General features: G+C 37.4%; 26 protein-coding genes and 1 pseudogene. 24 read left to right on the top strand and 3 right to left on the bottom strand.

The window, feature by feature from the left end; genetic code table 11:
* The first annotated feature begins 417 nt into the window (after positions 1-417).
* Positions 418-3,000 carry a carboxylesterase family protein gene (locus CLV62_RS18450; RefSeq protein WP_110312253.1) on the top strand — a complete coding sequence of 861 codons (2,583 nt, stop codon included), beginning with the start codon at positions 418-420 and terminating at the stop codon, positions 2,998-3,000.
* Between the two features lie 77 nt (positions 3,001-3,077).
* On the opposite strand, the gene CLV62_RS18445 is transcribed toward CLV62_RS18450, so the two are convergent.
* Positions 3,078-3,380, bottom strand: a complete 303-nt coding sequence (locus tag CLV62_RS18445) for a hypothetical protein (RefSeq protein ID WP_110312252.1) — start codon at positions 3,378-3,380, stop codon at positions 3,078-3,080.
* Between the two features lie 477 nt (positions 3,381-3,857).
* Here CLV62_RS18445 and CLV62_RS18440 point away from each other — a divergent pair, with 477 nt between their 5' ends.
* From CLV62_RS18440 to CLV62_RS18400, 9 genes are all read left to right on the top strand, one after another.
* On the top strand, positions 3,858-4,817 hold the full coding sequence (locus CLV62_RS18440) for a glycoside hydrolase family 43 protein (protein ID WP_110312257.1): 960 nt from the start codon (positions 3,858-3,860) through the stop codon (positions 4,815-4,817).
* A gap of 98 nt (positions 4,818-4,915) precedes the next feature.
* The gene (locus tag CLV62_RS18435; protein WP_110312251.1) at positions 4,916-6,934 is read left to right on the top strand and encodes a hypothetical protein; all 2,019 of its coding nucleotides are present in this window, start codon (positions 4,916-4,918) and stop codon (positions 6,932-6,934) included.
* A gap of 4 nt (positions 6,935-6,938) precedes the next feature.
* Entirely contained in the window at positions 6,939-7,952 is a 1,014-nt protein-coding gene (locus CLV62_RS18430; RefSeq protein WP_110312250.1) for a family 43 glycosylhydrolase, read from the top strand.
* Between the two features lie 5 nt (positions 7,953-7,957).
* Positions 7,958-9,091, top strand: coding sequence for an aldose epimerase family protein (locus CLV62_RS18425; RefSeq protein WP_110312256.1), 1,134 nt, complete (start codon positions 7,958-7,960; stop codon positions 9,089-9,091).
* A gap of 27 nt (positions 9,092-9,118) precedes the next feature.
* Entirely contained in the window at positions 9,119-10,927 is a 1,809-nt protein-coding gene (locus CLV62_RS18420) for a glycoside hydrolase family 2 protein (RefSeq protein ID WP_110312249.1), read from the top strand.
* Positions 10,928-11,104: 177 nt separating this feature from the next.
* Positions 11,105-14,095: a SusC/RagA family TonB-linked outer membrane protein gene (locus CLV62_RS18415; RefSeq protein WP_110312248.1), complete on the top strand. Its 2,991-nt coding sequence runs from the start codon at positions 11,105-11,107 to the stop codon at positions 14,093-14,095.
* A 26-nt stretch (positions 14,096-14,121) separates the two neighbouring features.
* Positions 14,122-15,684, top strand: a complete 1,563-nt coding sequence (locus CLV62_RS18410) for a RagB/SusD family nutrient uptake outer membrane protein (RefSeq protein ID WP_110312247.1) — start codon at positions 14,122-14,124, stop codon at positions 15,682-15,684.
* A 103-nt stretch (positions 15,685-15,787) separates the two neighbouring features.
* Positions 15,788-18,598 (top strand): family 43 glycosylhydrolase, encoded by a 2,811-nt coding sequence (locus tag CLV62_RS18405; RefSeq protein ID WP_245904123.1) that lies wholly within the window; start codon positions 15,788-15,790, stop codon positions 18,596-18,598.
* Between the two features lie 426 nt (positions 18,599-19,024).
* On the top strand, positions 19,025-23,035 hold the full coding sequence (locus CLV62_RS18400; RefSeq protein ID WP_110312255.1) for a hybrid sensor histidine kinase/response regulator transcription factor: 4,011 nt from the start codon (positions 19,025-19,027) through the stop codon (positions 23,033-23,035).
* Between the two features lie 186 nt (positions 23,036-23,221).
* On the opposite strand, the gene CLV62_RS18395 is transcribed toward CLV62_RS18400, so the two are convergent.
* The gene (locus tag CLV62_RS18395) at positions 23,222-23,950 is read right to left on the bottom strand and encodes a GntR family transcriptional regulator (protein WP_394337214.1); all 729 of its coding nucleotides are present in this window, start codon (positions 23,948-23,950) and stop codon (positions 23,222-23,224) included.
* A gap of 138 nt (positions 23,951-24,088) precedes the next feature.
* Here CLV62_RS18395 and CLV62_RS18390 point away from each other — a divergent pair, with 138 nt between their 5' ends.
* The 8 genes from CLV62_RS18390 (at position 24,089) to CLV62_RS18355 (ending at position 36,978) form a co-directional block, all read left to right on the top strand.
* Positions 24,089-25,819, top strand: a complete 1,731-nt coding sequence (locus CLV62_RS18390; protein ID WP_110312245.1) for a class I mannose-6-phosphate isomerase — start codon at positions 24,089-24,091, stop codon at positions 25,817-25,819.
* 20 nt (positions 25,820-25,839) lie between these two features.
* Positions 25,840-26,994, top strand: coding sequence for an MFS transporter (locus CLV62_RS18385; protein ID WP_110312244.1), 1,155 nt, complete (start codon positions 25,840-25,842; stop codon positions 26,992-26,994).
* 4 nt (positions 26,995-26,998) lie between these two features.
* The gene (locus CLV62_RS18380) at positions 26,999-28,099 is read left to right on the top strand and encodes an ROK family protein (protein WP_110312243.1); all 1,101 of its coding nucleotides are present in this window, start codon (positions 26,999-27,001) and stop codon (positions 28,097-28,099) included.
* Between the two features lie 18 nt (positions 28,100-28,117).
* Positions 28,118-28,984 (top strand): hypothetical protein, encoded by an 867-nt coding sequence (locus CLV62_RS18375; RefSeq protein WP_110312242.1) that lies wholly within the window; start codon positions 28,118-28,120, stop codon positions 28,982-28,984.
* Positions 28,985-29,002: 18 nt separating this feature from the next.
* Positions 29,003-32,125 carry a SusC/RagA family TonB-linked outer membrane protein gene (locus CLV62_RS18370; protein WP_110312241.1) on the top strand — a complete coding sequence of 1,041 codons (3,123 nt, stop codon included), beginning with the start codon at positions 29,003-29,005 and terminating at the stop codon, positions 32,123-32,125.
* Between the two features lie 134 nt (positions 32,126-32,259).
* Positions 32,260-33,756 carry a RagB/SusD family nutrient uptake outer membrane protein gene (locus CLV62_RS18365; RefSeq protein WP_110312240.1) on the top strand — a complete coding sequence of 499 codons (1,497 nt, stop codon included), beginning with the start codon at positions 32,260-32,262 and terminating at the stop codon, positions 33,754-33,756.
* Between the two features lie 109 nt (positions 33,757-33,865).
* Positions 33,866-35,845, top strand: coding sequence for a sialate O-acetylesterase (locus CLV62_RS18360; RefSeq protein WP_110312239.1), 1,980 nt, complete (start codon positions 33,866-33,868; stop codon positions 35,843-35,845).
* Positions 35,846-35,871: 26 nt separating this feature from the next.
* Entirely contained in the window at positions 35,872-36,978 is a 1,107-nt protein-coding gene (locus CLV62_RS18355) for a DUF4185 domain-containing protein (RefSeq protein ID WP_110312238.1), read from the top strand.
* A gap of 614 nt (positions 36,979-37,592) precedes the next feature.
* Here CLV62_RS18355 and CLV62_RS18350 read toward each other — a convergent pair.
* Entirely contained in the window at positions 37,593-40,337 is a 2,745-nt protein-coding gene (locus CLV62_RS18350) for a GH92 family glycosyl hydrolase (protein WP_110312237.1), read from the bottom strand.
* A 615-nt stretch (positions 40,338-40,952) separates the two neighbouring features.
* Here CLV62_RS18350 and CLV62_RS18345 point away from each other — a divergent pair.
* The 6 genes and pseudogenes from CLV62_RS18345 to CLV62_RS18320 all read left to right on the top strand — a co-directional run.
* Positions 40,953-41,981 (top strand): annotated as a pseudogene (locus CLV62_RS18345) (tyrosine-type recombinase/integrase); the annotation flags it as partial.
* A 66-nt stretch (positions 41,982-42,047) separates the two neighbouring features.
* Positions 42,048-43,112 carry a PDDEXK nuclease domain-containing protein gene (locus CLV62_RS18340; RefSeq protein ID WP_110312235.1) on the top strand — a complete coding sequence of 355 codons (1,065 nt, stop codon included), beginning with the start codon at positions 42,048-42,050 and terminating at the stop codon, positions 43,110-43,112.
* A gap of 21 nt (positions 43,113-43,133) precedes the next feature.
* The gene (locus CLV62_RS18335) at positions 43,134-44,201 is read left to right on the top strand and encodes a hypothetical protein (RefSeq protein ID WP_110312234.1); all 1,068 of its coding nucleotides are present in this window, start codon (positions 43,134-43,136) and stop codon (positions 44,199-44,201) included.
* A gap of 199 nt (positions 44,202-44,400) precedes the next feature.
* Positions 44,401-44,703, top strand: a complete 303-nt coding sequence (locus CLV62_RS18330) for a DUF3853 family protein (RefSeq protein WP_110312233.1) — start codon at positions 44,401-44,403, stop codon at positions 44,701-44,703.
* Positions 44,703-45,680 (top strand): AAA family ATPase, encoded by a 978-nt coding sequence (locus CLV62_RS18325; RefSeq protein WP_110312232.1) that lies wholly within the window; start codon positions 44,703-44,705, stop codon positions 45,678-45,680. The genes CLV62_RS18330 and CLV62_RS18325 overlap by 1 nt, the downstream gene beginning before the upstream one ends.
* Before the next feature lie 148 nt (positions 45,681-45,828).
* Positions 45,829-46,794: a toprim domain-containing protein gene (locus tag CLV62_RS18320; RefSeq protein WP_110312231.1), complete on the top strand. Its 966-nt coding sequence runs from the start codon at positions 45,829-45,831 to the stop codon at positions 46,792-46,794.
* Positions 46,795-46,903: the final 109 nt, after the last annotated feature.

Genomic DNA, 46,903 nt, shown 5'->3' with positions numbered 1-46,903 from the left:
TTTATCAGTTTAAGCTCTTTCTTCTTGGGAATCATAACTGAAAAATAATGGGGATTATTCTTTTAAGTTAATGATTTTCAAGAGATTGAGCAAATGGTCAATCGCTTATTTTATTGATTATAAACATTTTAACTAAACAAATCAGCGGAAAAGTTCAACTACTGATTCGCATAGATATGATGTCAGTCAGATTTTAAATGGTTCTGTACGAAATATCATGAATACAAAAAAAAGGGAGTAAGTTTAATCATCTTAATAATAGGTTAAATATAGTAAATGATTATTTTTACAATAATTTAAGTAACAGTAAGTCTTTAAAGCCTGCTGCCTTTCCCCTAAGGGGAGATTAAAAGGGGGTGTTATGCTTACCAAAGTAATGAATAGGTCTGAGACCTTAAACTTTTTTAAATAAAGATTATGATAAAACGAAATCTATGCGCAAAGATTGCAGGATTATTGCTTCTGTCAATTCTTCCTACGCAGGATATCTTGACGCAAAACATTGTAACAATCTTCGGACAAGAAAAGATTGAAAAAACAGACGAGGGTGAGGTATTTTACAATTTCCGTAACGGCTTTTTGCTACCCGGTGGTACAAATCCGGGAACATTGTTCAATGGACAAGATATGATTGCCTGGATGTATGCTACAGGTAATTTTATTACACCTAAAGCCGGAGCCGTGATCGGGTATTCTTATCCCAATATGGATAGTCAGGTAGAAGATGCTTATCTGAAATGGCTGGCCGGCAGTAAGGGTGAAAAATCAATGGAGTTACTTCCTCAATGGACATGGGCTGTCATGGAAGCCGATTCTGCAGGTCTGTTTAAGCGTCCTGAAATGCGCTCAGCTTTCCTGTACACATCATATGAATCTCCTAAAGAACAAATCGCATTGTTAGAGACAACGGGTGGAACACGTACGTATGTGAACGGGATGCCTCGCGAGGGTGATCATTACGATTTTGGCTATACTCTGACGCCTGTAAAACTGAAAAAAGGTCTTAATGAATTCGTTTATACACCCGGGCGTTTTGGTAAGGTTACTTCTAAACTGGTGAAACCTGAAAAAGCAATCATGTTTACAAAACGTGACATGACTATTCCCGATATTATTATCGGCGAGGATAATTCTAAATGGGCTGCCATCCGTGTAATAAATGCACAGGAAAAGCCATTGCAAGGATTAACAATACGGGCTACACTTCCCGATGGGAAGCAGGAAGAGTATAAAACTCAGGATATAATGGCTCTGAGTGTAAGAAAACTGAGATATAAAATTCCTGCTATCGGCAATAGCGGTAGCGAGGGAAAGGTTATTGTAAAGATCGAATTACTTGATAAATCGGGAAAGGTAATTGATCAGACAAACGTTGAAGTACGTCAGGTTTTACCATCGGTTCATCACGAGCGTACTTTTGTAAGCCGTATAGATGGAAGTGTACAATATTATAGTGTTGCTCCTGCAATACGTAAAAATCCGGAGGAAACAAAAGCAATGGTATTGACTGTTCACGGGGCAGGAGTAGAAGCCCGCAATCAGGCCAGAGCATACAAGTCGAAAGACTGGACGGATATTATTGCAGCAACTAACCGTCGTCCATATGGATTTAACTGGGAAGAATGGGGACGTATCGATGGCTTAGAGGTCTTAGAAGAAGCTAAACGTATATTTAAGCCTGATGAATCAAAAATATATCTGACCGGCCATTCTATGGGAGGGCATGGATCGTGGTTCTTAGGCACCACTTACCCTGATAAATTCGCAGCAGTTGCACCATCTGCCGGTTATCCTGATATTGCAAGTTATGGCAGAGGACGGGGTGATGATATGCACGATAAAAATTCGACTTACAATGCTTTCAAACGTGGGGGTAACGGAGGGCGTGTAATCTCATTAGCCAAAAACCTGAAACAATCGGGTGTATATATTTTTCACGGAGATGCCGATAGCGTTGTCTCTCCATCTAACGCCCGCCGTATGCGTGAGGTATTGGGTAAATTTCATCCCGATTTTTGTTATTACGAGTATCCGGGAGGAGAGCATTGGTTTGGTGATCACAGTGTAGACTGGCATCCGATCTTTGAGTTCTTCTCACGCCATTCGATTCCACAGGCTAAGGATGTGAAAGAGATGGATTTTTATACAGCATCTCCTGCAATTTCCCCGACAGATTATTGGTTAAAGGTAGAACAACAAATCAAACCTTTCGATTTGAGTAATGTGCAGGTACGCTTGAATAATGATACGATTCATGTTCTGAAAATAGATAATGTAGCTATGTTGGTTCTTGATATTCCTTCATTGATGTTAGGAAACGAGCAGGTTACAGTGAATATCTCAGGACAAGCATTACCTGTTCCTTCCAATAGAAAAGCGATTTTGGCTCTTGAAAATGATAAATGGCAGATAAAAAATGAAGTAAATTTAAAACATAAATATTCGGGACGTTATGGCGGATTTAAGAATGCTTACGATAATAATGTAGTGTTTGTATATCCGACAAAAGGAACAGTAAAAGAAAACGAATGGTATCAAAATAAAGCTCGTTTCGATGCCGAGACTTTCTATTATAGAGGAAACGGATCGATTGATGTAATTCCCGACACAGAATATTCAATTGCTAAGTTTCCGGATCGTAATGTAATCGTTTACGGAAATAAAGATAATAACCGTGTATGGCCTTTATTACTTAAGAATAGTCCGATTCAAGTGGCTAAAGGTGTAATTACTATTGGCGGAAAAACTTTTAGTGGCGATGATCTTGGGACTTATTTTATCTATCCTCATCCGGGCAGTAACACTGCTTCTGTGGGAGTTGTTGCCGGAACAGGTGATGCAGGTATGCTTGCTACCTCTCCTAACAATTACATATCGGGTATCACAGGTTTTCCTGATCTGATGATATATCGTGCAGATATGCTGAAAGATGGATTAACAGGTATGGAGGCTGCAGGATATTTTGATAATGACTGGACTTTGACAAGTCAGGATTTCTAAAGAATAAGAACATATAGGGGTGTACGCAATACGCCCCTATATATTTTAATCGGTATAAAGTCTTGTGTACTCCACTATCAAGAGAATATAAAAGCATTTAAAAATTTGTCATCATCACACTCTTCTTTGAATCTGATTGTAATACCAAATTTTTCAATTAAATGTTGTAAATCATTAGCCAACGTATCAATATATAATAGATTGATTTTCTTATTCCTTAATAATGTAAAGAAATGGCTATGTTCTTTATTTTCTATTTTTACTTTTTCGTATCCGACAACTTTGTCTTCCTCCAATTTAAATATATTTAAATCTGCATCTTCTTGAATGTCATTACTTAAAAGCCCTTTTTTAGTCAAAATAGCGATAATCTTATTCATAATTTCATATTTTATATTTAAGGGAATGTGAGTTCTAAGGTTTTTAATTCGTACCTCTCATTTGCTAATCCATGTCCTATGTATTTCTTAGTATCATTTCTGATGACCTTGCCAGAATGGAGTTTTTTGAATACAACACTCACTCTATACATATATATACGTAATATCAGTCGAAATGTTTTTTGAGTAATCACTATATTAATTTTATTAATGTTGTTTTAACGAAACTTAGAAAGTCCCCCTCTATTATCTAAGACGAACGAGACGGTTAAATATTTTAATTATATTCTAATCATGTCTGATTTCAAGGTCGGACACTCAATACAATATTCTATTGGTAGATAAAATAGCACAATCATGTCAAAGCATAGCACATACTATTCAGAATAGAAAGGACTATGTTTTTTAGTTTATTTTTTTAATATGTTTGATTAACCAAATGAATCGAACCGGAAAAATAAACCTGAAATCATGAGAATATTTAAGAACACAATTCTTATTCTAGTAAGTCTGCTCATAACCTCTTGTAATGATAAGAGTTCAACAACTCAAAAAGAAGAGCCTGATAATACCTTAAAACAGCCAGTTGCTTTAGCCGACCCATTTATAATGTTGTACGATAACACCTATTATGCGTATGGCACTAATGATGAAAACGGTATCCTCGTATATACATCAGACGACCTTATAAGTTGGGAAAAACAAGCAACTTTAGCACTGCATAAAAATAACTCGTGGGGCGATCGTTGGTTTTGGGCGCCCGAAGTGTACTACATACCACAAAATAAAAAATTCTACATGTATTATTCGGTTGATGAGCATATAAGTGTTGCTACATCCGATTCTCCCACAGGACCATTTCGTCAGGACATTCAAAAGCCGATTATAGAAGATGAGAAGTGTATCGATAATTCACTTTTCATAGATGATGATGGTAAAGCTTACCTCTCTTTTGTACGCTTCACAGATGGTAATAATATCTGGATTGCAGAAATGGAATCTGATCTGAAAACGATGAAGAAAGAAACAATGAAGCCCTGTATTCATGTTACAGAAGCATGGGAAAACGATTTAGGGCGTGTAACCGAAGGTTCTTTTATCGTTAAGCATAAAGGTATTTACTACATGATATATTCCGCAAATGACTATCAAAGTCAGAATTATGGAGTGGGGTATGCAACCGCTTCTTCTCCAATGGGACCATGGACTAAATATGATAAGAACCCTATTTTTCAGAAACCTGATGATCTGGTAGGGGTTGGTCACAGTGCCATCTTTAAGGATAAAGGAGGCAAACTTCGCATGGTATTTCATGCCCATCATGACAAAAACAATATACACCCACGATTGATGTATATTACAGACGTTTCATTCTCGGATGATGAAAAACCAATAATGAAAATAGGAGGTAATATTGTAGCAACTCATCTTAAATAAAGTAATTAAATAATGGTAAGTAAGGGTAGACTTATGTGGCTGCCCGATACCGAAATAATAACAGGTCTGAGACCTCAATAAAAGAAGATATACAGAACATGAAAAAGAAACTATTACTGATTGCATTATTTATTTCCTCTATCGGATTGAATCATGCAGCCGATATGGCTGATAACCTGAGACCTCAAATAACCTTAAAATCTCCCGGAAATCCGGCAATAGCTTATCCGTTGAAAGCTAAAAACGGTATGCTGACTTCAACAGCAAATATACCTGTTGAGATAAAAGAACAGATTATCGAGAATGATTCTGTCTTACAGTTGATAATTAATCTCAAAGCAACAGATTTGGTGTATTATAATTTCGAAGAAAGCTATAATACAACGATGAATCACGATGACTGTCAATTCTATATGCCCGGATTTTGGTATAGACGCAACTTAAGATCACCTAAAGAAGCACCATCGTTTTATACAAGCGATAGCTGGCAGGTGAGAGAAGATCGTTTAAGCACACCTCTAACCGGTATATTCAACGAGAAAACAGGAACTTATTATACAGTTTTGCGTTTAGATGATTTTAAGAACGAAAGTTTGGCTTGCCATAGTCAAGGAGAAGTTATTCTATCCGGTAAAACATCTTTAGGATTTACAGGATTTCGTAATCAAGGCGGTAAATCATCTCTCGTATTTGGTTTTCCGTATAGTGAAGCACCTAAAACATATATCCGTAAACTAACTCTGGCTCCTGCTGTGCAGACTTTCGAAAAACTGGAAAAAGGTGAAACACGCCAATTAGTTTGGGTGATCAAAAAGAGTAAAGCAGCCGATTTTTCTAAATTTGTGGCTTCTGTTTGGAATTACTCATATGATACCTTAAAACCTCACGAATTAAAAGATCATTTATCGACAGCCGATGCAAAAGAAATACTTTCTAACTTTTTTCACGAAAGCTATGTGGATAAGTACGATCTGAAATATTTCTCGGGAGTACATATGCGTACCGATGATTGCAAAAGTACAGGCTCGGTAGAAGTTGGTTTTGTGGGTCGTGTTTTATTGAATGCATTCAATGCGTTGGAATATGGAGAAGCAAATAACAAACCTGATTTGGTTGAAAAAGCAAATTCGATATTTGATAGCTATCTGCAATATGGATTTACCCCTTCGGGATTCTTTAGAGAATTTGTGAATTATGATGATAATGACGAGACAAAAGTATACAGCATACGTCGTCAATCGGAAGGAGCTTTTGCTTTGTTAAATTATTTGGAATACGAAAAAAGAAAAGGTCGCAAACATACCGAATGGGAAGCTAAAATTAAAACGTTGCTGAATAATTTCCTCAAATTACAGGAAGCAAACGGAAGTTTTCCTCGTAAATTTGAAGACGATTTCAAAATCGTAGATGAATCGGGAGGCAGTACACCATCGGCAACTCTACCGTTAACAATGGCTTATGCCTATTTTAACAATAAATTATATTTGGAAAGTGCAAAAAAGACAGCTCTTTATCTTGAAGAAGAACTGGTTTCTAAAGCAGACTACTTTTCGTCAACCTTAGATGCTAATTGTGAAGATAAGGAAGCATCACTATATGCCTCTACTGCCATGTATTATCTGGCAATGGTATCGAAAGGAAAAGAGCAACAGCATTATATTGACCTGAGTAAACAAGCTGCCTATTTCAGCCTTTCGTGGTACTACATGTGGGATGTGCCTTTTGCACAAGGACAAATGTTGGGCGATGTAGGTTTCAAATCGAGAGGTTGGGGAAATGTTTCGGTCGAAAACAACCATATTGATGTCTTTATCTTTGAATTTGCAACCGTTCTTGATTGGTTGGCAAAGGAACGTAATGAGCCTCGATTCGCCGAATTTTCATCCATTATCAAAAGTTCAATGCTTCAATTAATGCCCGTTAAAGGACATATGTTTGATATAGCTAAAGTGGGCTATTATCCCGAAGTTGTACAGCATACCAATTGGGATTATGGTAAAAACGGAAAAGGCTTCTACAATGATATCTTTGCACCGGGTTGGACGGTAGCTTCGTTATGGCAAATGCTAAGTCCCGATCGAGTGGAAAATTATTTCAATAATAAAAAGAAATTCTAATGTTATGAGAAAAACTCTTTTATATCTGTTTACATTGGTCAGTTTAGCGGCTTGTTCAGCGAATAATAATGATTCCGCTCCTGCACCTGAAACTGCTACATATTCGAATCCGGTGATAGCAAGAAGTTTGCCCGATCCTACCATTATTAAAGCAAATGACGGGTATTTCTACCTGTATGCAACAGAAGATGTACGCAATATGCCCATCTATAAATCAAAAGATTTAACCAGCTGGAGTTTTGTAGGAACAGTTTTCACCGACAATAGCCGTCCCGATTTTGAACCTAAAGGAGGCCTTTGGGCGCCTGATATTAATTATATAAACGATAAATATGTGCTGTATTATTCCATGTCGGTTTGGGGAGGTGAAGAAACTTGCGGAATTGGAGTCGCTGTTGCCGACAGTCCTTCAGGACCTTTTACCGATAAAGGTAAACTTTTCAGAAGTAATGAAATTGGTGTGACAAATTCAATCGACCCTTTCTATATCGAAGATGGCGGAAAAAAATACCTGTTTTGGGGTAGTTTCAGAGGTATCTATGGCATAGAATTAAGCAATGACGGACTTACCTTAAAAGAAGGTGCGGAAAAGAAACACATTGCAGGAACAGCTTTCGAGGGTACTTACATACATAAAAAAGGCAACTACTATTACCTGTTTGCATCCATCGGCACTTGTTGCGAGGGAGTTAACAGTACCTATAAACTGGTTGTCGGACGATCAGAATCTCTTATGGGACCTTATGTCGATAAGGATGGAAAAAGCATGCTCGATAATGGATACAACATAGTAATCAATAGCAATAACCGTTTTGTTGGCAATGGGCACTGTTCCGAAATAGTACAAGATCAGGCTGGCAACGATTGGATATTTTATCATGGTGTGGATGTGAAAAATCCGCAGGGTAGGGTGCTATTGCTTGATCAAGTGAAATGGGATAGTAATAACTGGCCTTATATTGAAGGCGGAAGTCCTTCTCTATCTGCATCAAAACCTGTATTTGAAATTCAACAATGAAAAACATGAAAACATTTATTTACTTAAGTCTCTTAATTGGTTTGTTATCATGTAATAAACAACCAAATCAAGAACTTCCTTTATTGAGCGAATCAGCTTTTAAAACAGAGGTAGATGGTAAGGCAGTTGCCCTATATACCTTGAAATCATCAAGTGGATTAACTATGCAGGTTACCAACTTAGGAGCCAGAGTGGTTACACTTTGGGTTCCCGATAAGAACGGAAAATACGAAGATGTTGTACTCGGTTACGAAACTATCGACAGATATATTAACAACAAAGGAGAGCGTTTCTTGGGACCTGTTGTCGGACGTTATGCCAATCGTATCGCAAAAGGGCAATTCGAATTAGATGGAACCACATATCAACTACCAATCAATAACAATGGGCAAACATTGCATGGAGGATTGAAAGGACTCGATATGGTTGTGTGGAATGTGGATAAAGTGACTGACAACGAAATACAGATGTCGTATGTTTCGCCCAACGGAGAAGAAGGTTTTCCCGGAACTATGAAATTAAGTCTGACTTATGTGCTTACACCCGAAAACGAATTTAAAATAACTTACGCTGCAACTACAGATAGAGCAACTGTAATCAACCTGTCTCATCACGGCCTTTTCAATCTTAAAGGAGAAGGAAACGGAACTATTACAGATCATATCTTAACGATTAATGCAAGCAATACAACTCCTGTTGATAGTGTATTAATTCCATCAGGAGAAATAGCAAGCGTAGAGGGTACTCCCTTCGATTTTAGAAAACCAACTGTTATTGGCGAAAGAATAAATGCCGAAAATGAGCAACTGAAAAACGGTGCAGGTTATGATCACAATTGGGTGATAGACCGGAAAACGGCTAAAGATGTAGAACTTGTAGCTTCTATCTATGAGCCTTCAAGCGGCAGAAAGATGGAAGTATGGTCGGATCAACCCGGATTGCAATTTTATAGCGGTAACTTTTTTGACGGAAAAGTTGCAGGGAAAACCGGCAAGCCATTGAAATATAGAGAGGCTTTTGCTCTTGAAACGCAACATTTCCCCGATAGCCCTAATCATGCTAATTTCCCTACAACACGTTTAAATCCGAGAGAAACATATACACAAACATGTATCTATAAGTTTTCGATAAATAAATAAACCTTATACGCTAGAAATATAATAACCATGAAAAGAAACTTTTTATTATTCTCAATGATGATATCTTGCATCGGGCTGTTTGCACAGTGGAAACCGATGGGAGATAAAATAAAGACGAAGTGGGCACAGACCATTGACGTAAATAGTGTATTGCCTGAATATCCTCGTCCTATAATGGAACGTTCGGAGTGGACAAACCTCAACGGTTTGTGGGAGTATGCAATATTACCCAATGGACAAAACGAGCCTCAAAAGTACGATGGTAAAATACTTGTACCGTTTGCAGTGGAATCGAGCCTTTCGGGAGTTCAAAAAGAACTCGGAAAAGATAACGAACTCTGGTATAAACGTTCGTTTACTGTTCCTTCGAACTGGAAGAACAAAACGATTCTATTACATTTTGGGGCAGTAGATTGGAAAACAGAAGTATATCTCAATGATGTTAAAATAGGAACCCACACGGGTGGTTATACTCCTTTCTCGTTTGATATAACTCCCTTCTTAACATCAGGCAATCAAAAATTAGTAGTCAAAGTATGGGATCCTACAACCGAGGGTTTTCAACCTGTAGGCAAACAAAACTCCAAACCCGAAGGTATCTGGTACACTCCCGTTTCGGGCATTTGGCAAACTGTTTGGTTAGAGCCGGTTAATGCCCAACATATAGCTTCAATAAAAACGATTCCTAATATTGATACTAAAAAACTATCCATAGATGTTGCTACCGAAAAAACGGTATCAGCTGATATTGTAGAAGTCGTAGTGAAAAATGGCTCATCCATTGTAGCAAAAGCGAAAGGAGCAGTAGGGCAACAATTGAATATTCCTCTTCCCGATATGCAACTATGGTCACCCGAATCTCCTTTCTTATACAATCTTGAAATTAATTTGTATGCCAATGGGCAATTGGTAGATAAGGTGAATAGTTACGCCGCTATGCGTAAGATTTCGACCAAAAGAGACGATCACGGAATTGTACGTATACAGTTGAACAATAAAGACTACTTCCAATTTGGACCACTCGATCAAGGCTGGTGGCCCGACGGATTATACACCGCTCCAACAGATGAGGCTTTGGTATATGATATCCAAAAAACAAAAGACTTTGGGTTTAATATGATCCGCAAACACGTAAAAGTAGAACCTGCCCGTTGGTATACCCATTGCGACCGATTGGGGATACTTGTTTGGCAGGATATGCCTAATGGAGATAAATCGCCACAATGGCAAAACCGTCAGTATTTTAATGGAAGTGAATTGATCCGTTCAGGCGAATCAGAAGCGAACTATTACAAAGAATGGAAAGATATTATGGACTATCTTGTTTCATACCCATCTATTGTAACATGGGTTCCATTTAATGAGGCTTGGGGGCAGTTCAAAACAGTTGAAACTGCCGAATGGACTAAAAATTATGACCCTTCACGTTTGGTAAATCCTGCAAGTGGAGGTAATCACTACCGCACAGGCGATATGCTCGATTTACATAATTATCCGGGACCCGAACTTTATTTATATGATGCCGAAAGACCAACGGTGTTAGGTGAATATGGTGGTATTGGGCTTCCTCTCGAAGGTCACTTGTGGCAGCCCGATAAAAATTGGGGATATGTGCAATTCAAGAATTCGAAAGAAGTTACTGATGAATATGTAAAGTATGGCGAAACTCTGAAAAAATTGATAAAAGCAGGATTTTCTGCAGCTGTTTATACTCAAACTACTGATGTGGAAGGTGAAGTAAACGGATTGATGACCTATGACCGCAAGGTTATTAAATTAGATGAAGCACGTACCCGAAAAGTTAACCAAGAAATATGTAGTTCTTTAGATAGGTAAGTTTGTAGGAGCAGACCTATGTGTCTGTCCTCTGCGGGCGAACACATAGGTTCGCCCCTACACCCAAGAAACAAATAGGTCATAGACCTTAATCTTAATCTCTATTTTAATTACGATTTGCTACCCATATAATTTGGGCAGTAAGTACCCTTTGTTTATCTAATAAAATCTAATCAGATGATGAAAAAATTATTAATTCTTATGCTAAGTATGTTTACACTAGCCGTTTGTGCTCAGAATGTAAACATTACCGGAAAGGTGGTAGACGTAGAAAGCAATCCACTCATCGGCGTATATGTGAAAATTAAAGGTACCACGACCGGAACCGTTACAGACATGGATGGTAAGTTCGGTCTATCGGGAGAAAGAGGACAAACGTTAGTCTTTTCTTTTCTAGGTCTTACTACTCAGGAGGTAGTCTACAATGGAGCGCCTCTCAATATTACTCTCAAAGAAAATGCGGCAGACTTGGATGAAGTAGTCGTTATCGGATATCAAACAATCCGAAAGGCAGACCTCACAGGTGCTGTTTCAGTAGTGGATACTAAGGAAATGAGAAAAAGTGCAGCCGGAACTATTGCTACTCAGATGCAAGGGCTGGCTACGGGGGTAAATGTCCGTAGTAGTGGTAGAGCAGGAGAAGATGCTTCCATAGAGATCAGAGGGGTAGGGACGCTTAGCGACCGCACTCCGCTTTGGATTGTAGATGGTATGATCATGAATCCGGGAATAGACTTTAATCCATCGGATATTGAAACTATTCAGGTATTGAAAGATGCTTCCTCGGCGGCTATTTATGGTTCGCGTGCAGCCAATGGTGTAATTATAGTAACTACAAAGAAAGGAAGATCGGGTCCGATGAAAGTAAGCGTGAATGCAAAAGCTACCATGGAGTGGACTCCTCGCTACGACCTGATGGATGCAGCCAATTATAAGAAATATAACGATTTGGCATATACCGAAGGAATTGCTAACGGAAGCTGGAATGAAGGTCTGCAACAACATTCCAACTATGATACTAACTGGCAGGATGCTGTATTCAGAACAGGTGTTATCCAGGATTATAATGTATCCTTATCGGGAGGAGGAGAGCATGGCGGTTATTTTGTATCGGGAGGTTACTTCAACCACAAAGGGGTTTCGTTTGGAAATGATTTCGATAGATATAGCTTCAGGGTAAATACCGATGGAAAGAAAGGACTTTTCTCTTTCGGACAAAGCCTTGCATTCTCGGCTACAGACAAAGATCCTTTACAAACAAATCCTTATAACGATGTTATGAGACTGCTTCCTACCATTCCGGTTTATGATGAAAATAATCCCGGTGGATTTGGTTATGGAGACACTAATGCAAATACATTCGCTGTAAATCCTATAGCCCGCGAAACTCTCGAACGTCAAAGGGAAATTCAACACAGGCTCAATGGTGCAGTCTGGTTAGAATTCAAACCCCTTCCTTATCTTTCGTATAAGTTGAATGCCGGTATCGATTACTATTTCTGGGAAAAATCGTGGTTCAGGGGCGAAGGTAACTGGCAACGTAATCAGGAGCATCGTAACCCCGAAGGTCTTAAAGAAAGAACTAATACATATAACAGGCTTTTGGAACATACGGTGAACTTCAATAAAAATTTCGGAAAACATCATATCGATGCATTGGCAGGTCTTACTTATCAAACCTATAAATGGGAAACTGTAGGAGGTTCGCGTCTTAACTTTCCATTGGTGGGAGGAAGCTATTTAACAGTATTGGATGCCGGACAAAGCAATCAACAGAACTTTAACAGTATCAGAGCAAATTCGATGATTTCCTATTTGGGTAGATTCAACTATAATTATGACAATAAATATTATTTAACAGGAACAATGCGTAGAGATGGTACATCTCGTTTATCGAAAGAAAATCGTTGGGGGAATTTTCCGTCTATATCGGGAGCTTGGAGAATATCTCAGGAGAAATTTTTCAATGTATCGTGGATCGAAGATTTCAAACTTCGTGGAAACTGGGGTCGTTTGGGTAATGCTGCTATCGGAAACTGGGATTATTTGGGGACAATCAATCAAAGTATGGTAACGGTAATCGGAGGAAAATTAGTTTCGGCAGCGGCTCAGGTTAAAATAGTCAATTCGGATTTGAAATGGGAAACCAAAGAAACCGTAAACGTTGGGTTTGATGCCGCTTTTCTGAATCAACGCTTAACAGCAAGTGTTGAATACTATTATGCTACATCCAGAGATATATTGACCACTATGCCTATTGCCATCTCAACAGGTAATCAGGAAGGCGCACCTATGGCTAATGCTGCCAGCTTAAGAAATAAAGGCTTCGAGTTTACAGCGAACTGGAGAGACAAAATCGGAGAGTTTAACTATGGGATAGTGACTAATTTAACGACACTTAATAACAAGGTATTAGATTTGGGTTATGGCAGAGGTGTAAATTACTCGGGTCTGACAAAATCAAAGGAAGGAGAACCTTTATCGATGTATTATTTGTATAAAACCGAAGGGATTTTTAAAACACAGGCACAGATAGATAATTATGTATCATCAAACGGAACACCAATTCTTATCGGCGATAAACGACCTCAGCTTGGAGATGTTATTTATGTCGATACCGACGACAATGCGGCTATCACTGCCAATGACCGTCAGATAGTAGGTAATCCGTGGGCAAAAGTACAACTGGCTTTAACTTTCACCGGTAATTGGAGAAATTGGGATTTCTCGATGATGTGGTATGGTCAATTCGGAAATGATATATATAATGTAACTAAATGGCAGGGGACTTACTTTGCAGATAATTCGAACTACCTGAATTTCAAAAAAGGAGATGAGCCTTATCAAATAAATCCAAACTCGAATACACCGCGGATTATTTACGGGGATGCACGTAATACCTATGCCAGCGACAGATATTTGGAGAACGGTTCGTTTTTCCGCTCACAATATATTCAAATGGGATATACTTTCGATAAGAAGTTGATAAAAAATCTGGGTATTGAAGCCCTTCGGGTATATGCAACAGGAAGTAACCTGATAACCTTCACTAAATACAGCGGATTAGATCCTCAGTTTATCAATAATGATGTATGGGATAGAGGAACCGATAGTTTCGCATTCCCGAATATGGGGTCGGTTATGTTTGGTCTCGATCTTACATTTTAAGTAAAAAAAGTAAAATTAACAATAAGATGAAAAAAATATATATACTGCTAATCGGAGCGATGCTGGGATTTACAGCATGCGACTCAAGCCTTTTGGATATAGATAACCCAAATCAAGGCACTACAATAGCTTTTGGGACAACAGCTGCGGATGCCGAAGCCGGAATAAATGCCTGTTATAGTGCTTTTTATAAAGAAGGTACATGGATGCGTTGGCTTTCGTTCAGATACGACCTGACTTCGGATGAAGGTTTAAGCAGCTCACCATGGATAGAACTTGCCAACTGGACACGGTTCTCATACACCGATTATAATTTCTTTGATGGAAATAATGTACATTGGGAACATTTCTATATGGCCATTTTCCGTTGTAACCAAGTCCTGAAATACGTACCTAATATAGATATGGATGCTACTAAAAAGGCACAGATACTGGGGCAGGCACATTTCCTCAGAGCATTGTGGTACTTTCAGATTAATCTTCTGTGGGAAAAAGGTACACTTGTTCTGGAACCTACGGATGCAAATTATATACCTTCAGATGCGACTCAGGAACAAATTTGGGCTCAGATAGAAATTGACTTAAAAGCCGCAATAACTGAAAACCCTCTACCTGAGAAATGGGGCGATGCCGATCTTGGTAGAGCTACAATGGGTGCAGCAAAGGCTTTACTTGGTAAAGCTTATTTACAACAAAAAAAGTATGATCAGGCAAAGACCGAATTTGAATGGCTGATTAATAAAGAAGGCTCTCTGTATGGTTTGATAGATAATTGGGTAAATAACTTTACTCCTTTGGATGAAAATAATAAAGAAGGCATCTTTGAAATTCAGTTTGACGATAAAAATAAAGGCTTAACAGGAAATGATGCAAGTATGGCAACCGGATTTCAGCGTACCCAGTTTTATGCACCCGGAGATATTGGCTGGGCAGATGGAAAAGCCAGAAGATGGCTGGTTGATGAGTTTCTGAAAGAAAAAAGAACGGACGGAGCTAATGACCTTCGTTTATACAATAGCATTCTTTATCGTGATTACATGAAGGATTTTCCGAATGGAGATCCGATGTATTATTGGGTAAATGCAACTACGCAGTGGGACGAACTAGGATGGGGTAACTCTTGCTATATCCGTAAATACAGCAGACCTGAATTACGTGAAAGAGAAAACTATTTTTCACCGAATAACTATCGTATAATGCGTTATGCAGATATTCTGCTGAATTATGCCGAATGTATTGTAGAAACAGGCGGCAGTACAACTCAGGCAGCTGTATATGTAGATAAGATAAGAAACAGAGTAGGGCTTGCCAAACTGGCAGACAGTATGTACGCAAGTTCACTTAATTCGAAAGAAAGCTTCATGAAGCGCCTGCAAATGGAAAGATCCCTGGAACTTTGTTTCGAAGGATGGAGATGGGCCGATCTTAAGCGTTGGGGATTACTTGATAATCAGGCAGGACTGGCAGAACTGAAAAGCCGCGACGAAGATTTCAATAATTTTGTGATAGGCAAACACAATAGATTACCAATTCCTCAAATAGAGATCGATAACAGTGAAGGTCAGTTGACGCAGAACGCTAATTATTAAGTATTATAAAGAGGTCTTAGACCTTAATCCTTTCCAATAAAGATTCAATGAACCTGATAGCCGGCTGTTATCAGGTTTATTGACCTTAAAAAAAAGCAGAGTTATGAATAAATATGAAATATATATACGATACATACTATTAATTACTCTCTTGTTTTTTATTGAGATGAGTTCGCTTTTTTCACAAAATATTCAGAATCCCGTTTTGCCACATGTTGCCGATGCAGGTGTTATAAAGTACAATGGCAAATATTATATAGGTGGTGTGTTTACCGATGGCAGTTATTATATATCCGACGATCTGATAAAATTGACAGGGCCTGTTCATGTGCTGGATATGAATAATGAATGGACAGCAGGAACGGGAGCAGGAAACGATCAGATTCACGCCAATGATATGATTTATTTAAACGGTAAATTCCATATGTATTGGTCGGTCAATTATTGGGGAAAAGATAAGCATATAGTACACATTGCACATGCTGATGCCGATAATATTCTGGGACCTTATACCGAACCCGTAAAAAGTACCTGGATGGACAATAGAATAGACCCGAAAGTATTTAAAGACGATGATGGTAAACTCTATATGTATATGGTTCGTTTTACGGATGGTAATACAATTTGGGTTCGCCCGATGAAAGATCCATATACATTTAGTGGTCATCCGCTTTATCAGTTTGCATCCTTACCTCAGACATGGGAAACGATGGATAATCGTGTTGCCGAAGGTCCTTGGGTGATGAAGTACAGGAATCGTTATTATATGATGTACAATGCCAATCATACAGCTACCGAATGGGGTAATTATCAGTTGGGAGTGGCTGAAGCCGATTCGCCGACTACATTTAATCACGGGACAAAATATTCGTATCCTTTACTATTATCTAATCAGACAAATGTAGAGGAAGAATATGTAGACTTGCTTCAATTCGGTAAAACCTATAATCCTCTTTTTTCTTATACAACCACACAACCCCAACAAGATTGGAAAGCTATTTCTTTTGATGATTCTTCATGGCAAAGAGGCAAAGGTGGTTTTGCTTCTGAGAATATAAAAGGATCAACAGCCCGAAAACAAGGAACAGAATGGAATGATAAAGAAATCTATCTGAGAAAAATATTTACAGCCAACAAATCGGATATAGGAAATCTAGCATTACGTGTAACTCACGATGGAGATACAAAAGTATATCTGAATGGTAATCTTATATATAATAAGTCGGGCGCAGATTACCGCATAATTAATCTGTCAGAAAAAGAAAAAGCAGCATTAAAAGATGGAGATAACTGTCTGGCTATTGAAAGCAAAGCAGGAAAGCATAGTTATATAAATGCTTCGCTTTTTGATATGCAATTAGATAAAGCAGATGATATTCTTTTTTCACCCGGACAACCTAATATATTACGGGGACCCAATGGTTTTGAATGGTGGTTGATTTATATGGCAAATAAGAATAAAGAACTTCGTAGCCAATATGTCAATCGAATACATTTTTTCGATAAAACCATGCATTCCGATGGTATAACGAGTGTAAATACCGAAGGCTATTTTCCGGAACCTGTTAAACCGACTTATGGTGATACTTTTGAAGACAACAAGCTATCCGAAAATAAATGGATATTTTCGGGGAACGAATGGGTTGTAGCGAATGGAGAATTTACATCTAATGGACAAACGCCTCAAACCGCAATATTAGAAAAGGGTTTCGAGGCGGCAGATTATTATTTCGAAGCAGGCATAAATACAACCGGTAAAGCAGGTGTAATTGCATGGTATAAAGATCAGAATAATTGGCTGAAAATAGGACTCGATTCATCTAATAAGAGTTGGTATTACCAGATGAATACAAATGGATCAATAGATACAAAATCGTATTCATTATCTGCCGATTTTAAGTTTGGTGTATATCATACTATTACTGTACAACGAAATAGCGGAGTGTTCTCAATAAGCATTGATGAAATTCCTGCACCTGAGTTGCCTGCTCTTAGAACTACTATATCAGAAAAAGGAGTTCCTGGTTTGTTTTCGGAAAAAGGAAAATCGTCTTTCGATGGTTTAATCTATACAATTGGCTGGGACGAATCTGATACAAATATCTGTGGTTGGGGAAATTCTCGATCAGGAGAGCAAGCAATAGGTAAATACAATGTTACGGAAAGAGGATTGGAAGTGTTGAACGATAATTTTCAAGCTTTTAAAGGGGATTTCCTTTCTCAATATGAGTTTTCCACACAAATAACAAATTCTTCAGATTCTGGAAGTATGGGTGTATATGCCATCTTTATTGATAAGGATAATTATGTGAAAGTAGTGTTCGATTATGAGCGTAAAAAGTTAGTTGAAGTTATTATGACAAAAGGTAAACTAATAGCAGAAAATGATTATCCTCTTTATAAATGGCAGACTCACTACGCCGACATAAAATATACCGATTTCATAGAGAAAGGATATTCATTTGCTACACCTACGTGGATAGATGCAATTCGGTTAAGCAGGCAGGCTTTTAATAATGACGATCTTTTTATAGATAATATGTTTGATAAAGTTTCAGCCGAATATTCAGTAAACGGAAAGTGGCATTCGTTCGCAAATGCAAAAAATGGAGTAGCCGAACATCCAGCTTATAATGAAATGACTTTCGATAAGGTAAAGGCTGAGGCTTTGCGTTTTATCAATAAGGAGGCAACAGATGAAAACCCTTATTTGTATAAGATACGAGTAAAGGAGCTACTTAAAGATTCATACAATCTGAGATGTGTAAAGTTAAAAGACTCATTACTCATTTATGTGGATGGAAAAGAAATCTGTCGTTTAAGAACTTCTGCAACTCCTGCTCAGGTAGGTTTGTTTTCAGAAGGATGTCTTCCCGTATATAATGGAATTATGAGGTATCATATTCCCGAATAATTTTACATTCCGGCTGATTCGTCCGGCTGATTTTATATCTTTAAGCAGGTAGCAGATTTTATCTATCAATAAAGAGTTATCAGGCAACGGTTATTGGTCAACAGAGAATAGTAGCGACTTTGCTTTGTCCGAAAAAGTAACAACAAAAAATAAGAGAAAAGAAAGCAGTAAAAAAAGTGTTACTTTTGTCACTTTTGTCACTTTTTTAATTCTTATCGTTTGATTTATAGTTGTTTGTGAAATACTCAAAAGTGACACTTTTTAGTCATTTATCTGTTACTTTTGTCACCTGATTTGTCACCTGTAGCTTTCTTAATCTCCTTTACAGGGAGAAAAATTCTCTTTCTCATTTCTCCCTCTCCGGCAGGAGAAGGTTGGGTGAGGTGGGAGGGTTGGGGAGGCTCTCAACTTCTGATTAGTATTAATATGAAAAAAACAGTTGTGCTCCTTATCCTTATTTTATTGGGAGTTTTTTATATCAAAATTTATTCCTTTCAGAATAAGGATAACTACTATTTTAAAAGACTGAATATTACACATGGCTTATCTCAAAATACGGTCAATACGATTATACAGGATCGTAATGGCTTTATGTGGTTTGGAACTAAAGATGGTCTCAATCGGTTTGACGGGCAATCTTTCCAGATATTTAAGTATACGCCACAAAAGAAAAATAGTCTGGGGAATAGTTTTGTCACAACTTTATTCGAAGATAATGAGGGTAATATATGGGTGGGTACAGATGCCGGAATCTATATTTATTATCCAAAGGAAGAAATTTTCAGACCTTTTACCTTGAAAGCGACTGATGGAAGTGTTGTCGAAAAAACAGTAACGATAATCACAGGAGACAAAGAAGGCAATATCTGGATTGTTGCAGAAATGCAAGGTTTATATTGCTACAATTCGCAGACGCAGAGTTTCACTAATTATCAATTGAAGAAAAGTAATATAAGGAGTTTTAATATTGATAAAACGGGAACGGTATGGGTATCTTTTTATGAAGGAGGTTTGTTTTTCTCTAAGGATAACTTAAAGACATTAAACCCATTGAAAACTGAGGACGGGAGAGAACTTTTTAAAGACGAAGTTATATCGAAAACCTATCTTGGACCTTATAATTGTTTATACGTAGGCTCTGAAAAAAGTGGAATGAAAGAGGTCGACCTTTCGACTCATAAAATAAGAAATTTATCTCTCTCCGATAAGTCGGGGGAGTTTGTATTTGTCAGGGATTTTATTCCATATCAGGATAATGAACTGTGGATCGGGACTGAATCGGGAATCTATATTTATAATTTTAAGACTGATAAAAGTACTCATCTCCGCAGTTCGGCTTATGATCCTTATTCCTTGTCAGACAATGCGGTGTACAGCCTTTTTGTAGATAGAGAAGATGGGTTGTGGATAGGAACTTATTTTGATGGTATTAACTATCTGCCTAAACAGTACACCTATTTCAAGAAATATTATCCTACGGGTAGAAACACCGATCTGCAAGGGCGTAGGGTTAGAGAAATATGTGAGAGTACGGATGGCTCTTTATGGATTGGAACCGAAGATAATGGATTATATAATTTCAATACAAAAACAAATACCTTTGATTTTTTCGCTCCCAGTAAAGACTTTACCAATGTGCATGGCTTATGTATGGACGGAGACAATTTATGGGTCGGTACTTTTTCGAAAGGAGTAAAAGTAATTGATTCGAAGAAGCAGATTCTAAAATCATATATAAAAGGAGATCAAAGTAATTCGTTGAATGACAACAGTGTATTTACAATATGCAAAACACGTACAGGTGATATATATTTAGGTACATTATTTGGCCTTCTGCGTTACAACAAAGCTACGAATGACTTTACAGAGATTCCCGAATTGAAAAATATCTTTGTTTATGATATAAAAGAAGATTCGAAAGGAAATCTATGGTTAGCGACCTATGTAAATGGAGCGTTCAGATACGATATAAATAAAAATAAGTGGACACATTACACACATAACGAGAAAGCCGAAAACAGTCTGCCTTATAATAAGGTTCTAAGTATTTTTGAAGATAGTAAAAAGCGGATATGGCTGACAACACAAGGACGAGGATTCTGCCGGTTTGATGCAGAGAAAGAAACCTTCGTACAATATAATTCGTCCAATGGAATGCCTAACGATGTCGTTTTTCAGATAGTAGAAGACGATAATGGTTTCTTTTGGATAACGACTAACAATGGACTAGTGAAATTCAATCCCGAAGATAAATCCATACGGGTTTTTACAGTAGCCAATGGGCTGTTAAGTAATCAGTTTAATTATAAATCTGGCTTTAAGTCAGACGATGGTACGATCCTATTCGGAAGTATTGACGGGCTTATATCTTTTAATCCCAATTCCTTTTCCGAGAATAAATATATTCCGCCGGTTGTGATTACTGATTTTTTATTGTTCAATCAGAAAGTAGAAGTTGGAGGCTCTAATTCTCCATTGACAAAAAGTATAACATTTTCGGATTCAATAGAACTTAGCTCGAAGCAAAATTCCTTTTCTCTCCGTATTGCAGCCATGAGTTATCAGGCTCCCGAAATGAATAAGCTGATGTATAAACTCGAAGGTTTCGATAAAGATTGGCTTCCTGTAACAGAAAGCTCATTGATTACATATTCAAATATAGGGCATGGTGAGTATGTATTTAAAGTACGCGGATCAAATAGCGATGGTATATGGAATGAGGCAGAAACCCAATTGTATATAAAAATACTACCTCCGTTTTATCTGTCTGTTTGGGCATATATGCTTTATTTGCTGATTATTGTGGGGTCTGTTTTCTTATTTATAAGATATATCAAAAAAAGGAATGAAAGAAAACAACGTCGTTTGCTAAACTTATTTAATCAAAAGAAAGAAAGGGAGTTATATAATACGAAGATTGAATTCTTTACGAATGTAGCACACGAGATACGTACCCCATTAACTCTTATAAAAGGACCTCTTGACAATATAATAAAGAAAGGAAACGTAGATGATGAGACTAGTCTCGATCTCGATATAATGAGTAAGAATACATCTCGTCTGCTTAATCTTACAAACCAGCTTCTCGATTTCAGAAAGACAGAGATACAAGGTATTACCATGAATTTTATCGAATGCAATGTTTCAGAAATCCTGAGAGAAACATCAGTACGTTTTATTCCCTTGGAAAAGCAAAAAGAGCTTGATTTTAAACTGAATATGCCTCAGCATGATTTTTTTGCTCATGTCGATAAAGAGGCATTCACCAAAATACTCAGCAATTTGTTTAACAATGCTATCAAATATTCAGAAACTTATGTTCATGTTTCGCTGGTGATTGGTAATAGTGAAGACAATGTCTTTCATATCAGTATAGTAAATGATGGTCCTATTATACCTAAGGAGATGAGGAATGAGATTTTTAAACCATTTGTAAGGTATAATGTAGATGAATCACAAAAAGCAACTGTAGGTACGGGTATCGGTTTAGCTTTGTCCCGTTCATTAGCCGAGTTGCATCATGGTAATCTGTATATGGATGAGCAATTGAATATAAATAGTTTTTATCTGACGCTTCCTGTTTATCAAGAAAATACTATTCAAATATCAGGGAACTCAACTATTGCGGATAACTTGCCAATTAGTAGCTTTAATCGGATTGATAAAGAAAAGAGCAATCAACCATCAATACTACTTGTTGAGGATAATCAGGAGATGCTACTGTTTGTCAGTCGGGTATTATCAAATGATTATGATGTTCTTACTGCTGAAAATGGGGTTAAAGCATTAGAAATTCTTGATAATGTATCTGTGAATCTGATAATTAGCGATATAATGATGCCGCAGATGGATGGCTTTGAGTTATGTAAAGCCATAAAATCGGATTTGAATTATAGTCATGTTCCTATTATACTGCTTACTGCCAAGACAAATTTACAATCGAAGATAGAAGCAATGGATACCGGAGCAGATGCTTATATCGAAAAACCATTTTCGAATGAATATCTTTTAGCCAGTGTTTCAAACTTATTGCAGAATAGAGAAAAGGTACGGGAAGCTTTTACTAAGTCGCCATTTGTGGCAGCAGATACAATGGCCATAACAAAACCCGATGAAGAATTTCTAACTAAATTAAACGAAATAATTCAGTCGAATCTGAGTAATCCCAATTTTAGTATTGACGATATGGCAGATACTTTTTTTATGAGCCGATCGAGCTTCTACCGAAAGATTAAAGGTATTGTAGGAGTTAGTCCCAATGAATTCCTGCGTCTCGAACGTTTGAAAAAAGCAGCCCGATTACTTAAGGAAGATATAGCACATGTGAATGAAGTCTGTTATATGGTTGGATTTAATTCACCCTCCTATTTCACAAAATGCTTTTATAAGCAATTTGAGATTCTTCCTAAAGACTATACCAAAAATAAAGGGGACTAAATATATATAGTCTTTACTGCCGATAGCACTAATAAAATGAAAAACGATATTAGAGGAGGAATATAGGTACTGTAGAAGTTCTATTTAAGTTATGTGTAATGTTTTACTTCTATGTATCTACATTTATATAAAGTTGTTAATCATTTTTTTCCTTGTAAGAGTTAAAAAAACGGTCTGAGGTAAAACTTATCTTTGGGCTTCAATAGTATATGTAAAGCTATCAGCCCTGTAGTAGCCTACATTGTATTCAATCGGTATATCATTTACATCGTATACAAATCGTTTACGGATAAGTATGGGGTCACTCGACTTGATATCAAGCTTTTCTGAAATAAAATCATTTGCCAATGATGCCGATATTTCCTCTTTCGAAGTTTTTACTATAATATTGAGGTCTTTTTCAAGCAGCTCGTATAAGGGACGATTGAAATTGCAATCGCTGTCAAGTGCTACCTCCGGACTAAAGTAAGATACGAAATATACAAAAGGATACTCCTGATTTCCTCTCACCCGTTCTAAAGCAAGGCATCTCTCATTAGATGTGATGTCAAAGAAATTAGCTATTTCATCGGTAGCCTTTTTATAACTTAAGTGCAACTCAAAATTTCGAACTTCTATGCCGAGCATCTTCATTTCTTGTGAAAAGCTGAGCCAGTTTTTTATGCCGCTCGCAACTCCCTTGCGTACAACTTTGGTTCCATATCCTTTTTTGCGGGAAAGTGAACCTTCAAAAACAAGTTTATTAATAGCTTGTCTTAATGTATTTCTCGAAATTTTCAATTGTTCGGACAATTGAACTTCATTAGGAAGTAGTTTACCATTCTTATAGTCTTCCTGTTCTATCATTTTCCGGAGAAGCTCTTCAGCCTGTTGATGAAGCGGTATTGTGCTTTTATGGTTAATTTCCAGTTTCATAGTATTGTGATTTTAGACTTCAAAGTTAATAAATAAAAAAAGATTACAAAACATATTTGATAATAAAAATAATTAATATATTTGTACATATTCTAAATGTTCATACATTTGTCTATTGTAAAACTTATATACTAAGAAATGAGAAAATCTAATTATGAAAAATTTCCATCGACTAAGGTGGATGGAACACTAATTAATGGATGGCACGATATCCTGTGCCACTTAAAAGAGCTAATAAAAACTTATCCCACAATAGCCATAGAGCTATACTCTGGTGTAATAGAGGAAGAGATCTTCTCTAAAATCAACGAAGTTGCTCCTGCTCTCTTATATAATACAAGAGATATGTTTAAACCCGAATCGGAAGTATCGAAGATGACAGAACGCTTTATGACGGAAGATGTTCTTTTCGGGTATGTAACCAACCTATCGATTATCGATTATTTCGATAAAGGGAAATTGGAAAAAGCAAAACAGGAGATCATCGGTAGTAAAACCCCAGTTATTGTTATCGGCAGCGGTTCTTCATTGGTTGTGCCCGAATCGGCATGCATTATATATATAGATATGGCTCGCTGGGAAATAATCCAACGTTTTCGCTGCCAGGAAGTATCGGCATTGGGTATCGATGATCGCAAAGAGCCTGTTTCTATACAATATAAAAGAGGCTATTTCAATGACTGGAAAATATTGGATCGTCACAAAGATTCCCTTTTCCAAAAAGTCTCTTATTGGATAGATACGCATATTCAGGGAAGTCCTAAAATGATAGACAAGGCTACTTTCTTGGATGGTATTCAAAGAACAATAGAAAGGCCTTTCCGTGTTGTACCTTTCTTTGATCCTGCGCCATGGGGTGGACAATGGATGAAGGAAGTTTGTGGCTTAGATAAGGATCGAATCAATTTTGGATGGTGTTTTGATTGTGTCCCCGAAGAAAATAGCTTATTGCTGAATGTGAATGGTACTTCATTCGAAATGCCTTCTATCAATTTGGTTTTGCTGAAAAGCCGTGAATTATTAGGTGAACCCGTTGAATCACGTTTTGGAAAAGAATTTCCTATACGATTCGATTTCCTTGACACTATTGGTGGCGGAAACCTCAGTTTGCAAGTGCATCCGACAGTGCAATTTATCCGCGATAGTTTCGGTATGTTCTATACTCAGGACGAAAGCTATTATATGGTTGATGTTAAAGAAGGTGCAACAGTATATTTAGGCTTGAAAAACGGTATCGATCAAGATGAAATGATTAATGACCTGCAAAGGGCTGAGCGTGGCGAAATTATATTTGATGCAGATAAATATGTGAATAAAATACCTGCAAAAAAACACGATCATTTCCTTATTCCCGGAGGAACTATCCACTGTTCGGGTTCGGAGGGCGTAGTCCTCGAGATAAGCTCTACACCTAATCTATTTACTTTCAAACTGTGGGATTGGGAACGCTTAGGGCTCGATGGTAAACCTCGTCCAATAAATGTAGAGAGAGGTAAAGAAGTTATCGATTGGAGTAGAGATACAGATTATACTTATGCCAATCTGGTCAATACTTTCTCGGTTGTTGCAGAAGGCGAAGGTTGGATAGAAGAAAAAACAGGTCTTCATCCCAATGAATTTATTGAAACACGCAGACACCGTTTCTGCACGAAAGTAGTACATAATACGAACAACAGTGTGAATGTACTTAACTTATTGGAAGGCGAAGAAGTAATTGTTGAAAGTCCGGATAACAAATTTGAACCCTTTGTAGTCCATTATGCTGAAACGTTTATTATTCCGGCGTCAATCGGAAAGTATTCTATTGCTCCTTATGGAAAATCCGAAGGAAAAGAATGCATTACCATTAAAGCAAACGTACGCTTTTGAAATCTAGAAAATCTAATACTATGAATAACAAATCCAATAGCTTAAAAGTATTCATTCCTGTTATGCTGAGCTTCTTTGTAATGGGAATTGTAGATGTTGTAGGGGTTTCGACCAATTACATCAGGCAAGACTTTTCTTTGGATGATCTCACGGCAAGTATCATCCCGATGATGGTTTTCCTCTGGTTTGCAATATTCTCTATCCCTACAGGAATGTTGATGAACCGCATAGGCCGGAAGAAAACAGTTCTCATTGCAATAATTATATCGTTGTTATCATTATTACTGCCTTACTTATTCTATAATTTTTACGCTGTAATTATTGCATTCGCCCTTTTAGGGATAGGAAATACAATATTACAAGTATCGCTCAATCCATTAGTCGCAAGTATTGTCAGTGGCGAAAAATTGGCAAGTACACTCACATTCGGTCAGTTTGTAAAAGCAATAGCGTCATTCGTAGGGCCTATTATTGCAAGCGTGGCAGCCAAACAATACGGCGACTGGCGTCTCATATTCGTAGTCTTTGTAGCCGTTTCGCTTCTTGCATTTATGTGGCTGTACATCACCCCGATCAAAGCGGATGAAGAAAGAGAGAATAATCAGACCACTTTCGGATCGACTCTTACCCTGTTGAAAGACAATCTGATATTACAACTATTTCTGGGTATTGTATTTATTGTGGGTATAGATGTTTGTATGAATACAAATACTCCTCAACTTTTGATGCAACGCTTAGGTATGACAACAGACGATGCTGCTTTAGGTTCGAGTTTGTATTTTGCAGCAAGAACACTGGGTGCATTTCTCGGTTCTTTTATTTTAATGAAATGTAAGCCTGCTGTCTTTTTAAGAATCAATATGATTGTTGCTATTGTTGCTTTTGCGATAATCTTTTTTGCAGTAGAGCAATGGTTGCTATTTCTGTCTGTAGCCCTTATCGGGTTTACATGTGCAAACGTATTCTCTATTATATTTTCTGTTGCACTTCAATATAAACCTCAACAAACGAATGAAATTTCATCTCTCATGATAATGGGAGTAGCAGGTGGTGCGATAATAACACCTATTGCCGGATTATTATCGAAAAATATGGGCTTGGCAGCCGGTTTTGGTTTGCTTCTGCTTTGCGTGATTTACATTCTTTTATTATCTCTCAAATTCTCTAAAAAGTAAAGATATGTATGATAACGACAACCGCATAGTAATGACCCTCGATGCAGGAGGTACAAACTTTGTATTTTCAGCAGTTCAAGGATATAATGAAATTGTAGAGCCTTTGACCTTGCCTGCTATTGCCGATAATCTGGATGAGTGCCTGAACAGGATAGCTGAAGGTTTTGACAAGATAAAAAGCTATTTGCCGACAAATCCTCATGCAATCAGTTTTGCTTTTCCGGGTCCTGCCGATTATAAAAATGGGATTATAGGCGACCTTCCTAATCTTAAAGCCTTTCGCGGCGGTGTGGCTCTGGGACCGTTTCTGCAAAAAAGATTCGGTATACCCGTGTACATCAACAATGACGGGAACTTGTTTGCATACGGTGAAGCCTTATACGGTGCATTACCTATGGTTAATAAATGGCTGGCGGATGTCAACAATCCCAAACGATATACAAATCTGTTGGGCATAACATTGGGCACAGGATTTGGAGCAGGAGTAGTAATTGACAACATATTACTTGCTGGCGATAATGGTTGCGGCGGCGATCTGTGGTGTTTAAGAAATAAAAAATATACCGACCTGATTATCGAAGAGAGTGTAAGCATCAGAGCCATAAAAAGAGTGTACGGCAAATTGACAGGCACAGATACTTCGAACCTAACGCCTAAAGATATTTTCGACATTGCAGAAGGTCAGTTAGAAGGTAATAAAGAAGCAGCTATTGCCAGCTTCGAAGAATTAGGAGAGATGACAGGCGATGCGTTAGCCGCTGCTTTGACTATGGTAGATGGTCTTTTAGTTATAGGAGGAGGATTAACAGGTGCATCAAAATACATTTTACCTGCTATAATCAAAGAATTGAGACAAAATACATCCATGTTGAATGGAGCCGTATTCCCGCGTATGGAAATGGATATTTATAATCTGATGGACTCATCCGAAAAAGAGGATTTTCTAAAAAATAAATCATGTAAAGTGAAAGTTCCTCAAAGTGATGAGTATATAAACTATGACAACAAAAAACAAGCAGGGGTTCTTATAACTCAAATAGGAACCAACCGGGCAGTCATGTATGGTGCATATGCATTCGCATTGCAGCAGTTGGACAAAGAGTAACTTTAATATAATAAATCTATGAAAATTAAAACATTAAGTATGTTCATCTTATCATGCTTCAGTTTCATCTTACTGAATGTTTCATGCGATAATGATAATGAACAAGACACACAGATGCTTAATCTCAGTACAACCAAGGTTACAGCAAAAGTAAATGAAGAGTTCTCCGTTGATATAACACTCAGCCGCAAAGAAAGCTTTCAGAAAATAATCGTAGAAAAATCAATCAGCGGAAAAAAGGTTGAGACGTATCATAAAACCTTAAATGTTGCAGAAATGCAATTTCCTTACACTTTCAAAGAAGAGGTAGTTCCCGAAGATGAAAAAGGGGTTGTTGTCTATTCTTTTTATGGGGTAGGGGCTGATGGAGCTCGTTTGGACGCTTCCGATGTAATCGTTAGTGTGAACATTACCCAATTGTATCGCTTACAGAAATATGATTGGAAATTAGCCTCTCAAATTATCCAAAAAGAAGAATACGCAGAAGCTTATATGAAGGATGACGTGTATCGGTTTAATGAGGATTGGAGTTGGGAACTGGATTGGGGAACAACTTTATCGACTTCTGCTCTTGAAACACTTGACTCATATTGCGGATGGAAAATGATTGGTACGGACGAGAAAATAGATTCGATCTACATGATTAAATATAACATCTTTAGTCCGTCAAATGCAGTCGTTACTAAATATAAAGTAATTAGACTACAGGATGAAGAATTAGTTTTGGAAAGCCGTCAGGACTTATCTTTCTTACCGGGATTCAGTAACCAAGAACCTATTCAAGAGACATATATTGCTGAACCTAAGTCAGCTGATTTTAAACCTTACAGAGGGTCAGATCCTAACAGTTACAAAGTAGAAGCTTGTAAACCGGGGACATATTAATCTAAAAACAGAAAAGACATGAAAAACAATCAATTATCAAAGAATATCAAATTTCTGTTCTTACTATTTGCTATCATCTTATCATCTAATACAATTCTGGTCGCGCAAGATAAAACAATAAATATCAGTGGAGTTATAGTTGATACAGACGGAGAGGCAATTATAGGAGCTTCTATATCGGTATTGAATACCAGAGAAGGTACTGTGAGTGATATAGATGGAAATTTCAGAATAAACACACAGATAGGAAAAACGTTACAGATTTCCTATATCGGCTATAAATCGATCGAACAAAAAATAACGTCGTCAGCAACACTTAAAATAGTGATGGAAGAAGACATTAATGAAGTAGATGAAATTGTAGTTATAGGCTATGGAGTACAAAGAAGAAGTGACTTAACGGCTTCTATCTCCAGCGTTAAATCGAGTGAATTGGCAACCACGTCAACCACATCTTTAGATCAGGGGCTTCAAGGAAGAGCTGCTGGTGTAGTAGTTTTAAATACTTCAGGTCAACCGGGAGGAGCTACTTCAATCCGTATCAGAGGTACAAGCTCCATCAATGGAACCAACGAACCATTGTATGTAGTTGATGGTGTCCCTATTATAAGTGATCCCTATGCAACTAGTGCTGGGGGACTGAAAAATCCTGCCTCGAATCCATTAACAAGTATCAACCCCAATGATATAGAATCGCTGGAAGTACTTAAAGACGCATCGGCAACTTCCATTTATGGAGCACGTGGAGCAAATGGAGTAATCTTGATCACAACTAAACAAGGAAAAAGCGGAAAAGCCAAAGTTGCTCTTAGCATGAGATATATGTTGCAGCAAGTGAGTAAAAAAATGGATATGCTGAATTCCGTACAATTGGCAGAACTGGCCAATGAGGCTGCGGACAATGACGGAGTAGATCGCAGACCTGTTTTTGCGGATTTGAATAATCTGGCTAAGAAAAATACAAACTGGCAAGATGAGATATTCCGCACAGCACCTATGCAAAGCTACGATGTTTCTGTCTCGGGTGGAGGTGAAACCAATACCTACTTTACTTCGGCAAATATACTTAAGCAAGACGGTATTATCTTAGGATCGAATTATGACAAAGGAACATTGCGTTTTAACTTTGAACAAAAATTAGGAAAGTATCTAAAGGTTGGATTGAATGCCAATACGACTTATAGCCGTTCGAACGGAGTTGTGACTAATTCGGAAGGAGCTTTTGCTTCGAGTGTTACTTCGTGGGCTTTGGAAATGAATCCGGCTCTGCCTGTAAGAGACAGCAACGGCAGATTTACTTACGAAAACAATACTTCGCCTACCTCTAATGTAGGAAATCCGGTGCAAGATGCATTGGAAGCAATGAATAAAACAACATCTTTAAAACTCCTGACTAATGCCTATGTGGAGGTTAGACCATTCAAAGATCTGATTCTTAAAAGTACCTTTGGTATAGATTATTTTAATGTTAAAGATCAGGCTTTTGCATCTAAAGAGCTGAAAAGAGCTGAGTCTAATAACGGATATGCAAGTATAGCTAACAGAGACGGGTATACATGGGTGTCAGAAAATACAGCCACTTATCTGAAATCGTTCGATAAACATTCGTTCAATGTTCTGGCAGGGATGACAGCGCAAGCATTCACATCCGAATATTCGAATGTTGCCGTAGCCGATTTTGAAGATGGAACACTCGGGTTTCACGATTTAGGTGCAGCAGCATTGAAACAGTTGGCAATATCAGGAATATCTCAATGGCAAATGCTTTCGTATCTGGCTCGTATCAATTATAACTATGATAATAGGTATCTTTTGACATTAACAGGTCGTATCGACGGATCATCTAAATTCGGAAAAGATAATAAATTCGGAACATTCCCATCGGCAGCTGTTGCATGGAGAGCATCCGAAGAGAAATTCATGAAAGATATCAGTCTTATAAATAACTTGAAAGTAAGAGCCAGTTATGGTCTTGTAGGTAACGAGGGTATACCTCCTTACAGTTCTCAAGGACTATTATATTCTACAGAAGCATATATAGGTAACTCTCAGATTATAAAAGGAAAAGTTCCTTTTACACGAGCAAATAAAGATCTGAAATGGGAGACTACTTCTCAAATGAATCTGGGATTTGACATTGGTTTCTTTGATGGTCGTATCGCATTCACTGCCGATTACTACCACAAAAACACAAAAGATCTATTGCTTTACATGCCCGATCTATTACATAGTGGATATGATATGAGCATGAAAAATGTAGGCAGTATGGAGAATAGTGGTTATGAATTCACCTTGAATCTTGTTCCTGTTACCAATCAGCGTTTTACATGGACTTCTGATTTTACATTGGGATTCAATAGGAATAAAATAACTGATTTAGCTAATTCTAAAGAAAATCTGGTAGGAGATCCTATTTTGGGTATTACTTATTGGACAAAAATAACAAAAGGTAAACCTATCGGTACAATTTATGGATATAAAACTGATGGTATTGTTCAAAAAGGTGAAGACCCAAGTAAAATCCCATTTTTCCCCGGAAAAACCTTACAGGTGGGCGATCGTAAATATGTAAACCGTACTTCAGACAATGTTTTAAATGAAGATGATTTATTTGAACTAGGCAATGCTAACCCTGATTTTTCTTTTGGATTTACGAATTCATTTAAATACAATTTACCTAATAATTCGGCATTAAATCTTTCTGTATTTCTTCAGGGAGTAGTAGGAAACGAAATAGTCAACTTCAATAAGTTTGCATTAGAGAGTTTAGACGGATACAAGAACAATTCTAAGGCAGTATTAAATCGTTGGACACCTGATAATCCTACTAATAAGTATCCTCGTGCGACAATGAAATCTCACGGAAATGTACTTTCTGATCATTACGTAGAAGACGGTTCTTACCTGCGTGTTAAGAATGTAGCTTTAACTTATGATTTTTCTAAGCCATTGGCTCGTAAACTGTTTATGGAAGGATTATCTGTGTACGTGAGTGTTCAGAATATATATACATTGACCAACTATACAGGATATGACCCTGAAGTAAGCCGTTTCTCGAACAACAACCTGTCTATGGGAGCCGATTACGGATCTTATCCGATGGCAAAATCATTCGAATTCGGAGCAAGAATTAATTTTTAAGCTTGCAGGGCTATTTATTACAGGGTGTAGGGGTGAACCTATGTGTTCACCCACAGAGGACAGACACATAGGTCTGCCCCTACAAATAAAGAATTTATCATTAAATACTTTCAATTACTTAATAGGAAAGAATTATGAAAAAGATACTATTTACAATAGCCTTATTGATAGGCACATTAAGTTCTTGTTCGGGTTTCCTCGATGAAGAACCCAAAGGTAATATCACTACCGAAAGTTATTACAAGACTCAGCAGCATGCCATATCTGCAACCAATGCCATCTACGATTTTCTGATTATCGGATATGCTCCGGGCGGATTATGGGATAGCAATTATGGCGGAGTATTTTACAACGATTATTGGGTGTTGCAGGATTTATTTGCAGACAATGCTACGACCAATCTGGCGAGTGTCGATTATCAATCGGTAGATAATATGCAAATCGATCAGTATAATCTGCCTGTGCAACGTTTATGGCGAGATTTCTACCAAACAATCAAAGCCTGTAATGTGGTTCTGGACAGAGTTCCGCCGATCGAAATGGATGCAAATCTGAAAAAACATCTTTTGGCAGAAGCACGATTTTTCAGAGCGATGATGTATTTCGATTTGGTACGTATGTTTGGAGATGTGCCACTTCACAAAAAAGACGTTGAAACCAGCGAGGAAGAAAATATCCCGAGATCGCCGAGGGATGAGGTGTATGAGTTTATTATTGCTGATTTGAAAATTGCCGAACAAGATCTTACCTATGCCGGAAGAATGGGAGGTGGGCATCCATATACTTTATCAGCAAGTGCTTTGCTTGCACGTGTATATTTGACTTATGGAGCTTTACATAAAGACAATACCTATTTTCAGTTAGCTGCTAAAAAAGCTGATGAGGTTATTCCTCACTTTCCTATGTTAACGGAGTATGGCGATTTGTTTAAGATTGCGAACCGATTCAATTCTGAAATTATTTATGGCGTAAATTTTAACGGGTCTTTGAGTGCAGGTTGGAAAGGCGGTCAATTCCTGGTAAGACTGTTGCCTAAGCTCGATACAAGTAAAGGAGGTCCCGACAATGCACAAGGATGGGAATCGGCTACCGAAAATTTGTACAGTACATTTTCTAACAGTGACAAACGTAAAGATGTAACCCTTAGAAAAAGCTTTGTATATGATGATGGCTCTACCGAAACCTTCAAAAAGCCTTATTTCTTTAAATACTGGGATCGTCAGGCTGAACCAAAAGGAAATACTTCTGATGCCATATTCCCTGCAATACGTACAGCCGAAATGTATTTGATAAAAGCCGAGGCATTGAACGAGATAAACCATGCTCCTAATGCCGAAGCTCTAGCTGCTGTCAAAGTAGTAAGAGACAGAGCAGGATTATCTTCAAATGCACTGCCGTCAGACTATGCAGGGTTTAAGAAAGCCTTGTTAAACGAATACCGTCTTGAGTTTTCGATGGAAGGACGTCGTTGGTTTGATCTTACCCGAATGTGTACACCGCAAGAGTTTATAGATATAATAAAGACAGCAAAACCGGAAGCTACCCCCAAGAGTATTCATTTTCTTTTCCCGATACCTCAGTATGACAGAGAACTTTCGCACGGAGTTCTTACTCAGAATGAAGGGTATTAATGACTGGAAGATGTCAAAATATGAGACTTGCAGATAAATAATTTGTTTGTAAGTCTCCTATAAGTGGCATCAGATTTAAACCTGAATTGTAAAAATCAGTATAGATAAGATGAAAGAAAAAATCATACTATCAGTTTATATCATATTTATTTCGATATCCGTAACTGCTGCCAATCTGAGATTATCTCCCCTGTTTTCAGATTATATGATTGTGCAACGGGATGCTCCCGTTAAGATATATGGAAAGGGCATACCCGGAAACAATGTAGAAATCAATTTCGAAGGAGCTGGTTTCCAGACAAAAATCGAAAAAGATTCTTCGTGGTTGATAACACTGCCCGAATTTGCTCTAAATAAAAATTATACTATATCTGTTTATTCGGGAGAAGATAGCGTTCAACTGAAAGAGGTGGTAGCAGGTGATGTCTGGCTATGTTCCGGTCAGTCGAATATGGAATTTCAAATGGCAAATTTTCCATGGTGTGACGAAGAAATCAAAAATGCCAAAGACCCGGATTTGCGTTTCTATTCTGTCCCGAACAGTATCGATATGATTCCTGCAAAGGATTTGGTAGAAGGAGGGCATTGGAAACAAGCTCTGGGTAATGATTTACGGCAATGTTCTGCTACAGCTTATTTCTTTGCGAAGAATATAAGAAAAGAGGTTGATGTGCCGATTGGTATTATTTGTTCCGATTGGAGCGGAACAGGCTTAGAGCCGTGGATGTCTGTCGATGCCATTAAGAAATTCCCCCAGTTCGAAAAAGAGTATAAGGAGTTTACATCTCACAATAAAAGTCGCAAACAGATAGAAGCCGATTTCAAAGAATTAAGAAAGACTTGGGACAAAGAATATTATCTGACAGGAAAAGGCTTTGATGAAAAATGGTATCTGCCATCGACAGATTTTTCAGATTGGACTCCATACAAGCCCTCTGAAGGATATTGGGAGAACGCAAATATAGGTTTAGATAAGTTTGATGGAGTGGTCTGGTTTCAAACCACTTTCGATTTGCCCGATGACTATAAAGAGGGAGATTTCCATCTTTTTTTGAGCTATATCAAAGATTATAATATCACTTGGGTAAATGGTGTAACAGTGGGAGAAGTCTTTGGAGATAAAAACTGGAGCGATTACTACGTATCTCAAAATATATTAAAAAAGAAAGACAACGTATTGGTCGTACGTGTGTTGAATGTAGAAGGGAATGGCGGTTTCAGCTTCCATCCTTTTTGGGCTACCCCTATATTGAACGGGCAGTGGTATTGCAGGAAAGACGAACCTTTGAAAGATAATTTCGTTGTACCTCATATTGTGAATGTAAACCCATTCTCGCATCCTGCAATTTTGTATAATTCGATGATTAATCCCTTAGCCGAAAATGTAAAGATCAGAGGTGTGATCTGGTATCAGGGTGAATCTAACGCAGGTAGAGGTTATGAGTATCGTTATCTCTTTCCTGAAATGATTACCGATTGGAGAAGGAAGTTTAATATACCCGAAATGCCATTTTACTTTGTGCAATTGGCTAATTACGATTCTATCGATACCTCAGGGAATAATAACGACTGGTCTGAACTTCGGGAATCGCAAGACCTTGCAACAAAACTGCCTCATGTAAAAATGGCAACAGCTATCGATTTGGGAGAAGAAAAAGATATACATCCCAAAAACAAACAAGATGTAGGTCTTCGCTTGGCTGAACTTGCATTAGCCGATAGTTATGGAGTTCTAAAAGAGAAAGAATATCCGAGAATTAAGACTGTTGGGTTTACTGAAGGTAAAGCAAGTGTTCAATTAGATAGCGATTTTATTATTCTGAATGACCAACAATTCATTAAGGGGTTCTCTATTGCAGGAGCAGATGAGCAATTCTATCCGGCTATAGCTGAAAAGGATGGAAATCTGATTACTGTTTATTCAGAGAAGGTTCAGAATCCTCAGGCGGTACGTTATGCATGGTCTAAAAATCCGGGAGAGTTAAATCTTTATGGAAAAAATAGCTTACCTGTTTTACCTTACAGATCGGATAATTGGAAAGGCATAACTGACGATAGGGTATATGATCCTGATATTGTCTATTTTTAATACTTATAAATCTAAATAAAGTAACTATGAAACAAGTATTTGTATTTGCAATGGGACTGAGCCTGTTAGTCGGTTGTAATAGTCCCAAACAAGAAGTAGCTATTGATACAACAGTTGAAATGGATTCTGTGTTTTGTGAAAGATTACTGCCGCCGTTGGGTGGTGGAGTCACTGGTGCCGACGGAGCCATATCGATAGATTTGAAAGACGGCAGATCGATGTTTATGTGGGGCGATTCGTTTTTTGGAGATGTGGTAGATGATGTGCGCCAACAGCCGGTGGCATTTATGATGGGTAATGTCTTTACGACTATTGATGATAAAGAAATAAAAAATTATTTTCAAGGAACACCTCAAGAACCAAGATCATACATAGAGGCAGACTCAACAGGTAAAGGTCCAACATGGTATTGGCCCGGGCATGGATTTGTTAAAGACGGAATATTATACTTGTTCATGTCTAAGTTTTACAAACAAGGAAACGGACCGTTTGGCTTTGAATATGAGCGTTGTGATTATTTTACATTGGATGCTAAAACGTTGAAGGTATTAACCAAGACAAATTTTCCGGCAGCAAATGAGAATGGTGTACATTACGGGCATGCAGTTTTAGAAGATGGTAAATATGTGTATGTCTATGGAACGCTTTCGGATAACAAAGCATTTGCAGCAGATGTACATGTCGCACGTTGTGTAGTGGATAACAAAGCTCTGGCTAATTTTGAGTTCTGGGATGGAACTAACTGGCAAACCGATGCAAAAAAATCGCAAAAGATCGGAGGGGTAACTCAAGCGGTTTCGGAACAGTTCAACGTAGTAAAACTACATGACAAATATATTCTGGTAACTCAGGATCGTTTCAAAAACGTAAAAGATATATACTCATTTACTTCCGATAAACCGCAAGGCCCCTTTGGCAATGAGAAGCTTATCTATACGGTGAATGAACCAAACTATGAAGCAGACAGCATGATGACTTATAATACAATGGTACATCCTCAATACATTAAAAACGATAAAGTATTAATGTGTTATAACGTCAATACATACGATATGGAAAAGGTTTGGGTAAAAGCATCTGTTTATAAACCTCGCTTTTTCTGGATGCCTATTACTAATATGACAAAAGAATAAAGCTGAAACTTCTAAATATGAAGAGTTCTGATTTTAAATCAGAACTCTTTTTTGTATCTACACGATAAGATAACTCTATATAAATTAAGGATTAGCAACCTATGCTGATCCTGATGCAGAATGTGATTATTCTTCTTTTGAAGAAAAATATATTTACTTTATACAAAATGAGAAACTTATAAATGCAGACTAACTTGTCAATCATTTCGATAAACAGCATGATAAAATAAGATACAATCAATCTGCTTATATTGTACAGTTCCTTATCAATAATTACGGAATAGAAAAAATGAAAAAGTTGTGGGTCGATAAAATGGATAATTTTGTCGAGATCTATAACTCAAGTTTTGAAGATATTATAAAAAAAATCGAAGTTGAGTTAGTCCTTAAATACCCTGAACCCATTGAATTTGAATGGAATGAATTCGAGAGAAAATGTTATTAAGAGAAAAATATCCGAATATAAAAAGTTATTTCAACAAAAAGCAAAGCATCTGATTTTTCAGATGCTTTGCTTTTTGTTGAAAAAGTTGTTCGCGAATTGTTGACTTTAAAATAAGCGTCACAGACTTAACAAAATAAAAATGATAGTATTAGATTGATGTATCTTTTTATTATTCTACCCCCCAGCTCTTATTCGGTTTATTTCCAAGCCAGATTTCCAGATTTCCACCTGCTGCAAATACGTCATGTCCAAACCAATACTTATTTAATGGTTGAGTATTGAGCTCTGCTTTCTGGATATAGCAGTTTTCTTTCGAGTTGTTGTGAGTTTTTATTTTGAATTCTTTGCCGGAATAATATTTCGGATCTAGCTTAATTGTTATTTCATCAAAAACAGGACTTGTTATTTGGTAAGCAGGATTTTGAGAACCCGTACCATCCAGGCTGAATATTCCGAGTGCCATTAATGCACTCACCCCACCCATTTGCCCTTGATCTTCATCATGACCTCCATAGCCTCTGTCGGGAGTTATAGCTCCATAAGCTTGTGCTCCTACCTTTCTTACCCAATACTGCGATAACCAAGGCTGTTTTGCCAGATTAAATACGTGGGCATTGGAACATCCCGGTTGATTTGCATAACTCACATATCCGCTTCCATATCCAAAAACAAAGTCATCTTTATCAGATTGTTCAAAAGCATAATTTAGTTTCTTGCAAAGAGCATCATAGCCACCCATTAATTTTGCCAGTTCAGGTATTTCGTGCGAAACAGACCATGTGGCTTGCCATGCATTGGCTTCTATCCATCCTTGATTACTTAACGGATCGTGGTGCAACCATTTCCCTTTGGCATCTTTAGGGATTACCAGTTCAAGATCAGTATTATACAATTTCCTCCATCCCTGCGAGCGTTTCATATAATATTCAGCATCCTTCTTTTTTTTCATTTTGTAGGCCATCTGAGCCAATGACCAATCTTGGAATGCCGCTTCCAGTGTAATACCTGCATTTCCAGGATAATAGCCATTGTTGATGTAGTATTGAATTTCTTTTTCAGGACCTAGCATTCCTCCCGGACGGTGATTACTCACCATAGCTTGGTAAGCTTTTTCAGTATCAACCTTAGTAAGTAAGTTTTTTTGATAAGCACTGGTAATAAGATTAGTTGCAGGACAACTAGTCATAATGTAAGAATAACCTCCTGCATTAGGACCACGAGGCAGCAGTCCTCCATTATCGTTATATTGAACAAGGCATGCAGCAAAATCGTCCAATACTTCAGGCCATGCCAACCCCCAAAGAATGTTTAAATTCCATTGAGTTAACCAAAATGCATCTGAATTATACATGTGGAACTTTACAGAACCATCTTCATTTTTAGGAAGTGTACGTACTTTTAACTGTGCTCCAATTGTTGCATTACCGACTCTTTTGCCTTGAGTATAATCAGGATAATCACCCGAATAGTCGTCCAGTTTATGACGTCCAAGTAAAGTATGCCAAATATCTGTGTAGAATTTAATTTGTTGCTCATTACTGCCACCTTTCACATCAATTCGCCCTAACCATTCGTTCCATTCTTTTTGAGAAGCATTCTTTACAGCTTCGAAGTCCCATTGGTTACCATCTTTTTCCATATTAAGACGAGCATTTTCGATGCTGGTATATGATATTGAGAATTTTACCTGTATTTCGTCTCCGGCTTTTACATTGTAAATAGCACTTACACCCGATGTTGGAGCTTCGTAGTAGCTCTCTCCTCCATTTCTTGCCGTTTTTTCATTCACGCCTTTATGTGTAGAGATATTAGAGGATACTTCTTTGTCATCCCATCCGTTCAATTGCTCAAATGGTTTATCAAAACGCATGGTAAAAAATATTCTTACATTATCGGGGCCGCCCCAAAAACGTCCTGTTGTATTTACAGATCCTTCGATTTCAGTATTGCTTACTTTTGTTACTCTGCAATCGTTCATCGTTGTCTCACCTAAATATCCACCCAAATTAAGTAGTAAGTTCGAAACAGCATCTTTCGTATAACGAAGTTTATAGAAACTAACTCTGTCGGTAGCTGTTTGTTCAACCCATATTCCATAATCATCTAAAAATAACCTGTGATATCCGGGTTGTACTATCTCACCATCATGCGAGAATTGTGATTTCCACCTGTGTTCACCCAAAGTAGGGTTAATAGCTCCTGTTGTAGGCATAAGGCTTATACCCGATAACATCCAGCAGTGTATTTGTGGAAATCCCAGTACTTCGAGCGAATTGTAATTATATCCGCCTCCGTATTGGTTCTTGTTACGTGTGAGTGGTGCTGCACTAATCATCCCAAAAGGCTGATTGCCGGTAATGAAGAAGAAATAGCGACCACGTGCAGATTCTACATAAGGATCTACCTTCGACACATAATCTGTATAGTTCTCAGGTGATGGGTAGACCTCGATTTCAGACAAACCCAGATTGAGTCCATCTCCGTCGGTTACTTCAAACTTTATCCACTCCACTTTTTTTGTTGGAAAATCTATTGCTTTTGCATGACCGTTATTAGGAATTTGGTTTACAAATATGCTTGTTCCGTCGCTAAAGTGTAAAGTTCCTCCGGCTATATGGCTATCTGCAGTCGGACGGTCATATAATATAACTTTATTAATGCTCTGAGCGGCATCCCATTCTAATTTTATCCAGGGATAGTCAATTGCACCCCATGAAGTTTGTTTGCTTGAAGATACCCACTCGTTTTGATTATCGACACTTATTATGCCATCAATCGCTTTATTTGCTGCGAAATTACTATCTTTTTCTGAGGATGCACTTATTTTTGCTTTGGGAGCAATGTTGTATGGTCCTGCAAGTAGATTTAAGCAGCATCCTATAAATAATAGTAATAGTAATGCTTGTTTTTTCATAGTATTTATTTTAGTAATGATTTTATAGTTTTAGATAATGAGTAAACATTCTATGTATGTTCATACATTTATGAGATAAGCAAAATAAGTGATAATATTTCAGATATCAAAAATAAAAGAGATTTTTTTTAAAGCCATCTGAACTTACAATTACCTAAACTCTCATCACCTAAAACATGTACACTGTTTATTTCCTTATTAGATAAGTAGTTAGTGAATTGTGTTGCGTGTAGATAGACAAAAGAAAGAGAAAAAGGATTACTTGCGAGGTATGTTTTATAAAGACAAAATCAGTAAAACTATTTTATCCACAAACTATATCGGTTGCCACCAATATTTCAGGAAAAATATCGACTAAGGAGAAAAATGTGCACTAAGAATCCGTATTTAAATATAAGAATCTGTTTTAATTGTGAAAGAAGAGAGAGAGAGAGAGAGAGTAGGGAAGTAGCAAGAATAAATAACCTGCTTTTCCAATTTCAACATTCTAGAGTAGAATTAGTCCGCTTTTCCTCGAGATTATTCCATACAGTATATTTATGTTGATTTATTCAAATTATCAATTGATCTTGTCCATATTCAAAAAATAAGGAGGGTGATGTCATAGTATGCTGTAAGGAGTTTGAAGTTTTAGAAATTACCCCTGAAACTACACAAATTAAAGATGCTTTTAATAAAAAATATAAGAAGAATCAAAATGAAGAAGGATCAAAAGAGGATATACCAACTTTTACTTTCTTCTCAATTTTTGATGAATTTGTAAAAGAATGTGGAATACAAAATAACTGGACTGAATCTACATATAAAAAATTTAAGACTGTAAAAAATCATTTAATCCAATTTGATGCAGAACTCACATTTGAATCTCTGGATGAATCCCGATTAACAGATTATGTCAATTATCTTAGAAATAAAAAAGACTTTAGAAACAGTTCAATAGAGAAACAACTTAAATTTGTTAAATGGTTTCTTCGATGGTCTATAAAGAAAGAATACAATAATAACAATGCTTTTGATGCATTCAAACCTAAACTAAAAACAACCCAGAAGAAAGTTATTTTCCTAACATGGAACGAACTTTCTAAACTGAGGGAATATCCTATTCCAGAAACTAAGAAGTATCTGGAGCGAGTACGCGATATATTTTTATTTTGCTGTTTTACCGGACTTCGATATTCTGATGTGTTTAACTTAAAACGGACGGATGTAAAGGAAAATCATATTGAGGTTACAACAGTGAAAACAGCAGATAGTCTGATTATTGAATTAAATAACCATAGCAAAGGTATACTTGAAAAGTACAAGGATGTTCACTTCGAGCACAACAAAGTTCTGCCGGTAATTACAACTCAAAAAGTAAACGATTATTTGAAAGAATTGGGAGAACTAGCCGGAATAGACGAACCCGTTCGTGAAACTTATTATAAAGGAAACAGACGAATTGATGAAGTTACTCCTAAATATGCTTTATTAAGTACCCATGCAGGTCGTAGGACATTTATATGTAATGCTTTATCATTGGGTATTCCTGCACAGGTTGTTATGAAATGGACAGGACATAGTGATTATAAGGCGATGAAGCCTTATATAGATATTGCAGATGATATAAAAGCCAATGCAATGAGTAAATTCGACCAATTGTGATTATTTTTGTAAAACAAGAACAATTTGGGCAAGAGGCTCTTGCCCAAATCCAACCAATTTAACTATATGCAATTAGATAAGCAAAAACAATTCTCCGACATTATCCAGTTGATTAAACAATCTAGGAACGATGCGTTAATAGCTGTAAATACAGAATTGATTAATCTATATTGGAATGTTGGTAAGTATATTAATAAACAATTGACCAATGCTAGTTGGGGAGATAAAACTGTAGATGAGTTAGCATCCTTTATACAAAAAGAGCACCCGGAAATAAAAGGCTTTAATCGGAGAGGTCTTTATCGGATGAAACAGTTTTATGAAACATATAGTACCATGTCATTTGTGACATCGCCGATGACACAAAATCAAATCGCTGAAAATCAGGATGTGAAAATTGTGTCATCGGCGATGACACAATTCGATAATATAAAAGAAACTATTTTAACAAAAGTCAGTTGGACACATCATTTAGCGTTAATCTCCCGAGCAAAATCAGATGAAGAAAGAGAATTCTACTTACAGCTTTGTATTAAAGAAAGATATACGGTAAAGGAATTAGACCGCCAAATAGACAGCAGTACATTTGAACGGGTAATGATAAGTAATACAAATATACCCCAAAAGATAAAGAATGAATATCCTGATATTAGGAATAATCTTAAAGACGACTATGTTTTTGAATTCTTAGGCTTGCCTGACTCTCACGATGAAGGAGATTTGCAAAAAGGGCTAATAAGCAAAATGAAAAATTTCATACTCGAATTGGGAAAAGATTTTTTGTTTATAGGAGATGAATACAGGGTTCAGGTTGGTAATAGCGATTTTTATATTGATTTGCTTTTTTATCATAGGGGGCTACAATGCCTCGTTGCCTTTGAGCTGAAAGCCGAGAAATTTAAACCGGAACATTTAGGACAATTGAATTTCTACTTAGAAGCATTAGACAGAGATGTGAAAAAGGAAAATGAAAATCCGAGCATAGGGATACTATTATGTAAAGGCAAAGATAATGAGGTTGTTGAATATTCTTTAAGCCGCTATTTATCCCCTACAATGGTTTCGGAGTACAAAACACAACTACCCGACAAGAAGCTATTACAAAGGAAATTACATGAACTATTTAAGTAAAATCCCATAATACAATAAGGTATGGAAAAACTTGAAAGACCTTTATCCGTATTGATAGAACTGTTACCTCAATACAGGTTAGTTAACTCTTTATATTGGGACACAATAAATGAGTCTAAATTGAACTTTCATAATCAATGTCTTATCACAGATTTTTATAACGGGTTTAAAGACACCCTTACCTTTGATAAAACAATTCTAAACTTTATCCTTACAACTGATAAAGAAAAACAATTACAGATTATAGAAAGCTTTAGAGTAGAAATAGACAGGAATATTGAAGCATACACCAACAACAATGCTTTCTTTAATAAATTGGACACATCAAATATCTGTGCAGAAAGACCCGATCCGTTCCCACATGAAATTAAAATACAGTTACAAGAAACAAATAGCGTATGGCAAAAACTAAAAGAGCTAAGAGGTAATTTAGAAGCAGAAAGCTGGAAGGGAAACCAAGCAGCTACAGATCGATTATTCAAAGAGGAAGAAGAACTGAATAAACGATACAAAGCAGAACAAAAGAAACTTAATATCCTTTATCAGAAGAAGAAAAAAGCTGATAGTAACACATCCAAGTATGCCGAGAATCTATTCGCCAAGATACACCAATTAAGCACCACCTTTCAGACAATAATCAACAGCTACTTTCCCGTACAACAAGAAACGGTTGAGAGTCCTACTCCTGATATAGAACCAGAAGAAAAGCCGATTACTGAACAGTTGGAAGAAAATAATAAGCCACCGATAACAGTAAAACCCATCATAGAACCCGATATGATTTTCAGGTCGGATGAAATGTATCTCAGATTCCAAAAATTAGAACAAAAGCTAATTGCCGACAAATATTTAGATGAGAATCTGAATTGGATTTCCAAACACGATAATAGGACAGTCGATATAAAAAGCCTTGTTACGTTTCTAGTCGGTTTAGTAGAAAACAGGTATTTCCTTCCAAACAAAGACCCTAAAATCAAAATATTCTTTGAGGCTCGTTACACTGTCAGGATCGGTCAGAACTTTGAGAGAAGCAGACGTACCCCTCTATTGGATCAATACCCTGTTATGTTCTATGATTACAAATTTTAACAAAAGTACTACTTCAACTACGACCAGATTACGGATTCGTATCAGGGATTATTATCGTAAATCACTCATTATCATTTATTGAAAATCGACTTGACTACGATTTCCGACCTACCCTAAAAACTCATATTAACTTCGTGACATCGCATGACGATAGACCGGCCGGCTATCCTATTGCATGAATTTCTAAATTTCAGGTGTTATGAATATTAATGAGTTAAAAGAAAAGCCAATCTGGCAAATGACAGGAGAAGAACTGTTATGCCTGTTAAAAAGTGAAGGAGTAAAAGATGCTCCTGTATCTCCTGTAATTGACACATCCAAAAAGTATGTATATGGGATACCGGGTATCTCTAAACTATTTGGGTGTAGTATTCCCACCGCTTGCCGTATCAAGAAAAGCGGGAAGATAGATAAAGCCATTACACAAATCGGCAGAAAGATTATTGTCGATTCGGAACTGGCTATTGAACTGGCAGGACGCAAGAGCGGAGTACGGAGGTAATGCAACAGTCAAAAGCCAATGAGGCAATCCCTGTTTGCGAATTGTGGCAAAAATCACGTTTGTATGTTACAGATCAGTTTTTGCAACCGCCTGTCGTACTTAGAGTCGATGATTCAATCATCGGTACTCTGGGTAACTTCAGTGCGTCCACAGGGAAAGCCAAGAGCAAAAAGACATTCAATATCTGTGCCATTGTAGCTTCGGCTTTAACAAATGGCACGGTATTGAATTACCGTTCCGATTTCCCCCATGCTAAGCGGAAAGTCCTGTATGTGGATACTGAACAAAGCCCGTTCCACTGTCAAAGGGTATTAAAGCGGATTCTATCATTGGCTGACTTATCGACCGAGAAACAACCTGATGCACTGGAATTCCTGTGCCTAAGAGGCAGCGACCCTAAAACCCGACTATCTATAATCGAATATGCTATTTATAATATCCCTCATCTGGGGTTAGTTATTATAGATGGTATCCGGGATTTGGTCTATGATATTAACAGTCCGAGTGAATCGACAAGCCTTATAACCAAACTGATGCAGTGGACGGATGAACGGCAAATACATATCCATACCGTTCTGCAAGTCACTAAAGACGATATGGACAAGGATATCAGTTCTGTTGCCTCTATGTATATCCGTGACAGGGATTTTGAGCCTTTCGCTTTTCGCATCAACGAAGACAGTTTGCCTGAACTGATAGAAAACGACCAACCGCAGCAACCACTGAACAAGAAAGCATTCGATTATAAGGAAGTATCGGAAGCAAAACACAGAGAAGCATTGGAAGCGGTATTTTCTATCGGAGAAAGTCTTTCCTATGCTTCGCTTATAGACAGGTTGCGGTTATGCTATACGGATGCAGGTTATGCCTTCGGAGTAAGTAAGGCGAAACAACTGAAGCAGTTTCTGACCAATAAGCGTATGGTTACTCAAGGCGAAGATAAACAGTATCGCTACAATCCAAACTTCTATTATTGATCTCAAACACAGGTTTAGGTTAGTTTGGGTATATATATAATAAACCATACTAACCTACTTCCTAGTCCTTTCATCTGGAAACTCTTTGCTGGTGAAAGAAAAAAGAGTATTCAATTATCCTATTATTCACTCAAATACAAAATTATTTATGAACTCAATACAAGCAAAAACAATCAAGATAGTAGATTACCTTTATTCACAGGGAATTGAACCAAAGAAGATACAAGGGAATAACTACTGGTATAGCTCACCCTTACGAAAAGAAGAAACGCCATCTTTTAAAGTGGACTGCCTACTAAATGTCTGGTACGATCACGGATCAGGTAAAGGAGGTAATATCCTAGACCTTGTTATGGCAATACATAACCTACCCAATATATCAGCAGTACTAAGCCATCTAAGTAAGGAAAGCAATTCTTTTTCCTTTCAACAGCAAGATATCTTAAGTAGTTCTGATAAACAAGATCAGAAAGATGCAACTATACAGGTAATAAAGGAAATACCGATTTCACACCCGGCATTGATAGGCTATATCCAATCCCGCCATATTGATTTGGCGGTGGCTCAGCTCTATTGTAAGGAAATACACTACCAAGTACAGGGTAAGAACTATTTCGCCGTAGGATTTCCTAATGACAAAGGAGGATATGAATTGAGCCATAAATCCAATAACGAATCTACTTTCAAAGCCTCAGTATCTCCGAAGCATATAACCACCTACAAAAAAGCCGACACCCATACCGAAGCCTATTTAGTCTTCGAAGGCTTTATGGACTACCTCTCTTACCTGACCATGAAAAATATCCAATACTCAAAAGTAGACGTTGTCGTGTTAAACTCCATATCCAACCTGTCCAAAGCCATCGATTTTATAACATCCCATCAAAAAGTCTATACCTATCTTGACAATGACGAAGCAGGAAAAAACGCAACACAACAGATCAACAGATATAGTAGTACACACAACTGTATACACATAGACAAGTCAACGGACTATGATGCCAACTACAAAGACCTAAACGAGTGGCTCTGTAAAACCAAGCTAAAAGAGAAAGAACAGCAAGTACAAAAAGAAGAGCAGATACGCAAACCCTCCAGAGGTTTCAAGCGGTAATTCCCGTCAGCTACCCCAACGGGCTTTTAAAGAAAAGCCATAGCTCATTAGGGCATTTTCTTAACGCTCCGTTGCACTCTCACTAAAAAAGCCCTCCTGAGTCAAGGGG

Origin of the sequence: Indolivaga alginatilytica, from assembly GCF_003201355.1 — a bacterium.
GTDB lineage: Bacteria > Bacteroidota > Bacteroidia > Bacteroidales > Dysgonomonadaceae > Dysgonomonas_A > Dysgonomonas_A alginatilytica.
Note: the sequence above shows the minus strand (reverse complement) of the source record. Positions and strands in the feature narration are given on the sequence as shown.

Excerpts from the sequence above, each read along its gene's own strand:
- CLV62_RS18390 (WP_110312245.1), top strand. The coding sequence starts at position 24,089 with ATGAGAAAATCTAATTATGAAAAATTTCCATCGACTAAGGTGGATGGA.
- CLV62_RS18370 (WP_110312241.1), top strand. The coding sequence starts at position 29,003 with ATGAAAAACAATCAATTATCAAAGAATATCAAATTTCTGTTCTTACTA.
- CLV62_RS18435 (WP_110312251.1), top strand. The coding sequence starts at position 4,916 with ATGAAAAAGAAACTATTACTGATTGCATTATTTATTTCCTCTATCGGA.
- CLV62_RS18375 (WP_110312242.1), top strand. The coding sequence starts at position 28,118 with ATGAAAATTAAAACATTAAGTATGTTCATCTTATCATGCTTCAGTTTC.
- CLV62_RS18425 (WP_110312256.1), top strand. The coding sequence starts at position 7,958 with ATGAAAACATTTATTTACTTAAGTCTCTTAATTGGTTTGTTATCATGT.
- CLV62_RS18380 (WP_110312243.1), top strand. The coding sequence starts at position 26,999 with ATGTATGATAACGACAACCGCATAGTAATGACCCTCGATGCAGGAGGT.
- CLV62_RS18355 (WP_110312238.1), top strand. The coding sequence starts at position 35,872 with ATGAAACAAGTATTTGTATTTGCAATGGGACTGAGCCTGTTAGTCGGT.
- CLV62_RS18360 (WP_110312239.1), top strand. The coding sequence starts at position 33,866 with ATGAAAGAAAAAATCATACTATCAGTTTATATCATATTTATTTCGATA.
- CLV62_RS18430 (WP_110312250.1), top strand. The coding sequence starts at position 6,939 with ATGAGAAAAACTCTTTTATATCTGTTTACATTGGTCAGTTTAGCGGCT.
- CLV62_RS18415 (WP_110312248.1), top strand. The coding sequence starts at position 11,105 with ATGATGAAAAAATTATTAATTCTTATGCTAAGTATGTTTACACTAGCC.
- CLV62_RS18420 (WP_110312249.1), top strand. The coding sequence starts at position 9,119 with ATGAAAAGAAACTTTTTATTATTCTCAATGATGATATCTTGCATCGGG.
- CLV62_RS18365 (WP_110312240.1), top strand. The coding sequence starts at position 32,260 with ATGAAAAAGATACTATTTACAATAGCCTTATTGATAGGCACATTAAGT.
- CLV62_RS18320 (WP_110312231.1), top strand. The coding sequence starts at position 45,829 with ATGAACTCAATACAAGCAAAAACAATCAAGATAGTAGATTACCTTTAT.
- CLV62_RS18410 (WP_110312247.1), top strand. The coding sequence starts at position 14,122 with ATGAAAAAAATATATATACTGCTAATCGGAGCGATGCTGGGATTTACA.
- CLV62_RS18445 (WP_110312252.1), bottom strand. The coding sequence starts at position 3,380 with ATGAATAAGATTATCGCTATTTTGACTAAAAAAGGGCTTTTAAGTAAT.
- CLV62_RS18385 (WP_110312244.1), top strand. The coding sequence starts at position 25,840 with ATGAATAACAAATCCAATAGCTTAAAAGTATTCATTCCTGTTATGCTG.
- CLV62_RS18335 (WP_110312234.1), top strand. The coding sequence starts at position 43,134 with ATGGAAAAACTTGAAAGACCTTTATCCGTATTGATAGAACTGTTACCT.
- CLV62_RS18325 (WP_110312232.1), top strand. The coding sequence starts at position 44,703 with ATGCAACAGTCAAAAGCCAATGAGGCAATCCCTGTTTGCGAATTGTGG.
- CLV62_RS18350 (WP_110312237.1), bottom strand. The coding sequence starts at position 40,337 with ATGAAAAAACAAGCATTACTATTACTATTATTTATAGGATGCTGCTTA.
- CLV62_RS18340 (WP_110312235.1), top strand. The coding sequence starts at position 42,048 with ATGCAATTAGATAAGCAAAAACAATTCTCCGACATTATCCAGTTGATT.
- CLV62_RS18450 (WP_110312253.1), top strand. The coding sequence starts at position 418 with ATGATAAAACGAAATCTATGCGCAAAGATTGCAGGATTATTGCTTCTG.
- CLV62_RS18400 (WP_110312255.1), top strand. The coding sequence starts at position 19,025 with ATGAAAAAAACAGTTGTGCTCCTTATCCTTATTTTATTGGGAGTTTTT.
- CLV62_RS18395 (WP_394337214.1), bottom strand. The coding sequence starts at position 23,950 with ATGAAACTGGAAATTAACCATAAAAGCACAATACCGCTTCATCAACAG.
- CLV62_RS18405 (WP_245904123.1), top strand. The coding sequence starts at position 15,788 with ATGAATAAATATGAAATATATATACGATACATACTATTAATTACTCTC.
- CLV62_RS18330 (WP_110312233.1), top strand. The coding sequence starts at position 44,401 with ATGAATATTAATGAGTTAAAAGAAAAGCCAATCTGGCAAATGACAGGA.